General features: G+C 37.6%; 45 protein-coding genes (1 of these 45 running past the window's edge). 37 read left to right on the top strand and 8 right to left on the bottom strand.

Annotated elements, in window-relative coordinates; all coding sequences use genetic code 11:
* Window positions 1-423, top strand: partial view of a tetratricopeptide repeat protein gene (locus tag VK161_RS13965; protein ID WP_324215409.1) — the 3' portion only. The gene continues 1,242 nt to the left of window position 1, outside the view; only the last 423 of its 1,665 coding nucleotides appear in the window; the start codon falls outside the window, past its left edge; it ends in the stop codon at window positions 421-423.
* Window positions 424-535: 112 nt separating this feature from the next.
* Here VK161_RS13965 and VK161_RS13960 read toward each other — a convergent pair whose 3' ends face one another.
* Genes VK161_RS13960 through VK161_RS13935 form a run of 6 tightly spaced genes read right to left on the bottom strand, consistent with a single transcriptional unit; the run spans window position 536 to window position 4,067 of the window.
* Window positions 536-1,327: a TPM domain-containing protein gene (locus tag VK161_RS13960; RefSeq protein ID WP_324215408.1), complete on the bottom strand. Its 792-nt coding sequence runs from the start codon at window positions 1,325-1,327 to the stop codon at window positions 536-538.
* Window positions 1,324-1,764, bottom strand: coding sequence for a TPM domain-containing protein (locus VK161_RS13955; protein ID WP_324215407.1), 441 nt, complete (start codon window positions 1,762-1,764; stop codon window positions 1,324-1,326). The genes VK161_RS13960 and VK161_RS13955 overlap by 4 nt, the downstream gene beginning before the upstream one ends.
* Window positions 1,764-2,372, bottom strand: coding sequence for a LemA family protein (locus tag VK161_RS13950; RefSeq protein ID WP_324215406.1), 609 nt, complete (start codon window positions 2,370-2,372; stop codon window positions 1,764-1,766). The genes VK161_RS13955 and VK161_RS13950 overlap by 1 nt, the downstream gene beginning before the upstream one ends.
* 46 nt (window positions 2,373-2,418) lie before the next feature.
* A complete protein-coding gene (locus VK161_RS13945) occupies window positions 2,419-2,709 on the bottom strand; it encodes a PLDc N-terminal domain-containing protein (RefSeq protein WP_324215405.1) in 291 nt (96 codons plus the stop codon).
* Window position 2,710: 1 nt separating this feature from the next.
* Window positions 2,711-3,043, bottom strand: coding sequence for a MerR family transcriptional regulator (locus VK161_RS13940; protein WP_324215404.1), 333 nt, complete (start codon window positions 3,041-3,043; stop codon window positions 2,711-2,713).
* Window positions 3,044-3,089: 46 nt separating this feature from the next.
* Window positions 3,090-4,067 carry a M23 family metallopeptidase gene (locus VK161_RS13935; RefSeq protein ID WP_324215403.1) on the bottom strand — a complete coding sequence of 326 codons (978 nt, stop codon included), beginning with the start codon at window positions 4,065-4,067 and terminating at the stop codon, window positions 3,090-3,092.
* Window positions 4,068-4,310: 243 nt separating this feature from the next.
* On the opposite strand from VK161_RS13935, the gene alaS reads away from it, so the two are divergent.
* The gene (alaS, locus tag VK161_RS13930) at window positions 4,311-6,947 is read left to right on the top strand and encodes an alanine--tRNA ligase (RefSeq protein WP_324215402.1); all 2,637 of its coding nucleotides are present in this window, start codon (window positions 4,311-4,313) and stop codon (window positions 6,945-6,947) included.
* A 157-nt stretch (window positions 6,948-7,104) separates the two neighbouring features.
* Window positions 7,105-7,896 (top strand): hypothetical protein, encoded by a 792-nt coding sequence (locus VK161_RS13925; protein WP_324215401.1) that lies wholly within the window; start codon window positions 7,105-7,107, stop codon window positions 7,894-7,896.
* An 11-nt stretch (window positions 7,897-7,907) separates the two neighbouring features.
* On the opposite strand, the gene VK161_RS13920 is transcribed toward VK161_RS13925, so the two are convergent.
* Entirely contained in the window at window positions 7,908-9,653 is a 1,746-nt protein-coding gene (locus tag VK161_RS13920) for an ABC transporter ATP-binding protein (RefSeq protein ID WP_324215400.1), read from the bottom strand.
* 284 nt (window positions 9,654-9,937) lie between these two features.
* Between VK161_RS13920 and VK161_RS13915 the strand changes: the two genes are divergently transcribed.
* From VK161_RS13915 to VK161_RS13860, 12 genes are all read left to right on the top strand, one after another.
* Window positions 9,938-10,894 (top strand): GSCFA domain-containing protein, encoded by a 957-nt coding sequence (locus VK161_RS13915; RefSeq protein WP_324215399.1) that lies wholly within the window; start codon window positions 9,938-9,940, stop codon window positions 10,892-10,894.
* Window positions 10,895-10,968: 74 nt separating this feature from the next.
* A complete protein-coding gene (locus tag VK161_RS13910) occupies window positions 10,969-11,340 on the top strand; it encodes a hypothetical protein (RefSeq protein ID WP_324215398.1) in 372 nt (123 codons plus the stop codon).
* A 61-nt stretch (window positions 11,341-11,401) separates the two neighbouring features.
* Window positions 11,402-13,216: a PQQ-binding-like beta-propeller repeat protein gene (locus VK161_RS13905; protein ID WP_324215397.1), complete on the top strand. Its 1,815-nt coding sequence runs from the start codon at window positions 11,402-11,404 to the stop codon at window positions 13,214-13,216.
* Between the two features lie 226 nt (window positions 13,217-13,442).
* The gene (locus VK161_RS13900; protein WP_324215396.1) at window positions 13,443-14,867 is read left to right on the top strand and encodes a hypothetical protein; all 1,425 of its coding nucleotides are present in this window, start codon (window positions 13,443-13,445) and stop codon (window positions 14,865-14,867) included.
* A gap of 45 nt (window positions 14,868-14,912) precedes the next feature.
* A complete protein-coding gene (locus tag VK161_RS13895; protein ID WP_324215395.1) occupies window positions 14,913-15,596 on the top strand; it encodes a DUF4230 domain-containing protein in 684 nt (227 codons plus the stop codon).
* A 70-nt stretch (window positions 15,597-15,666) separates the two neighbouring features.
* Entirely contained in the window at window positions 15,667-15,948 is a 282-nt protein-coding gene (locus VK161_RS13890) for a hypothetical protein (protein WP_324215394.1), read from the top strand.
* A 27-nt stretch (window positions 15,949-15,975) separates the two neighbouring features.
* Window positions 15,976-17,904 (top strand): tetratricopeptide repeat-containing sensor histidine kinase, encoded by a 1,929-nt coding sequence (locus tag VK161_RS13885; protein WP_324215393.1) that lies wholly within the window; start codon window positions 15,976-15,978, stop codon window positions 17,902-17,904.
* Complete coding sequence (locus VK161_RS13880) at window positions 17,901-19,820, top strand: sensor histidine kinase (protein ID WP_324215392.1); 1,920 nt, start codon at window positions 17,901-17,903, stop codon at window positions 19,818-19,820. Before VK161_RS13885 ends, VK161_RS13880 begins: the two co-directional genes overlap by 4 nt.
* A gap of 1 nt (window position 19,821) precedes the next feature.
* Window positions 19,822-21,675, top strand: coding sequence for a sensor histidine kinase (locus VK161_RS13875; protein WP_324215391.1), 1,854 nt, complete (start codon window positions 19,822-19,824; stop codon window positions 21,673-21,675).
* A 69-nt stretch (window positions 21,676-21,744) separates the two neighbouring features.
* Entirely contained in the window at window positions 21,745-22,392 is a 648-nt protein-coding gene (locus VK161_RS13870) for a response regulator transcription factor (protein WP_324215390.1), read from the top strand.
* A gap of 107 nt (window positions 22,393-22,499) precedes the next feature.
* Window positions 22,500-23,951, top strand: coding sequence for an SUMF1/EgtB/PvdO family nonheme iron enzyme (locus VK161_RS13865; protein ID WP_324215389.1), 1,452 nt, complete (start codon window positions 22,500-22,502; stop codon window positions 23,949-23,951).
* 72 nt (window positions 23,952-24,023) lie between these two features.
* Complete coding sequence (locus tag VK161_RS13860) at window positions 24,024-27,608, top strand: T9SS type A sorting domain-containing protein (protein WP_324215388.1); 3,585 nt, start codon at window positions 24,024-24,026, stop codon at window positions 27,606-27,608.
* 261 nt (window positions 27,609-27,869) lie between these two features.
* On the opposite strand, the gene VK161_RS13855 is transcribed toward VK161_RS13860, so the two are convergent.
* Window positions 27,870-28,178, bottom strand: a complete 309-nt coding sequence (locus VK161_RS13855; protein ID WP_324215387.1) for a rhodanese-like domain-containing protein — start codon at window positions 28,176-28,178, stop codon at window positions 27,870-27,872.
* 143 nt (window positions 28,179-28,321) lie between these two features.
* Between VK161_RS13855 and VK161_RS13850 the strand changes: the two genes are divergently transcribed.
* From VK161_RS13850 to VK161_RS13745, 22 genes are all read left to right on the top strand, one after another.
* Entirely contained in the window at window positions 28,322-28,894 is a 573-nt protein-coding gene (locus VK161_RS13850; protein ID WP_324215386.1) for a TetR/AcrR family transcriptional regulator, read from the top strand.
* Between the two features lie 149 nt (window positions 28,895-29,043).
* Window positions 29,044-30,117, top strand: a complete 1,074-nt coding sequence (gene paaE, locus VK161_RS13845) for a 1,2-phenylacetyl-CoA epoxidase subunit PaaE (RefSeq protein ID WP_324215385.1) — start codon at window positions 29,044-29,046, stop codon at window positions 30,115-30,117.
* Window positions 30,118-30,249: 132 nt separating this feature from the next.
* Window positions 30,250-31,206, top strand: a complete 957-nt coding sequence (paaA, locus tag VK161_RS13840; RefSeq protein WP_324215384.1) for a 1,2-phenylacetyl-CoA epoxidase subunit PaaA — start codon at window positions 30,250-30,252, stop codon at window positions 31,204-31,206.
* A gap of 64 nt (window positions 31,207-31,270) precedes the next feature.
* Complete coding sequence (gene paaB / locus VK161_RS13835; protein ID WP_324215645.1) at window positions 31,271-31,555, top strand: 1,2-phenylacetyl-CoA epoxidase subunit PaaB; 285 nt, start codon at window positions 31,271-31,273, stop codon at window positions 31,553-31,555.
* A gap of 66 nt (window positions 31,556-31,621) precedes the next feature.
* Entirely contained in the window at window positions 31,622-32,374 is a 753-nt protein-coding gene (gene paaC, locus VK161_RS13830) for a 1,2-phenylacetyl-CoA epoxidase subunit PaaC (RefSeq protein WP_324215383.1), read from the top strand.
* A gap of 127 nt (window positions 32,375-32,501) precedes the next feature.
* On the top strand, window positions 32,502-33,002 hold the full coding sequence (gene paaD, locus VK161_RS13825) for a 1,2-phenylacetyl-CoA epoxidase subunit PaaD (RefSeq protein WP_324215382.1): 501 nt from the start codon (window positions 32,502-32,504) through the stop codon (window positions 33,000-33,002).
* A gap of 63 nt (window positions 33,003-33,065) precedes the next feature.
* Window positions 33,066-33,848, top strand: a complete 783-nt coding sequence (locus tag VK161_RS13820; protein WP_324215381.1) for an enoyl-CoA hydratase-related protein — start codon at window positions 33,066-33,068, stop codon at window positions 33,846-33,848.
* Window positions 33,849-33,928: 80 nt separating this feature from the next.
* A complete protein-coding gene (locus VK161_RS13815; RefSeq protein ID WP_324215380.1) occupies window positions 33,929-35,080 on the top strand; it encodes a 3-hydroxyacyl-CoA dehydrogenase NAD-binding domain-containing protein in 1,152 nt (383 codons plus the stop codon).
* Window positions 35,081-35,135: 55 nt separating this feature from the next.
* Window positions 35,136-35,546, top strand: coding sequence for a hotdog fold thioesterase (locus tag VK161_RS13810; RefSeq protein WP_324215379.1), 411 nt, complete (start codon window positions 35,136-35,138; stop codon window positions 35,544-35,546).
* Window positions 35,547-35,621: 75 nt separating this feature from the next.
* The gene (gene pcaF, locus VK161_RS13805) at window positions 35,622-36,824 is read left to right on the top strand and encodes a 3-oxoadipyl-CoA thiolase (RefSeq protein WP_324215378.1); all 1,203 of its coding nucleotides are present in this window, start codon (window positions 35,622-35,624) and stop codon (window positions 36,822-36,824) included.
* A gap of 266 nt (window positions 36,825-37,090) precedes the next feature.
* Window positions 37,091-39,586 (top strand): phenylacetic acid degradation bifunctional protein PaaZ, encoded by a 2,496-nt coding sequence (gene paaZ / locus VK161_RS13800; protein WP_324215377.1) that lies wholly within the window; start codon window positions 37,091-37,093, stop codon window positions 39,584-39,586.
* 54 nt (window positions 39,587-39,640) lie between these two features.
* Window positions 39,641-40,390: an enoyl-CoA hydratase/isomerase family protein gene (locus tag VK161_RS13795; RefSeq protein WP_324215376.1), complete on the top strand. Its 750-nt coding sequence runs from the start codon at window positions 39,641-39,643 to the stop codon at window positions 40,388-40,390.
* A gap of 98 nt (window positions 40,391-40,488) precedes the next feature.
* Entirely contained in the window at window positions 40,489-41,091 is a 603-nt protein-coding gene (locus VK161_RS13790; RefSeq protein WP_324215375.1) for a transferase hexapeptide repeat family protein, read from the top strand.
* A gap of 92 nt (window positions 41,092-41,183) precedes the next feature.
* Complete coding sequence (locus tag VK161_RS13785; RefSeq protein ID WP_324215374.1) at window positions 41,184-42,494, top strand: dihydrolipoamide acetyltransferase family protein; 1,311 nt, start codon at window positions 41,184-41,186, stop codon at window positions 42,492-42,494.
* A gap of 4 nt (window positions 42,495-42,498) precedes the next feature.
* Window positions 42,499-43,566: a branched-chain amino acid aminotransferase gene (locus tag VK161_RS13780; RefSeq protein ID WP_324215373.1), complete on the top strand. Its 1,068-nt coding sequence runs from the start codon at window positions 42,499-42,501 to the stop codon at window positions 43,564-43,566.
* 52 nt (window positions 43,567-43,618) lie between these two features.
* Window positions 43,619-45,664 (top strand): alpha-ketoacid dehydrogenase subunit alpha/beta, encoded by a 2,046-nt coding sequence (locus VK161_RS13775; RefSeq protein ID WP_324215372.1) that lies wholly within the window; start codon window positions 43,619-43,621, stop codon window positions 45,662-45,664.
* A 463-nt stretch (window positions 45,665-46,127) separates the two neighbouring features.
* A complete protein-coding gene (locus tag VK161_RS13770) occupies window positions 46,128-49,256 on the top strand; it encodes a ligand-binding sensor domain-containing protein (protein ID WP_324215371.1) in 3,129 nt (1,042 codons plus the stop codon).
* Between the two features lie 2 nt (window positions 49,257-49,258).
* On the top strand, window positions 49,259-50,005 hold the full coding sequence (locus tag VK161_RS13765; protein ID WP_324215370.1) for a LytTR family DNA-binding domain-containing protein: 747 nt from the start codon (window positions 49,259-49,261) through the stop codon (window positions 50,003-50,005).
* A 291-nt stretch (window positions 50,006-50,296) separates the two neighbouring features.
* Entirely contained in the window at window positions 50,297-51,154 is an 858-nt protein-coding gene (locus tag VK161_RS13760; protein WP_324215369.1) for a hypothetical protein, read from the top strand.
* Between the two features lie 21 nt (window positions 51,155-51,175).
* A complete protein-coding gene (locus VK161_RS13755) occupies window positions 51,176-52,606 on the top strand; it encodes an RICIN domain-containing protein (RefSeq protein ID WP_324215368.1) in 1,431 nt (476 codons plus the stop codon).
* A gap of 139 nt (window positions 52,607-52,745) precedes the next feature.
* Window positions 52,746-53,525: a hypothetical protein gene (locus VK161_RS13750; RefSeq protein WP_324215367.1), complete on the top strand. Its 780-nt coding sequence runs from the start codon at window positions 52,746-52,748 to the stop codon at window positions 53,523-53,525.
* Between the two features lie 16 nt (window positions 53,526-53,541).
* A complete protein-coding gene (locus tag VK161_RS13745; protein ID WP_324215366.1) occupies window positions 53,542-57,330 on the top strand; it encodes a tail fiber domain-containing protein in 3,789 nt (1,262 codons plus the stop codon).
* Window positions 57,331-57,671 lie beyond the last annotated feature (341 nt).

Here is a 57,671-nt window from a genome sequence, read left to right as displayed (position 1 = left end):
GAGTCTAAAAACTATTTGGAAGATAATATTTACTACGGATTAAGTGTAATTACAAACAACAGAGGAAAAGACCTTAAAACTATAGATGTTGCTTCTTTAGATAAAGCTAATGCTGCTATGGATAATGTAATTAAGGCAACTCCAAATTATCAAGAAGCCTATTTATACAAAGCAAGAATTAACAGTACTTTGGAAAAAAACGATATCATGGTTGAAAATTTCCAAAAATATGTTGATTTAATTCTTGCAAAAGGAGCAGAAGAAGTGACTAAAAACAAAGCTAAAATGATTGAATCATACAACAATATGGCCGTTTTTTACTCTGCTAATGATAAAGCAAAAGCAAAAGAGTTATTGAACAAAACCCTTGAATTGGATTCTGCAAATACTTTTGCGTTGAATGCTTTGCAAACATTAAAATAATAGAAATTCTATTAAAATAAAAACGCCTTTCAATCGAAAGGCGTTTTTTATTTAATCTCTACAATAATTATTCTTAATGATAAGTTTTCATTACTGAACTCTGAACTCTGAACTACCAACTTCCGCCAGCTCCACCGCCAGAAAATCCGCCACCACCGAAGCCGCCGCCAAAACCTCCACCGAAACCACCACCAGAAGAACCTCCAAATCCACCGCCACTGCTTCTTCCCATATTACTCAAAATAATGATGTCGAGCAAACTTGGTGTACTTCCTGATCTGTTTCCCGAATTTCCTCCTTTGTTTTTAGAAGCAATAATAATGATGATAATGAAAACGATAATTAAAACCACTATCGGGAAAAAATCAGAATCACCTTCAGTAATGCGTTCTCCTTTATATTTTCCAGCAAAAACCTTAAAAAGTTCGTCGGTTCCTTTGTCTAATCCGTTGTAATAACTTCCAGCTTTGAATTCAGGAATGATTACATTACGTATAATTTCACCGTTAACTCCAGCGGTCAATCGATCTTCTAAACCATAACCAGGCGAAATCCATATTTTTCGCTCTTGTGCTGCCAGTAAGATAAAAACACCGTTGTCTTCTTTGGATTGACCAATTCCCCAATCGTGAGCCCATTTTGGAGTTAAAATCCCAATGTCTTCACCATTGATAGTAGGAACAGTAGCAATAACAATTTGAGTTGTTGTTGAATCCGAATAGCGAACTAACTTTTCTTCTAATTGTACTTTTTCTGAAGCAGAAAGTAAGTTGGCATAATCGTATACCGATGTTTGTTTACTTGGCTTTTCAGGAATGGTAAATTGAGCAAAACCCAATTGACTCAATAGCAAAAGTGCTACTATCAAAAGGAATCGCGTTATTTTTATAATAAACTGTATCATTCTCCTTTTGATATTTCGTTGGATAGTTCGTTGGTGTTGCCATCGTAATGAGGGAAAAACTTTTTGAGTTGTTCTCCAGCATGCTCAATTCCGTCTACTAATGCCTGCTTGTTTCTGCCGTTTTTAAAGTGTTCCAACATGATGTCTTTAGTGCTGTTCCAAAAATCATCTGAAACCACATCATTAATTCCTTTATCACCATAAATAGCAAACTGTTTACTTTTTACAGCTACATAAATGATCACACCATTGCGCAGTTGGGTTTCATCCATTTGCAATTCGTGAAATACTTCCACCGCTCGTTCAATCGGAGCAATGGAAGTTTCTTTTTCTAAATGCACGCGAATTTCTCCCGAAGTATTTTTTTCGGCCAAACGAATTGCTTCTACAATTTCAGTTTCTTCGGCTTTCGTTAAAAAATCTTCTACTTTCGACATTATTTTGTTTCTGCTTTTTTATCGAAGTTGAATTCTACATCAACTGGTTTTTCAGCACCAGCAACAGCATCAAAGTATGGTTTTTCTTTATATTCACCCAAAAACCAACTGTTTGGCATTCTCAATACATAGTTGTTGTACGATTTAACAGCTTCGTTAAAACGTGTTCTTGCAGTTAAAATTTGATTTTCAGTACTGGCCAATTCGTCTTGTAATTTCAAGAAGTTTTGATTGGCTTTTAAATCAGGATATTGCTCAACTGTAACTAATAAACGTGATAACGAACTGTTTAAATTGCCTTGTGCTTGGTTGAATTGAGTCAATTGCTCTGGTGTCATATTAGTTGGATCAATTTTAACTGAAGTGGCTTCTGAACGCGCTTTGATTACCGCTTCTAACGTTGATTTTTCGAAATCAGCCGAACCTTGAACAGTTTTTACTAAGTTTCCAATAAGGTCATTTCTTCTTTGGTATGAGGTTTCCACATTTCCCCATTCTTTGTTTACTTCTTGATTTACACCTAAAGCACCGTTCTTAATTCCCATGTACCACATGAACCCGATAACTAAAAGACCAACGATTACTATAACTGGCAAAAATTTTCTCATAATTTCTATTGTTTAAAGTTTATTTATTATTGTTTTGATTTGAATTTTAATACTTAAGCGATGGAGCAATGATTCTTTTTCTTCCCCAAATTAGATACGCTATCCCAGCAAAAAAGGATAGAAGAAGCATGCCTACTGTCCACATGAATTTTTCCGTTCCGTCAATTCGTGTTGATTTGTATATTTCTGATAATGATAGAAAAATAAAAACAACCAACGACGCTATTCCAATTGACATTACTATACTCGAAGAATCTATATGACTGAGTTTCATAAAAGCACCTATTATCGTCAGGATTAAATAGGCAAAAAAGGTAATTTTAAGTTTATCGTTCATTTTATAAATTGTTTTTAATATTCATCAATTCCGCTTTGATTCCTTCAAGTTTACTTATGATTTCAAACTTATCCAAAGTCTTTTTCTGATTTTCTTTCAAATGGGTTTTAGCACCTTCCAACGTAAATCCGCGTTCCTTTACCAAATGATAAATTAATTGTAAGTTCTTCACGTCTTCTTGCGTAAACATACGGTTGCCTTTGGCATTCTTCTTGGGTTTTAGAATGTCGAATTCCTTATCCCAAAACCGAATCAGCGACGCATTCACATCAAAAGCAGTTGCCACTTCGCCTATACTAAAATACCGTTTGTCTTTTGAAAGTTCTATATGCATATTTGTTTCTTTTTTAATTTTGAACACTGAAAACTGAACACTGACACTAATCCAGCGACTGATTTTCCTGATTCGCCAATTTCGAAATCACAACGTATTCCTCCGCTGAAATGTTTCCGTAATAAAAATTAATCGGATTTACTGGTTTGCCGTCTTTGTGTACTTCATAATGCAAATGCGCGGCTTGACTTCTACCTGTGCTTCCTACAAAACCAATCACATCACCGCGTTTCACTTTTTGACCTGGTCGAACATTGTATTTACTCAAATGCGCATACAAGGTCACATACCCAAAACCATGCGTTATTTCAATATGATTTCCATAACCCGAAAGCGAATTATCAGCATTCTTTACCACACCATCACCAGTAGCATAAATTGGTGTTCCTGTTGCAGCCGTAAAATCCATTCCTTCGTGCATTTTTCGTGCTTTGGTAAACGGGTCGCTTCTGTAACCAAAACCCGATGCCATACGTGTCAAATCTTCGTTTTTCACCGGTTGAATCGCCGGAATCGCCGACAATAATTTGTCTTTTGCCTTAGCCAACACCAAAATCTGATCCAATGACTTAGATTGTACCGCCAATTGCTTTTTTAGAACGTCCACTCTTTTGGTCGTATTAATCACCAAATCCGAATTATTAAAACCTTCCAGTTCTTTATACCTTTTTTTAGTGATTCCTTCTTTTCTTTTCTCAAGTGGAATCGGTGATGAGTTAAAATAGGCTCGGTACAAATTATCATCTCGGTCTTCCAATGCGGCCATCGCATCATTCAGTTGGTCAATTTCCTTATTCAAAATCGCATAATTCAACTTCATACTCTCAATTTCTCGACCCTGAATTTTATCCCTCGGAGTTTCTAAGAACGGTACATTCATAAAAAGCACAAAACAAACAAAACCAAATAGGGCAGAAGCAAGTAAAAATAAGGCAGCATAAGCAATTTTTTTCGACTTTTTCGTCTTTATTTTTCGATACGCTAAACTTTCTGGGTCGAAATAATACTTTACTTTTTTCGCCATCTTTTATTTTATACTATTTTTGTGCTGGTTTTAAGAATAACAATGGTTATACGAACAAATTTAAGAAATGTTTCAAACTAAATCTAATTTTATTTTTTGAAGCAGATGTCTTACTTTTTTCAGTAACTCTTGTTCCCGCTTTCCGCACTATCTCTGCGAGGATAGTTGCTGCAATCGGGGCTAATCAAGAAATCATGTAGTTCAATCCAATTTTTTAAAGAGTTAAAATTCAACATCCTGATAATGAAATCACAAGACATTCGTAAACAGTTTTTACAATTCTTCGAAAGCAACGGACACTTAATTGTTCCGTCGGCGCCCATCGTTCTTAAAGACGATCCAACCTTAATGTTCAATAATTCGGGCATGGCGCAATTCAAAGAATTTTTCTTAGGCAACGGAACTCCCAAAAGCCCAAGAATAGCCGATACGCAAAAATGTCTGCGGGTTTCAGGAAAACACAACGATTTGGAAGATGTAGGTTTTGATACCTACCATCATACCATGTTCGAAATGCTCGGCAATTGGTCGTTTGGTGATTATTTCAAAAAAGAAGCCATCAATTGGGCATGGCAATTATTAACCGAAGTATACAAAATTCCAAAAGAAAATTTATACGTTTCGGTATTCGAAGGTAATCCAGATGAAAATGTTCCGTTCGATCAAGAAGCTTGGGACATTTGGAAAGGTTTAATCGACGAAGACCGCATCATCCTCGGAAATAAAAAAGACAACTTCTGGGAAATGGGCGATCAAGGTCCGTGTGGTCCGTGTTCCGAAATTCATGTTGATTTGCGAACAGAAGAAGAAAAAGCGCAAGTTTCGGGTAAAAGTTTGGTCAACAACGATCATCCTCAGGTGATTGAAATCTGGAACAACGTGTTCATGGAATTCAACCGTAAAGCCGATGGTTCCTTAGAAAAATTACCTGCGCAACACGTTGATACCGGAATGGGATTTGAGCGTTTGTGTATGGCATTGCAAGGTAAAACATCCAATTACGACACCGATGTGTTTACGCCTTTAATTGAAAAAGTAGAACAAATCACTGGATATAAATATACTTCCAACGAAGTTAAAAATGTAAGTGAAGAACAGAATAAAACCAATATCGCTATTCGCGTAATTGTCGATCACGTGCGCGCCGTTGCGTTTGCTATTGCTGATGGTCAATTGCCTTCTAGTAAAGACGCAGGTTATGTAATTCGTCGTATTTTGCGTCGTGCGATTCGTTATGGTTTCACATTCTTGAATACCAAAGAACCTTTTATCAATAAATTGGTAGAAGTATTGGCGAATCAAATGGGCGAATTCTTCCCTGAAATCAAATCGCAACAGCAATTAGTTACGAATGTGATTCGCGAAGAAGAAGCGTCGTTTTTACGCACTTTAGATCAAGGATTACAATTGCTGGAAAATGTAATTTCTGAAACAAAAGGAAATGAAGTTTCGGGAGTCAAGGCATTTGAACTCTATGATACATTTGGTTTTCCAAAAGATTTAACGGCGTTAATCCTGAAAGAAAAAGGAATGACGTACAATGAAGTGGAATTTGAAGCCGAGTTGAAAAAACAAAAAGACCGTTCGCGTGCTGCATCCGAAGTTTCTACTGAAGATTGGTCGGTGTTGATTCCGGGCAATGTCGAAACTTTTGTGGGTTACGACCAAACCGAAAACGACGTTAAAATCACGCGTATTCGTAAAGTAGATTCTAAAAAAGACGGAATTTTATACCAAATCGTTCTTGATAACACGCCTTTTTATCCAGAAGGCGGTGGACAAATAGGCGATAAAGGAACTTTGGTTTCAGCCAACGAAACCATTGAAATCATCGATACCAAAAAAGAAAACAATTTAATATTGCATTTTGCCAAACAACTTCCCGAAAATGTAGAAGCCAGTTTTGTGGCGAAAGTGAATACCGATTTAAGAACATCGACTTCCAAAAATCACTCAGCGACGCATTTGATGCATTTGGCGTTGAGAAATATTTTAGGAACGCACGTGGAACAAAAAGGTTCGTTGGTAAATCCGAATTATTTGCGTTTTGACTTCTCCCATTTTTCAAAAGTAACCGACGAAGAAATTCAGAAAGTGGAAGCCAGCGTAAATGCGCAAATTGAAGCACAGTTGCAATTAGTGGAACATAGAAATATTCCCATTCAAGAAGCGTTAGATAAAGGCGCAATGGCGTTGTTTGGTGAAAAATACGGTGACAACGTTCGTATGATTGAATTTGGCGACAGTAAAGAATTGTGTGGTGGAATTCACGTCAAAAACACCGCTGACATCTGGTACTTCAAAATCATTTCAGAAGGCGCGGTTGCTGCTGGAATTCGTCGTATAGAAGCGATAACGGGTGATGCGGTAAAAGAGTTTTTCAACCAGCAAGAAAGTGCATTAGCATCGATTAAGGAAGCGTTGAAAAACCCTCAAGACACGATGAAAGCCGTGTTTTCTTTGCAAGACGAAAATGCTAAATTGAAAAAACAAATAGAGCAATTATTAAAGGAAAAAGCTAAAAACCTGAAAGGTGAATTGGCTTCGCAATTGCAAGAGCTCAACGGTGTGAAATTCCTCGCGACTCAAGTCGATTTGAATGCAGAAGGCGCCAAAGATTTAGCGTACGAATTAGGAACGTTAGGAACCAATTTATTCTTGGTTTTAGCCACTTCTGAAGACGATAAACCGATGTTAACCTGCTATATTTCGAAAGAATTAGTAGCTGAGAAAAGCTTAAACGCAGGTCAAGTGGTGCGCGAATTAGGAAAATACATTCAAGGCGGCGGCGGCGGACAACCGTTCTTCGCAACAGCTGGAGGAAAAAATGCAAACGGAATCAAAGAAGCTTTGGAAAAAGCAATTGATTTTGTGAAGTAAATACTATTTCAATTCAATACAACCCTTTCAGTATCTATTGAAAGGGTTTTTTGTTGTTAGTAACACCCAAAACTGCAATTGGTCTGACGTTTTAGTTATTCATCTGATTTATTTGGAAGATGATTTTTGGGTGTATAATTTCGTCAAAAATTGCAGTATGAAAAAAGTACTTTATTTCCTTTTACTAGTTACATTATGGTCGTGTTCGGATGACAAGCAAGACGATTCTACATCAAAATTGATCTTGGTTAAAAAGTTAGATGCTGTTGATTTAGGCAAAAATGCTTCGTATACTTTCTTCTATAATGATACAAAATTGGATAAAGTAAATTACGAAATAGAAGGGCAAATCGACGGAATTGGACATTATGAGTATTTCTACACTGGAAATTTAATTTCTGAAATCAAACGATTCAATCAAAGCAATCAAAATACAGCTCGAATTCTTTTCGAATACAACTCCAATAATGCTTTAACTCAAGTAACTGAGTTGGATGTAAACGCCAATTACGGACTGAAAAATGTCATTACTTACAATTCGGATGGAACAGTTGAAGTAGAGCGTTTTTCAGGAAATGCTACGTCACAGTCTGTTTTTGCTTATTCGTCTTTGTATTCTTTTCAAAATGGAGAATTGGTTCAAGAAAACAATTCAGGTACAATTGCAACTATTGTTAATTATGAATTCGATTCAGCCAATCATCCCTTGCAAAATGTAACCGGAATTAACGAAATTAAAATCTATTCCGCTTTAACTCATGGTATATTCAACCGCGGATTCATAGGTTTGAACAACAATCTGAAAAAACAAACTACCACTTTTGTTGCAGATGGTTCTACAGAAATTGTAGATTACACGCTAAACTACAATGAACAAAATTACCCAACCACCATTGTAAGCACACCAACTAGTTTGGGTTCGTACACGTATTCGTTTGAGTATTATTAATACTAAATGAGCTATTTTCGTTCACCAATTTGTTGTCTCCACATCGCATAATACAAGCCTTTTTCCAATAATAAGTCGTCGTGTTTACCTTGCTCGATGATTTTTCCTTGTTCTAAAACAAAGATTTTATCCGCGTGCATAATAGTCGAAAGTCGATGCGCAATTAAAACTGTAATTCGATTCGTATCTGAAATGGTTCTGATGGTCGAGTTGATTTCTTCTTCTGTAATCGAATCCAAAGCCGACGTTGCTTCATCAAAAATCAATAAATTCGGGTTGCGCAATATTGCTCTAGCAATCGAAAGTCGTTGTTTTTCTCCACCCGAAACTTTAATTCCGCCTTCGCCAATAGTCGAATTCAATCCATCGTGAGCACGAGCTAACAAAGTGTCGCAACTGGCTCTTTTTAAAGCATTGTTGAGTTCTTCATCAGTAGCGTCGGGTTTTACAAATAGTAAATTCTCCCGTATTGTTCCCGAGAATAATTGAGCATCTTGAGTCACAAATCCGAGTTGTTGACGCAGTTCCAATAAATCAACCTCTTTGGAATTAATCGTATTGTACAAGACTTCGCCTTCTGCCGGTGGATACAATCCTACCAACAATTTTACTAAACTGGTTTTTCCGGCGCCAGACGGACCAACAAATGCCACGGTTTCCCCTTTTTTTATGTGAAAATTAATGTTTTCTACTGCAGGAAATTTGGCCGTCTTGTGTTTAAAACTCACATTTGAAAATTGCAACGATTCAATTTTTCCTATTGATTTGGGTGCTTTCGGACGAAATTCGGATGTGGCGTTCAATAATTTAGCAAAGTTTTCCATTGATACTTTGGTTTCATTACGAACAATGATGAACGAACTTAATTCCTGTAACGGGCCAAAAATAAAAAAAGTAAAAAACACCATGGTCAGTAAATCTCCAACCTGAATTTTTCCTCCAAATAAAAAGTAGTACAGAGCAAAAATTACACAAGTCCGCATAAAATGAACCGTTGTTCCTTGTATAAAACTCAAACTTCGGATGTAACGAATTTTTTGCAATTCAAGACCTAAAATTTTCAACGTATTAGTGTTCAAACGATCTTCTTCTTGTTTGGTTAAACCTAAACTTTTTACCAATTCAATGTTGCGTAAACTCTCGGTAGTAGAACCGGCAAGCGAATTGGTTTGTGTTACAATTCGCCGTGAAATTACTTTGATTTTTTTACCTAAAAATGAACTTACAACAGCAATAATTGGTGCGGTAAATAAGAAGATAAACGCAATTCGGTAATCAATTCGAGCTATGTAAATAATCACAAAAATGAATCCGACTATGGTCTGAAAAATCAATGAAATCGAAAGCGTAATTAACTTCTCCGAGTCGGTGCGCACTTTTTGCAACTGACTCAAAGTTTCACCACTGCGTTGATCTTCAAAATCTTCGTAAGGTAAATCCAGCGATTTTTTAATTCCATCGGTGTACATTTCGGCACCTGTTCGTTGAATGACAATGTTGGTAAAATAATCTTGAAAGTTTTTGGTCAAACGCGATACCATGGCCGCACCCAACGATAACATTAACCAAAATCCAACCGCTTTGATGAATCCGATTTCGTTTCCTTTGTATTTGGCTATTCCCACACCACAATCTTGCATCAATTTTCCGGTAATTACCGAATCACTCAAACTGAAACAAATGTTGATGGCTGCCATTATTAAAGCAATAAACAATAATAATTTGTGCTTTTTTATGTACGAGTAAAGTAATTTCATAAGTAAATTTTAAGGTGCAAAAATAAGTAATAATTAGTGGTTGAAATGGGTTTAACATTTTATTAATTATTATAATTAGTTAGGTTTTGCCTCGAATGCACTAATTTCAAAGTTTGCCAATAGGAATCAATTATCGTTAAAGACGATATTCGAATTGCATTCAACAAAAAATCTGTTTTTTCATTCGTGAATTCGTGGCTAGAACCAACCCTTCTTTTTCGATTATTATTGAGATGAAGTAAATCCAATTCAATTTTGTATTTTTGAATACGAATAAAAATTACATGAATTTCACGACTACTGTACCGTTACAAAAATCAAATTTTCCAATCAACTATAATTCCAAAATAGTTTCGTTGGGTTCGTGTTTTGCTGAAAACATGGCGGAGAAATTCGAGTATTTTAAATTTCATAGTGATGTAAACCCATTCGGAATTATTTTCAATCCGGTTTCTATTGAAAAACTCATTCATCGTGCCGTTCATAAAATCGAGTTTACCGAAGACGATGTTTTTTTTCACAACGAATTGTGGCATTGCTTTGAAGTGCATTCCGATTTGAATGATTTTAGTAACGAACTTTTGTTGACTCATCTCAATCGGTTGTTGCATCAATTCCGAATTCAACTAGAAGAAGCATCGCACATCATTATTACTTTAGGAACTTCTTGGGTGTATCGAAATAAAATATCAAATCAAATCGTCGCTAATTGCCATAAAGTACCTCAAAGTCAATTTGGTAAAGAATTGTTGTCCATCGAAACCATTCAGCAATCGATTCAAAATTCAGTTGAATTGATTCAAAGCATCAATTCCAATTGCGCTTTTGTCTTTACGATTTCTCCTGTTCGTCACATCAAAGACGGTTTTGTTGAAAACCAACGTAGTAAATCGCACTTAATTACTGCTTTACAATCACTTCTTTCTGCCTTCTGCCTTCTGCGTTCTGAATACTTTCCGAGCTACGAAATCATGATGGACGAACTACGTGATTATCGATTTTATGCCAATGATATGTTGCATCCAAGTCCGTCGGCAATCGATTACATCTGGATTAAATTCTTCGAACATCACATTTCTGAAACCGAATTCGCCCTCATGAATCAGGTCTGTGAAATTCAGCGTTCACTTAAACATCGGCCTTTCAATCCTAATTCAGAAAGCCATCAAAAGTTTCTGAGTAATCTCAACCAAAAGATTCAAAAACTTCAAGAACAACTTCCCCACATCCATTTTAGTTAATATACGAAATTATACGTATTTCCTTCGTTTAGTTTAAGCTATAAGTTTGCCTTGTAACTTAAAACTAATTCGTTATGCAAATTATTAGACTTGTTTTTGGACTGACTTTTTTATTGTTGATTTCTCCTGTGATGCACGCGCAACGACCTGTGCTTACTGACGAAGAAGTAGTTTCGGAAACGGTAACCAAAGAAATTGATGAGGTATTTCAATCGTCTGATTTTACCAAAAAGAAAGCCAAAAAATACACCGATGTAAAAGGAACTATGGTTGTAGATATTGGCGTAGTGCAAAACGGAAAAGTATCTTCCTTTTTTAAAGTAGACAGCGACATCAAAAACATTGACTTCATCAATTTTATGTCGGATTACATCTTAAATCACAAATTCCAATTCAAGTTGCAAAAACAACAACGGTATAAAATACGCTATACCATTACTTTTTAAATCAATCTCTAATTATATAACAATGAAATCGGGCAACCGAAATCAGTAAAATGAAACAACCATGAACAAAAAATTAACAATTTTATTTTTAGCTGTTGGAATGCTAGTTGCCATTCAGTCATCGGCTCAGTTTGGAAAACTTCTAGGAAAAGGCGGAGGAAAATCGGCCGGAAAAAAATCGGGCAGTTTTGCTACGGTTTGGGAATCAGAATTTGATAACAAAGCCACTCGTTTGGCATTAAGTAGCGAAGACGGTTCATACATCATTGGTACCGACGATAACTCGGCTACTGTTTTAGACGCTTCCGGAAAAATGATTTGGAGTGGTGATTACAAAAAAATTACCACCAACAACACCAACAAATGCGAATACCAATACGTAATTTGGAAAGAAAAAGGAGGTTATTTATTCTTATTTGATGAACGAAAAATGGGAACCGATCGCGTAGCAGTTATTGACATTGCAACCGGTAAAGAAATGTGGAATTCAGAGCAATTTCAAAATTTAATTCCAAAAGGAACAAAATCAGAAGATGGTGCCGACCAAGGCGAATTGGAAACGGTAAAATACATTTCGGAATTGGATTCATTCTTGATTTCTCAAAAGGCATCAGTGATTTTAGTAAAAGCCAATACAGGTGAAAAAGTGTGGGAAACCAACCGTTTCAAAGGTGGTGTTGGAAAATACATTTACGATGCAAAACGCAACGAAATCATCATGATCAACTTCAAACCAACTGCTTTGGGTGCATTATTTGCTGGATTTAAAAATCAATTGGTAAAAATCAATGCGGTAAATGGTGATGTACTTTGGGATGCCACTTTTATGGGTGTAATCGAAAAAGAATTAGTTACCCGCAGAGCCATTGTTGATTTATGGATTAAAGGCGACAAAATTTACATGTACTTAAACGGATTGCAAGTGTACAACATCAATAACGGACAAAAATTATGGGAAGCCATTTATGAAAATGATATGGACGGCGGCGGAAAAAGTATTTTCTCAAACACTCAAAGCAAAAAATACTACCGAACCATTGCTGACCCAGTATTTACCGATGATGCCGTCTATTTAGTGATGTTGGGAACCAGAGATAGAACCAAATACGTTGAAAAACACGATATCGAATCAGGAAAATTATTGTGGGCTTCAGAAAAAATAACAGGCGCTTTCAGTATGCCTAATCTATATAAAACGGGCGGAAAAGTGATGCTTCAAATTGGCGGAAAAGTTCAGGTGCAAGAATACCGAATGGAAACCAAAGCCTCTCCAATGGGTGGAACGTACAAAGAAAGCGTTCCTTACATTTATTGGGATTACAAAGCTCAGAAAAATGGTGTGCTGGCTATTGATGATAAAACTGGACAAACTTCATGGCGTTCAGAGAAATTCGACAAACGCATCACCGATTTAATTATTCACGAAGACAAAACGGTTTTTGTGGGTGATGGCGACGAATTCTATGGCTATGACATTGCTTCTGGAAACCAATTATTCGATGTAAAACACAACGATGCCAAAGTAGGAAAAGCAAGTGATGTAATTGATTTTGGTGATAAAGTAGTGGTACTTTCTGAAAAAGGATTGGCTTCGTACAACAAAAAAGACGGTTCACGCGTGTATGCCACTGAAAAAATCAGGGGTGTTGATTTCTTCTACGAAATTGATGGTAATTACTACTTAAGAGATCAACGCAACAGCAAAAATATTATTTACGGAATTGACATGACTAATGGTGAAACCAAAGGTTCGGTTCAATCCAAAGGAAAAGGCGGAAGTCCAACCTACGGTAGCGGAATCGATATTACTGCCGATGGTGAATTCATCTTCGCTTTCAAAGGGAAAAAAGTAGAGAAAATTAAAGTGAATAATTAGAGGTTATTAGCTTTATTCGGGGTTGTTACTTTCGTGGTAGCAACCCTTTTTTAAATTAATTTTGAAGTCACTTAAACTTTTTTTAATTGGCTACAAAATTGTCTTTTTGCCCCATATTTCATCTTTTTTATACTCCGTAGCGCTGCTATGCGGTGCAAAAAAGCTAAAATCTGAAACAAAAATCATAATTTCTCACTTCAATCAAAAAAGCTTAAGCTACTTTATTATGAAAAAAATCTATATTCTATATTCTATTTTCTTTGCTCTTTTGTCGGTGAATGCACAACAAGTGCAATGGGCAAGTAAACTAATCAAATATTCATCGGATTTAGGAGGAAAACAATTTGGAATCAAACGTATTTTGGGTAAACCCGATGCTTTTCCACAAGGCGGTTATAGTGCGAATGCTTGGACGCCCAAAAATGCACTCGATGGGAGAGAAATTGTCATTGTTGGTTATGAAACGCCGCAAACCGTAAAACAAGTAGCCATTTTTGAAAACCTAAACGCTGGTTGTGTAACGCGTGTTTGGGTTTCAACCGACGGTGAAAAATTTGAAGCCGTTTGGGGTCGAAAACCCGATTATAAAACTCCAGTTTACAAAGCCACATTGTCTAGAGATCGTCAGTATTATTTTGGCCGAAAAAGAAGAAAAATTCAGGAAGCACCCGATATTTTTAATCCCGGAGTAGAATATGTCGTTTTAGACAATGCAGTTTCGGGAGTTGTGGCGGTAAAAGTCGAATTCAGTTTTGCACTATTACCAGGTCAAAAACAAATTGACGCTATTGGAATTTCCGATTCGGCTGAACCCATTGAACCTAAAGTAAATACAAGACCAAGTCTCGAAAATTTGCAAAAAGCAACGGTTGTTGATTTAGGAACATCCAATCAAAGTATTCCGTACATTTTGCCTTCAGAAAATAAACTGTTTGTAACCAATTATGAAAACGATAAGGAAGCCATTTATTCGTACACAAAAGTGAATGACAAATGGACCAACCAAAAACTCGAAACCCAACTCAATACAGGTGATTCGTACAATTATGTAGATTATGCTAACGAAAATTATCTTTTAAAAGGTGGTTCAACCTACACTCGTGGCACCAATGATTGTGGTTTCGAATTGTTTGAAAACAAAATGGGTTCGTATCAATCGCTTGGGCAACTCAAAATTTCGGCCTACAACAATTACGATGATTACAGTGATGCAACAATGACGCACGACTTAAAAGTCTTTATAATGTCTATTGAAACCGATTTTACTCAAGGCGGAACCGATTTGTATTTTGCAACTAGAAAAGACGATGGAACTTATGGTTTTCTTCAGAATATGGGCAAAGTAATCAATTCGGCTGCCGACGAATCCATGCCGCAATTGCTTTCTGATGGGAAAACGTTGCTGTTTGCTTCGGATGGATTCAGTACATACGGAAACAAAGATATATTCGTCTCATTTCGTCTGGACGATACATGGAAAAACTGGAGCGAACCGATTAATTTAGGCAGTAAAATCAATACCAACAATTTTGAAGGTCAGCCTTTTTACGATGAAAATAATGAAACACTCTATTTTTCAACTACAATTGATGGTGCTGTTCAGATCATGACGGTTTCTTTGCCTACTTCGGTTTTGATGGGTTTAAAATAGACTTCAAAAAGGTATTTTTTATATCTTCGTGTCAAATTCTAAATTATGACTCGTTCTACTTCGACCGAAACCGATGTTAAAAATGTTGTAACGCCTTTAGTTCAAGCGTTGTTGCGCTCCAGCAAAATTACCTATGTGATTTTGTTTGCTGTAATAGCCTTTTTGATTTATCAATTGGTTACAGTCAAAAAAGATACTTCAACCGTAGAATACGACACGGCTTTGATTCAACAACAAATTAAAAACGTCGGTAAATTGGTAGTTACCGAAGGTCATTTTTCGGAAGTAATGACCTACAAAGACCAAAAGAAATACTTGGGCGATTTAATTACGTTTGATAAAAAAGCACTCGTAATCATTAATGCGGATGTCACAGTAAGTTTTGATTTGAGTAAAGTGAACTACGACATCGATGCCGAAAAAAAAGTGGTTACCATCAAAAGTATTCCGGATGAAGAGTTGAAAATCAGTCCCGATATTAAGTATTATGATGTAGAACAAAGCACATTCAACGAGTTTACAGGTAATGATTACAATAAAATTAATAAAATAGCCAAAGAAAATCTGGCAAAGAAAATAGAGAAATCAACTCTAAAATCGAATGCCAAAAACCGATTGATTAGTGAATTGTCTAAGATTTTGATTGTTACTAATTCGATGGGTTGGACATTAAAATACAATGGTGAAGAAGTGAAAACCGAACAATCACTCCAAAATTTTGCCGATTAAATACGTTGTTTTACGTATTGTATAACCAAAGCTATTACTTCAATTTTGTATTGATTTAATGGCTTTTTTTATGATCTATATTCTTCTGATATTAATTTTAATTTTACTTTCAGTCATCTTTTATTTATTCATTCAAAACAATAAAATAAAGGAAGAACATGTGAAGAATATGACCAAATTGCAAGGAATCATCTCCTCTTTGCATTTCAAACAACAACTTCTTAATGATAAAGTCGTTATTTCAAATGAATATAAAACTAATTATTCTAAAGACATGAAAGCGTTGGGTGATGAAGTGGTTGAACTTCAAAAAGTTTTCATTGATATTATTTCGAATGGAAATTATAATTAACTTTAACATAAAGTAAATAGTAATTTTATGATTAGAAATAGTATTGCATTTGTGTTGGTAGTGCTTCTTTCGGTTTCATGCCAAGAGAAAAATAAAAGTAAAAAAGAATCGATTGAGCACACAAAAAACCAAAAGCAAATCATCGAATGGTTCAGAATCGCCAAATCACTTCGCAATAAAAATCATTTTCTAATAAAAAATTATGCCGATAGTATTCAGTCGCTGACAAACAACGAAACAGACGAATTTAAAGCCATCGGTCATATTGCTCAAGGAATTTACTACAATTCCATCAACAACGATAGTTTGTCATTTAAGAACTACAATACATCGCTCAATTTGCTGAAAACCTCCAAAACCGATAGTCTATTTGTGTCGGCTTATTCTGGTTTAGGAAATTATTACAAACACACCGGAGATTATGAGAAGTCGTTAAAAAACCTTTTAACAGCGTTGAAAATCGCAGAAAAAATCAAAGATTCCGTCATGATTGGCGGAATGTATGCTAATCTGGGTCAGTTGTATTTGCAAAAAGACGAATTGGATCAAGCCAAACATCAATTATTGAGCGCAACTCAGTATTTAAAAAATCATAGAACAAGTCCGCATTATTTAATAGCCATTCATACTATGGCCAATTTGCAAGGAATGAGTGGCAATATTAATGAGGCTTTAAAAATTGATGAAGAAGGATTGAAGCTTTGTGAGCAAATCAAATCGGATAATTTGAAAGCTACTTTTTTAGACAATAAGGCCAATTGCTTTATGTTCTCGAATCGATTGGACAGCGCTCGTTACTATTTTAATGAATGTCTGAGATTGGATTTAATCAGTAAAAACGAAAAACAAATTTCCGATTCGTATGCCAATTTGGCTCAATTGTCTATTTTTTCCAATCGACCATCTGATGTAATTTCTTTTGCAGAGAAAAGTATTTCAACTGCTGAAAAAGTAAATTATAATCCAGGAATTTTAAAAGCCTATAAATTGCTGATTGATTTTTACCGAGAAAAATCCGATTTCAAAAACGCTTACGAATACACAGAAAAGTACAATAAAGTATATAAGAATTTGATTAATGAGCGAAAGGAAATTGCGGCGGCCGAATTCAAAACTGTTTACGAAACCGAAAAAAAGGAAAAAGAACTGCTGATTTCCAAAAATAAAATTGCAGAAAAAGAGCTTCAAATCAAAAAGAAAAACACACAGTTTCAGATTTTATCGCTGGTTTCTTTGGCTTTGATTGTCATTGGGTATTTAATTTACCGTCAACAAAAACTCAAAAACCAACAACAAGAGCAAGAATTTCAATTGAAATCGGCCATCAAAGAAATTGAAACACAAAATCAATTGCACGAACAACGTCTTTCCATTTCGCGTGATTTGCACGATAATATTGGTGCGCAACTGACTTTTGTAATTTCTTCTGTCGATAATTTAAAATACGGAAATCAGATTAGCGATAACAAAATTGTCAATCAATTAACCAAAATAAGTGATTTCACTAAGTCGACGATTATTGAACTACGCGATACCATTTGGGCGATGAATAAAAATGAGTTTTCGTTTGACGATTTGCGTTCGCGTATTTTTAATTTCATCGAAAAAGCCAAATCAGCCAAAGAAGAAGTGCTGTTCCGATTCCATGTTGATCATCAGTTGAACGATAAAAAATTTACTTCTCTAGTCGGAATCAACGTCTACAGAACCATTCAGGAAGCGATTAATAATGCAATGAAATACGCCGAAGCCACAGCTATTACAGTTGAGGTTCAGAAAATTAACAATCAAATTAAAATCACCATTCAAGACGATGGAAAAGGGTTTGATTTGGATTCGGCCGATTTGGGCAACGGAATTCAGAACATGAAAAAAAGAATTGCTGATGTAGGCGGTACATTTGATTTGCAATCAGAGTTGGGTAATGGAACATTAATAACCATCATAATCACATGAAAAAAATCTACTTTTTGTTGATTATTGGTTGTTTGTCTTTTGCGAATTTCTGTCATTCCCAAAATCGAATTGACAGTTTAAAAAAAGCATTGAAAACGGCAAAAGAAGCCGATAAATTCAAACTCTTAAACGCCATTACTGATGAATACAGTAATAGTGATTTGGATTTGGCGATGCAATTTGCAAGACAATCACTTCATCAAGCCCAAAAATCTGAAAAAAATCAACACATCGCATTGGCTTACAACTCGATTGCCAATGTGTTTCAGTACCAAAGCCAACTCGATTCAGCGCTTACGTACCACAAAAAAGCTTTGCAACTTCGAATTCGACTCAAGGATTCACTCGGAATAGCCGATTCATTTAATAATATTGGGATTGCCAACGATCAAAAAGCAATTTACCCAGAAGCTTTAACCAATTATTTTAAAGCACTTCACATTTACGAAAAGAAAAATGATTTAGAGAAACAAGCGATGGTCAATACCAACATCGGAATTGTTTACAAAGCCCAAAAAGACTACAAAAAAGCACTCAAATACTACCAAGAAGCTTATCGGATTTATAGCGAAACAAAAAACGATTTTGGAATAACCGTTTCGTCCGGAAATTTGGGTTCTATTTTGATCAATTTTAAAAAGTATAATGAATCGATTAAGTATTCTCAAATCTCTAGAGAAGGATATAAAAAATTAGGGTACGATCGTTTTCAAGGTTATCCCATTTCAAATATTGCGGTAGTTTATGATAGTTTGCATCAGTTCTCCAAAGCCAACGCCAATTACATCGAATCCATACGTCTTCATGAAAAATACGACAACGGATTTGAAGTAGCTGATATTTCAAAAGCTTTTGCCAATTGTCTTTTAAAGCAAAAAAAGTACAATGAAGCCATTCAATTTGCTAATAAAGCAGTAGAATTTGGGAAAAAATCCGATGGAAATATGCTCGTAATCGAAGCGTATGAAATTTTGGCTAAAGCCTTTCAAATGACAGGTGATTATCAAAAAGCATATGCCTTTTCGCGTTTGTATTCGAAAGGAAAAGACGAGGTGTTTGAATCGGAAAAAACCAAAACTGTTTTCGAGTTGGAAGCCAAATACCAAACCGAAAAGAAAGAAAAATTATTGCTTAAAAAAGAAGTTGAGGCCAAAAAGAAAAATACAACTATTTTGATTTTGTCCTTATTAGCCATTTTTACTGCTTTGTTGGGTTTTCTGATTTACCGTCAGCAAAAACTCAAAAACAAACAACAAGAACAGGAATTCGAACTCAAATCGGCCATTGCGCAAATTGAAGCTCAAAATCAATTGCACGAACAACGTCTTTCCATTTCACGTGATTTGCACGATAATATTGGCGCGCAACTCACTTTTGTGATTTCTTCGGTCGATAATTTGAAATACGGAAACCAAATCAGCGACAATCGCGTGGTCAATCAACTCACCAAAATAAGCGATTTTACCAAGTCAACAATTATTGAGCTTCGCGATACGATTTGGGCGATGAACAACAATGAGTTTTCGTTTGACGATTTGCGTTCGCGCATTTTTAATTTCATCGAAAAAGCAAAATCGGCCAAAGAAGAAGTACTGTTTAAGTTCAACGTTGACAGTCAATTGAGTGATACACGATTTACATCTTTAGTCGGAATTAATGTGTACAGAGTGATACAAGAAGCCATTAATAACGCAATAAAATATTCTGAAGCCAAAAACATCACCGTTGAAGTTGAAAAAATTAAGAATCAAATTCAAATCACGATTCAAGACGACGGAAAAGGTTTTGATTTGGATTCGGCCGACATAGGAAACGGAATTCAGAATATGAAAAAACGAATTGAGGATGTGGGTGGAACATTTGAATTGGTTTCTGAACCCAATAAAGGAACGAACATAACCCTTTTAATTGATTAAAATGAAACGATATTTACTTTTATTATTACTCTCATTTTCATTGCTAGCACAGAACTCTGATGGAATGAGTTGTCGAGCCATCAATGACAAGGCAATGGAAATCTATTTGTCACAACCTGATGAAGCATTGAGTTTATTGAAAAAAGCGGAGAAAAAAGCGCTGGAATCAAATGATGATGAATTGATTGCTTTGACGTTAAATAATCGAGCCATTATCATCCGAATCAATGGGAAGTTTTTAGAATCAAAAAAATTATCATTAAGTGTATTAAATAAAGCAAAGGAAGAATTGACAAAAGCTTCGATTTACAATAATATTGGTGCATGCAATCGCTCGCTAGGATTGTATAAAGAATCGATCAGCTATTATTTAAAGGCTTTAAAAGTATACGAAGCCAAAAAAGATATTAAACGGCAAGCAACTGTTGACAACAATATTGGAATGGTTTTTAGTTCGTTAGAACAATTTGACAAAGCTAAAACCTACCACAAAAAATCAATGCAATTGTTCATTCAGATTAACGACAAGAAAGGATTGTCGGAATCGTATAATAATCTGGCAATTGCTTTGGCCAACCAAGATAGTTTAGCTCAATCAATGGTGTATTTTAGAAAATCATTGAAAATAGAAGAAGTACTCAAAGACCAAAAAGGAATCGCCGAATCATTGAATAATGTTGGAACGGTTCATTATTATTTGGGCGTGAATGATTCGGCCTTATATTACTTTGAAAAATCAGCCGAAATCGAACGTCAATTGAAGAATTTTTCAGGTGCATCAGAAAGTTACAATAGCATTGCTCAAGTGTATTTGGAAATGAAACAGTATCCAAAAGCTAAAAAGTTCATCGATAGTGCTTATGCTCTTTCACAAAAAACAAAAGTGGTCGATGTAACTTTGACTGCTTTAGATAATTACAAAATTTACTATGAAGGTATTGGCGATTTCGCTGAAGCGAATAAAAAAATGACTGAATTTTATAAACTGAAAGACAGTGTTAAAGAAGTAGCCAAAATCAAAGATATTAATGAGTTAGAAACAAAATATCAAACTGCAAAGAAAGAAAAACTCATAGCCGAAAAAGAAGCCGAAAGCAAGCGAAAAAGCACTTGGATCATCGTGATTTCAATTTTGTCGTTGTTCTCGATACTAATAGGTTTCCTTATTTACCGTCAACAAAAACTCAAAAACAAACAACAAGAACAAGAATTTCAGCTCAAAACAGCCATTGCCCAAATTGAAACTCAAAATCAATTGCAAGAACAGCGTTTGGCTATTTCCCGCGATTTACACGATAACATTGGCGCACAACTCACTTTTGTGATTTCATCAGTCGATAATTTGAAGTACGGAAACCAAATCAGCGATAATCGAGTAGTCAATCAACTCACCAAGATAAGCGATTTTACCAAGTCGACTATTATCGAATTGCGCGATACCATTTGGGCAATGAACAATAATGAATTTTCGTTTGACGATTTGCGTTCACGCATTTTTAATTTCATTGAAAAAGCAAAATCAGCTAAAGAAGATATTGTCTTTAAATTCAATGTTGACGAGACTTTGAAGGAGATGAAATTTTCATCCATTATCGGAATCAATTTGTACCGAACCATTCAAGAAGCAGTAAACAATGCTGTGAAATATTCAGAAGCCAAAGAAATTGAAGTAAGTGTCAACAGACAAAATGAAACGGTAATAATCGAAGTCAAAGACAACGGAAAAGGCTTTGATATGGAAACCGTCGATTTTGGAAACGGATTGAATAATATGAGAAAAAGAATAGAGGAAATAGGTGGGAAAATTACCATAAGTTCAAATAGTAAAGGAACAGTAATCGAAATTGTAATTTAAATACGCTTTTTTACGTATTTTTAATTGTTAAAATTCATTTACTTTTACTTTAAATAAAGATCAATTCTAATGATAAAAGTAGCCATAGTTGACGATAACACTTTTTTGCAAAAAGCCATTCAAGATAAATTGGTCTTTTTTGACAATATTGAAATCAAATTTAAAGCCAATCACGGACTAGAATTACTCGAGAAATTAGAAAAAAATCACAACATTGATCTGATTTTAATGGATATCGAAATGCCCAAAATGAATGGTATTGAAGCAACCGAAGCTGTGAAAGGTAAATATCCACACCTCAAAATCATCATGCTTACTGTTTTTGATAACGATGAAAATATTTTTAAATCAATCAAGGCTGGAGCCGATGGTTATTTATTGAAAGAAGTGAACCCAGAAGAACTACACAATGCCATCATCGAAACTTTGAATGGTGGTGCAATTATGACGCCTTCTATCGCTTTAAAAACCTTGAAGTTATTCAGAAATCCAGAAGCTTTTGAAGACATTCCCAATAAAGAAGAATACAATTTAACTTCACGTGAAATTGAAGTGTTGGAACAATTAAGCAAAGGATTAAAATACAATGCCATTGCCGAAAATTTATACCTCTCTGTGGGAACCATTCGTAAGCATGTTGAGAATATTTATACCAAACTTCAAGTACACAATAAGTTAGAAGCCATTCAAAAAGCAAAAAGCAATAAGTTGATATAATTATTTGAAAATCAATTAGTTAATATTTTAAAAATACGCAAAATAGCGTATTTTTTTATGCTTTTATCCCAACTAAGTTTGTCGTATAACTTTTAACAATCAATACGATGAAATCAAAAAATTATTTTTCAAAAATTGTAACAACATTACTTTTTTTATTTGCAATTAATAGTAATGCAAATAATGTTGAAATCACCGGAACTTCAGTTTCTGGTAACGATATTACTTTTAATATTTCTTGGGAAAACAGTTGGAATGCCAACGTAGCTCCAGCCAATTGGGATGCCGTTTGGGTATTCGTAAAATTTCAAGACTGTAACACGCGTTTGTGGGCACACACTAGTTTAAGTACCGTAGCCGGAGACCATTCTGCAGCATCACCATTGCAAGTCGATACGGTTGCTGATGGTAAAGGTGTTTTCATCAGAAGAAGTGCTCTTGGTGGAGGAAATATTCCTGCAACTTCAATCACATTAAGAATGACTGGTTTAGGAGCTGGTCCTTACAATTTCAAAGTTTTTGGTATTGAAATGGTTCATGTGCCTCAAGCTGCTTTTGAAATTGGAGACGGAACGAGTGCTTCAACTTTTAACAGCATCACAGTAAATGCCACTTCGCAAACATCAGGAATTACTTCGGCTACTATTGGTGGTGGCGGACCAACTGTTCCAGCTACTTTCCCAATGGGTTACAACTCATTTTATTGTATGAAATACGAAATCTCTCAATTACAATACGTTGAGTTTTTAAATTCATTGACTTTTTCACAACAACAAACAAGAATTACAACTGATCCAACAGCTGCTACTGGAACTTATGTAACTTTTGGTGCCAACTATTACAGAAATGGTATTGTAATAGAAACTCCAGGTAACAATTCAGCTATCCCAGCGGTATTCGGATGTGACGCAACTAATGGAGTTATAAACAATTCAAATGACGGACAAAGTGTAGCGATGGCTAACTTAAGTTGGGCTGATTTAGCGGCGTATTTAGACTGGTCAGCATTACGACCAATGACTGAATTAGAATTCGAAAAAGTATGCCGCGGAACAATGTCACGTGTAGCAGGAGAATACCCTTGGGGAGATACTACTATAAATGCATTTTACAGTTCAACTGTTGTCAACCCATTACAACCAACTGAAGCGGCAAACTCAGTTGTAAATGGTAGATGTGCTGTAGCTGTTGGAACCGCAAATCCAGCTTATGGTCCCTTAAAAGTGGGTGTTTTTGCAACAGCAACTTCAGGTAGATCATCTGCGGGTGCGTCGTATTACGGAGCAATGGAGATGGGAGGAAATGTCGTTGAAAGAACAGTTTCTGTTGCAAATGCTTCAGGTGTAGCCTATAATGGAACCTTGGGTGATGGAACTTTAACCGCAATAGGAAATGCAAACCAAGCTACCTGGCCATCAATAACAACTGCAACAGGTATTGGGCAAAGAGGAGGAGAATATGTAAGTCCAGCTTCTTATGTTAGAACATCAGATAGAACATTTGCAGGAACTACTGATGCTGCAAGAAGCTATACTTATGGCGGACGTGGTGTAAGATAATCATCTAATTTGATGTACAAGTTGTGTCGACTTGTACTAAAAGAAGTATAATAATTTTTAAAATCAAATTAGATGAAAACAACAAAACTATATATAGTTGTTTGCTTGACATTTATTTTGACACAGTTTAATGCATTTGCTCAGTACAATGGAGGAAACTCTCACGGTTCAACAGCAAATCAATTAACCAACACAAGTTGTTCCATTCCAGCGCATTTTTATGCCTACTTTGGAGGAAACAACGATGGTTCGAGTGTCAATGAGTTGAGCACAACTTCCTGCGGAACAGCAGCATTCCAATTTGCCTACATGGGAGGAAATGCTGATGGCGCAGCAACAGAAGAACTCAGTACTACTGCGTGTAGTATTCCGCCGTCTTTCTTCGCCTACATGGGTGGAAATAATGACGGAGCAGGCGTAGAAACTTTTGAGCAAAATGCCTGTGCATTTCCACCTCAGTTTTATGCTTATTTTGGTGGAAATGGTGATGGTTTTACTATGGATAAAACAGCACCAATTTGTCCGACCGAACCACCAGTGGCAAGTTTTACAGCTTCGGCAACCGAAATTTGTGTCGGACAAACGGTGACATTCACAGATACATCTACGAATATTCCAGCGGGTTGGACTTGGACATTCGAAGGCGGAACTCCATCTTCATCAACAAGCCAAAATCCAGTGATTACCTATAATTCTCCCGGTACGTATGACGTGACTTTGGTCGCAGCCAACTATAATGGAACGAATACAATAATTGCAACTGATCACATTACAGTATATGCTTATCCAGTAGTTACATCAACTACTCCTGCGAGTAGATGTGATTCGGGAGCCGTTACATTACAAGCTACAACCAACGTGGGAACAGTAAATTGGTACGATGCTGCAACTGGAGGAAATTTAGTTGGAACTGGAACTAGCTTTACAACTCCAAGTTTAACGTCAACAACAACGTATTATGTTGAAGCGTTAAATGGTGTATGTTCTTCAGCTCGTAGTGCTGTAGTAGCAACGGTGAATACAACACCAACCATTACATCAACCACGCCAACTACTCGTTGTGGATCGGGTTCGGCAACCATTTCAGCAACGGCAAGCGCGGGAACTATTTTTTGGTATGCAGCAGCTTCAGGTGGTACAGCTCTTTCATCGGGAACCAATTTCTCTCCTAATGTTACAGCGACTACAACCTATTATGTAGAAACAACTTTAAACGGTTGTACTTCTGCAAGAACTGCGGTAGTTGTTACAGTAAATAATGTACCAACCATCACGTCAACCACACCAGCGAGTCGTTGTGATTCGGGCAGTGTAACGTTACAGGCAACAGCTTCTAACGGAACTTTAAGTTGGTACAACACACCAACTGGAGGAACATCATTAGGAACTGGAACTAGCTTTACAACTCCATCCATTTCAGTTTCAACTAATTTTTATGTAGAGAGTACCGATGGAACGTGTACTTCAACTCGAACTGCCGTTTTAGCAACTGTAAATGCAACTCCAAGTATTACTTCGACTTCTCCTTCACAAGTGTGTGATTCGGGAACAGTAACTTTAGGAGCAACAACTAATGCAGGAACATTAAATTGGTACAGTTCAGCTTCGGGTGGCAGTATTTTAGGAACAGGAAATAGTTTTACCACACCTTCAATCAGTACAACTACAACTTATTATGTGGAAGCGGTTAACGGAAGTTGTACCTCTGTAAGAGTACCCGTTATTGCTACTGTAAATACAACGCCAACAATCACTTCTACAACAGACGCTACAGTTTGTGGTAATGTAGGTGCTACATTATCGGCTACTGCAAGTGCTGGAACTATTTATTGGTATACTTCCTTAATTGGAGGTTCTGCTTTTGCAACAGGTACAAGTATTCCAGTAAGTGGAGCTTCTTTTACCTACTATGTCGAAGCAATTAGTAACGGTTGTGTTTCAACAAGAGTAGGTGTAAATTATACAAATAATCCAATTCCAATCATTACTTCAGTTACTCCAGCGAGTCGATGTGATGCTGGAACAGTTACACTTGGTGCTACAACCGATAGTGGAACAGTGAATTGGTACGATGCTCCAACTGGCGGGAATTTAGTAGGAACAGGCACTAGTTTTACAACTTCAATTTTGACGTCAACTACAACTTATTACGTTGAATCTTCAAGCGCGAGTTGTACAACTGTTACTCGTACTGCAGTTACGGCAACTGTAAATGAGCAACCTGTTATTACTTCAACCACACCAGCAAGTCGTTGTGGTGACGGAAGTGTAACCTTACAAGCAACAGCAAGTATAGGAACCATTTATTGGTATAATGCGCCAACGGGTGGAACTTTGGTTGCTACTGGTGGCACTTTTGCAACTCCAATACTAGGAACAACTACAACTTATTATGTTGAGGTTGTAAACGGAACTTGTAGTTCAGCTAGAACCGCTGTTCAAGCTACGGTTTATGCAACTGCAATTATTACTTCAACCACACCAGCGAGTCGCTGCGATGCGGGAACATTAACACTTTCTGCAACAGCCAGTAATGGTACAATTAGTTGGTACGATGCTCCAACAGGAGGAAATGTAGTGGCAACAGGAACTAGTTTTACTACTCCAATTCTTAGTTCAACAACTGCTTATTACGTGGAGGCGCAAAACGGTGATTGTATTTCGTCAAGAACTGCGGTTACGGCTTCTGTAAATGAACAGCCAGTTATAACATCAACTGTGCCAGCAAGTCGTTGCGGTGACGGAAGTGTAACCTTACAAACAACAGCAAGTATAGGAACCATTTATTGGTATAATGCGCCAACGGGTGGAACTTTAGTTGCTACTGGTGGCACTTTTGCAACTCCAATACTAGGAATAACTACAACTTATTATGTTGAGGTTGTTAACGGAACTTGCTCTTCAGCTAGAACTGCTGTAGTGGCAACTGTATATGCTGTTTCAGTGATTACGTCAACTACTCCAGATAGTCGTTGTGATGCTGGAATACTTACACTTTCAGCAACATCAAACAATGGTGTAATCAGTTGGTACGATGCTCCTAATGGAGGAAATCTAGTTGCAACGGGAACCAGTTTTACTACTCCAATTTTAACTTCAACAACTACCTATTATGTAGAGACGCAAAACGGAGATTGTGTTTCGCCACGAACTGCTGTTACGGCTTCAATTGCTCCAACAGCAGCGCCAAGCGGATTAGTTAATCAAACCTATTGCGATGGTGAAACTGTTGATTTAATTGAAGTTATGGGTTCAAATATCGTTTGGTACGATGCTTCAACTGGCGGAAATGTAATTCCTGCCGGAACACCAATTGTTTCAGGTGTAACTTATTATGCATCCCAAACGGTTACGGGTTGCGAAAGTATCAGCCGATTGGCAGTAACCATGACGTTGGGCAGTTGTTTAGGAAACGAAGAATTCATCAAAAACGAAATCAAATTGTATCCAAACCCAGTAATTGATGTGTTGAACATTTCATCTACCGAATCCATGTCGAAAATTGAAGTTGTAAACATGCTTGGTCAAGTAGTGTTTGTGAAAACAATTGACGAGCTAGAAACCACAGTTGACATGTCACGTTATTCAACTGGAACATACATCATAAAAGTTCTTGTGGATACTGAGGTGGAAATCTTTAAAGTAATCAAGAAGTAGTAAGTAGTTTTATATTTTCAGTTTTTAAACCATCCCGATTTATCGGGATGGTTTTTTAATATACGTAGTTTTTCGTATTGATGCAGTTTTTGAAAAGATTAATTTTATAACTACTTCAAGAGGTAAAGTAGTAAGTAGTTTTTATAGTAGTTTGAAGACCATCTTGTTTAATGCAAGATGGTTTTTGTTTAAAAACAAAACGGCTCTCAATAAAAAGCCGTTTTCAATTAACAATCAATAAACACAATCTATCAAATCCAATTATAATTTGCTCTCTAAGCTTTGCCATCCGCCGCCGTTCATGCTTTCAATTCCGTTGCTTTTTAAGATAGAATTGGCCTGCGCACTTCGCATTCCACTTTGGCAACAAACAATTACGGATTTTTCCATTCGTCTAATTTCATTCACTTTTGAATGAATTGTGTCCAACGGAATATTTTTCGAACCTTTTATATGACCGTTTTTATACTCGCCAACTGTTCTCACATCAATAATTACAGCTCCTTTATCCATAAATTCTTTTACATTTTCTGTTTTTCCACTCAACCCTAACATACTCAACAATCCCATATCTTACCTTTTTTAATTATTTTTTTAAATTTTTTAACCTGCGTTCTACTACAATAGAATTACACGACAAAAGTAGTAGTGTTACTAAATCCTTTCAGTAACAAAAGTTACCCAACTCAAAATATTCTATATATTTGACATCGATGAAAATTACCGATCGTAAAACCGAAATAATAAACGTGGCTGCAACACTTTTCAAAGAGAAAGGGTACAGTGCTGTTACTATGCGTGACATTGCTCAAGCTATGGACATAAAAGCCGCAAGCTTGTACAATCACATCAAATCGAAGCAAGAGATTTTAGTCTTAATAATCATCGAAATAGCAGAAGAATTTACTTCTGTAATGGACGAAATTGTTGCTTCAGAAAACTCTGCTATTCAAAAAATCGAACGCGTTATTCAGCTTCATATTGATATTACTTTACGTGATTCTAATGCCTTGGCATGCCTTAATAATGATTGGATGCATCTTACCGATTCTGATTTATCTTATTTTATCAAAATGCGCGAAGAATACGAAGAAAACTTCCGAACCATCGTCAAAAAAGGAATCGATGAAGGCGAAATCAAAAGCCTCAATCTCGAAGTGATCATCTTTTCAACTCTTTCAACTTTGCGCACTTTATACCTTTGGTATGGGAAAAAGAAAAGTCCGAATCCGTCTGTTTTAAAATCAAATATGGTGCAAGTACTACTCAACGGAATTGTAGAATAATTTGATCCATTGAGAGTTCAAATGTATTTTGGTTTGTTTTGAACTTCTACTAAGGTTAAAAAAATTACAACGTTTTCGTAACCTATCAAAAAAATCATTAAATTTGCCTAACAAACTAACAATTGTTAGTTTTCTTTATTTGATAAAGTATGGCAAAATTTCACAGTATTAAAGTCGCTGATATTTACAAGGAAACCAAAGATTGTGCGGTCATCTCATTCGATATTCCGACTGAATTACAATCAGAGTTCAATTATAAGCAAGGACAACATTTAACGTTGCGAACTCATATTAATGGCAACGAAGTGCGTCGCTCGTATTCGCTTTGTTCTTCGCCCGTTGAAAACAAATGGCAAGTTGCTGTCAAGAAAATAAATGAAGGACTTTTCTCAACTTTTGCTAATGACACGTTGAAAAAAGGTGATGCTTTAGATGTAATGGCTCCTAATGGAACATTCTTCACCGAAGTCAATCCAACTCAATCCAAAAACTACATCGCCTTTGCTGCCGGAAGCGGAATAACTCCGATACTTTCAATCATCAAAACGCATTTAGCATCTGAACCTAACAGTACTTTTAAACTGTTTTATTTGAATCGTACCGTAAAATCAATTATCTTTAAAGAAGAAATTGAACAACTTAAAAATGTCTATTTCAACCGTTTCGAAATCTTTCATTTTTTAACCAAAGAACACCGTCCATCAGAACTGTTCAACGGACGATTCACCAAAGAAAAAATTAACGTTCTTACCGATAAATTAATTGATGTAGCGTCAACCGACGAATGTTTCATTTGCGGACCAGAAGACATGATTTTCTTGCTTCGCGATGAACTCATGAATGCCGGTTTAGCCAAAGATAAAATCCATTACGAACTGTTTAATACAGGTTTATCCGAGGAAGACAAACAACGCATCAACAAAATTGTAGAGAAAAAAGTAGAAGGAACCGAAGTTACTATAATTGACGGCGGAAAAGAATTCCACTTTGTAATGGGAGACGATTTCGACAATATTCTTGATGGTGCTATTGCAGCGGGTGCCGATTTACCTTACGCTTGTAAAGGCGGAGTTTGCAGCACGTGTCGTTGCAAAGTAGTCGATGGCTCGATCGAAATGAAACTCAACTACTCACTCGAAGAAGACGAACTGGCCAAAAATTTCGTATTAAGTTGCCAAGCCGTTCCCACTTCGAAGAAAGTTGTAGTTGATTTTGGTTTGTAAAATAGCCTAAAAGGTTTTCAAAACCTGTTAGGTATCAAAAAATAATAATTGTTCAAAGTTACTGCAAAGTAAAATGTTACGGCGACTGAACACCTGCCTACCGAAGGCAGGCTGAACACAATTCTATAAATTATGTCAGAGAAAGAGATTAAAAGTTTAGAAGAACAATTTCAAGCGCGCATCGACCGCGATGATAAAATTGAGCCTAAAGAATGGATGCCTGAGAAATACAGACAAACCCACATTCGTCAGATTTCACAACACGCTCATTCTGAAATTGTAGGTATGCTTCCCGAAGCCAATTGGATAACACGTGCACCTTCTTTACGAAGAAAAGTAGCCTTGTTAGCCAAAATTCAAGACGAAGGCGGTCACGGTTTGTACTTGTACAGTGCTGCAGAAACACTCGGAATTTCACGTGAAGAATTGTACGATCAATTGCATTCTGGGAAAGCCAAATACTCCAGTATTTTCAATTATCCAGCCATTACTTGGGCCGATATGGGCGCTGTTGGTTGGTTGGTAGATGGTGCCGCAATTATGAATCAAGTAGCGTTAATGGGAACTTCTTACGGTCCATATTCCCGAGCTATGGTGAGAATCTGTAAAGAAGAAAGTTTTCACCAACGTCAAGGTTACGAAATTCTGCTAACACTTTGCAATGGAACTCCAGAGCAAAAAGCAATGGCACAAGATGCACTCAACCGCTGGTGGTGGCCATCGTTAATGATGTTTGGACCTAAAGACGAAGAATCTCCCAACACTGAACAATCGGTAAAATGGAAATTGAAACGCAAAACTAACGATGAGTTGCGCCAACAATTTGTTGATCAAACCGTTCCACAAGCTAATATTTTAGGATTAACTATTCCTGATCCAGAACTAAAATGGAATGAAGACCGTAAACATTATGACTTCGGCGATTTAGATTGGGACGAATTTTGGCAAGTTGTCAAAGGTCACGGTCCATGCAACAAGCAACGTGTAGAAGCTCGCAAAACAGCTTGGGAAAAAGGAGCTTGGGTTCGCGATGCTGCTATGGCTTACGCCGAAAAACAATCCAATAACGAAGTAAAAAAAGCAATATAAAATAGTTGACAGTTACAGTCACAGTTTTCAGACTGCGACTGCGATTGCGACTGAAAACTTATAGATTATGAAAAACTGGCCTCTTTGGGAAGTATTTATACGAAGTAAAAACGGATTAGAACACCGTCATTGCGGTTCATTACACGCAAGTGATGCAACCATGGCACTAGAAAACGCTCGTGATGTGTACACGCGTCGTATGGAAGGCGTGAGTATTTGGGTGGTTCCATCGTCGCAAATTACCGCATCAAATCCAGAAAACAATGGCGAAACTTTTGAACCGGCAATGGACAAAGCCTACCGTCATCCTACATTTTACGAACTCCCAGACGAACTAAAACACATGTAGTCGAAAAGGAAAAGTCTAATAAATAGACTTTCAATTTTCGACTTTCAACTTTTTTGACACAAAAAAATGAACAACAACTTAATTCAATACATCTACGGAATTGCTGATAATTCGTTGATTCTAGGACAACGTTTAGGAGAATTATGCGGTCATGGTCCGAGTTTGGAAACCGATATCGCCATGACCAACATTTCTCTGGATTTGTTAGGACAAGTACGAAGCTATTATCAATATGTAGCCAAGTTACAAGGCGGAGATGCTACTGAAGATACAGTCGCTTTTCTTCGTATAGAACGCGAATACAAAAACGTACTTTTGGTAGAACAGCCGAACACGGATTTCGCCTATTCAATCACCCGTCAATTTCTATTTGATGTTTTTCATCTAGCATTGTTAGAAGAATTGCAAAACAGTAAAGACGAAATGCTTGCTGCTATTGCCAAAAAAAGCATTAAAGAAGTATTGTACCACAATCGTTTTTCTTCCGACTGGATCAAACGATTGGGAGATGGAACTGAAGAAAGTCACAATCGAATCCAAACCGCTATCAATGATTTATGGATTTTCACTGATGAGTTTTTCCACCAAACCGATGCTGATAAAGTGATGGTTTCAGAAGGAATAGGAGTAGATACAACACTTTTAAAAACGAATTATTATAAAAAAATAAGTGAGGTTTTGGAAGAAGCAACTTTACAAACACCACAAATTGAGTACTTTCAAAAAGGAGGAAAAAACGGAGTACACAGCGAACACATGGGCTATATTCTAACCGAATTACAATACATGCAACGCACGTATCCGAATATGACGTGGTAAGAAAATGTACAGTATTCAGTGTCAGTATTCAGTAAGATGAAAAAATAGCGCCTTTGTGTCTTTGCGAGAAATAAACAAAAGAACCTTAGCAATTAGCATAAAACCTTAGCGTCTTTGTGGTAAAAAAATGACAGAACAACTAACTCATATCGACCCAATACTCTTCGAAATTCTCGAAACGGTTTCCGATCCGGAAATTCCAGTTTTGTCGATTGTAGAAATGGCTGTAGTTCGTTCTGCAAAAATTATAAATGGAATAGTCGAGGTTGAAATAACACCCACTTATAGCGGTTGTCCTGCAATGGATGTAATTGGAGATGATATCAAAACAGCTTTCCAACAAAAAGGCTATGAAGCGAAAGTAGAGTTAATCCTTTCGCCAGCTTGGACAACCGATTGGATTACTCCAAAAGGCAGAACAGCACTAGAAAAATACGGAATCGCTTCGCCATTATCAGAATCAGCCGATAAAGAAGCGCTTCTAGGAAATAAAAAATTAGTGAAATGTCCACAATGTGGTTCATTCAACACAAAATTGATTAGTCAATTCGGTTCCACTGCATGCAAAGCATTATTCCAATGCGAAGATTGCTTAGAACCATTCGACTATTTTAAATGTTTAAAATGATTTGTGAATTTGCAGCATAATAGTCTTTGCGACTCTGCGACTTTGCGTGAAATAAAATAAGGTATGAGCAATTCAATAGAACTAAAAATTGAAAATAATGTCGCGTGGATATCACTCAACCGACCCGATGTATTCAATAGTTTCAACCGTGAAATGGCATTATTGTTACAAAAAACACTCGATAATTGTAATGAAAATGCAGATGTTCGCGCCATTGTAATCACTGGAAATGGAAAAGCATTTTGCGCTGGACAAGACTTAAAAGAAGTAACTGATCCAGAGTTAAATCCGGGTTTTAGAAAGATTCTCGAAGAGCATTACAATCCCATCATCCAAAAAATCAGAACCATTGAAAAGCCAATTATTGGTGCAGTAAATGGCGTAGCAGCCGGAGCTGGAGCTAATATTGCTTTGGCTTGTGATATTGTAGTGGCTTCAGAAAATGCGTCTTTCATTCAAGCATTCAGTAAAATCGGTTTAATTCCAGATAGTGCTGGAACTTTTTTCCTACCACGTTTAATCGGTTTTCAAAAAGCATCTGCATTAATGATGTTAGGCGATAAAGTTTCGGCTGTGGAAGCATTGAATATAGGAATGATTTATAAAATCTTTGCCGCCGGAATTTTTGAAGAAGAAGTTCAATCACTTGCTCAAAATTTAGCCCAAATGCCAACCAAAGCATTAGGTCTAACCAAACGATTACTCAATCAATCGATGACCAATAATTTAGAGCAACAATTGGCATTAGAGAGCGATTTGCAAATTGAAGCCAGTTCATCCAACGATTACAAAGAAGGCGTAACCGCTTTTGTTGAAAAAAGAAAACCCGAATTTAAAGGAAATTAAAAAGTGATTGTAGGATAGTAAGATTTTAAGATATTATAGAATCCTACAATCTTACAGTCCTACAATCTTATAGTCTAAAAATGAAAGTAGCAATCATAGGTTCCGGAACAATGGGAAGTGGCATCGCACAAGTTGCCGCAACAGCAGGTTGTGAAGTAAAAATTTACGATACCAATCAAGATGCTTTAAATAAAAGTAAGGTCAATCTTGAAATCACTTTATCTAAATTGGTCGAAAAAGCCAAAATCGATGAAAACGAAAAAAACCGCATACAAAGCAACATTTCGTACGCTCATACCATGGGCGAATTATCGCATTCTGATTTAGTCATCGAAGCCATAATCGAGAATTTAGAAATCAAAAGAAAACTGTTCTCCGAATTAGAAAATTACGTCTCGCCCGAAACCATTCTGGCATCCAATACTTCTTCACTTTCAATTGCTTCCATTGCTGCTTCTTGTCAAAAACCAGAACGCGTCATTGGAATTCACTTTTTTAATCCCGCACCCTTAATGCAATTGGTTGAAGTTGTTCCAGCGGTGCAAACCAGCGAAGAAGTGTTACAACAATCCGTGCAAACCATTTCGGATTGGAAGAAAGTGGTAGCCGTTGCCAAAGACACACCCGGATTCATTGTTAATCGTGTAGCTCGACCTTTTTACAGCGAAAGTTTACGTATGTATGAAGAAGGTGTAGCCGATTTTGCTACCATCGATTGGGCTTTAAAAACCATCGGTCAATTCAAAATGGGACCATTCGAATTAATGGATATGATTGGTCACGATGTCAATTATATCGTTACTGAAACGGTATTCACAGCCTTTTATTTCGATCCAAAATTCAAACCTTCATTCACTCAAAAACGATTGTTAGAAGCAGGATTTTTAGGCAGAAAATCAGGAAGAGGTTTTTTTGATTATAACAAAGAAATGCCATCACCAAAAGAAGACCTGACTTTAGCAAAATCAATCTTTGAAAGGGTTATTGTAATGCTGATCAACGAAGCGGCTGATACTTTGTTTTTAAACATTGCATCCGCCAAAGACATCGATAACGCCATGACCAAAGGAGTAAACTATCCCAAAGGATTATTGGCTTGGGCAGACGAACTCGGAATCCCATGGTGTGTCACTAAAATGGACGAATTGTACAATGAATACCACGAAGACCGCTACCGTTGTAGCCCAATTCTTCGTCGTATGGCAAAAGAAAATAAAAAGTTCCTATCCTAACAGGTTTCCAAAACCTGTTAGGTATTAAATAAAAATGTTTAGATAAAATAGTGAAATGACACCCAAAGAAATTGTTAACAAAATGTTCCAAAACGATGCCTTCAGTCAATGGCTCGGCATCACCGTTGAAAATGTTAGCGAAGGAACATGCACACTTTCAATGGAAATAAGAAAAGAAATGACCAACGGTTTTGGTATCGCTCACGGCGGAATCACCTATTCTCTGGCCGACAGCGCTTTGGCTTTTGCTGTCAATTCCCACGGTCGACAGTCCGTAAGTATAGATACGTCCATCAACCACATCGAAACCCTCAAAGAAGGTGACAAAATTGTGGCTGTAGCAAAACAAGACGCACTCAAAAATAAATTTGGTTTTTACACCATCGAAATAAAAAGAGAAGAAAAAATAGTAGCCTTGTTCAAAGGAACAGTATTCAGAAGTGATAAAGAATGGGGAAATAATTAACAATTGATAATTAACAATTGACAATTCTGTGACAGAAAATTATCAATCATCAATTATCCATTATCAATTTAAAAAATGGAAGCATACATCATAGACGGCGTTCGAACGCCAATCGGAAGTTACCAAGGAACACTTGCATCGGTTCGCCCCGATGATTTAGGTGCTTTGGTCATCCAAAAAGTAGTAGAAAAAAATCCAAATATTCCCAAAGACGCTTACGATGATGTCATCATGGGTTGCGCCAATCAAGCGGGTGAAGACAACCGTAATGTAGCGCGTATGTCATTGTTATTAGCGGGTTTGCCTTATACAGTGCCGGGTGAAACGGTCAATCGTTTGTGTAGTTCAGGATTGTCAGCCATTATTGGAGCCAATCGAGCCATCAAAGCAGGCGATGGACATGTTTTTATTGCAGGTGGAATTGAGAATATGACACGCGGACCTTTAGTCGTTTCCAAACCGTCATCAGCCTTCGGAACCGATTCTAAAATGTACGATTCCAGTTTCGGATGGCGTTTCATCAACCCTAAAATGCACGCCATATACGGCACGGATGCCATGGGAGAAACCGCCGAAAATCTTGTAGAAAAATACAATATCAGTCGTGAAGATCAAGATGCTTTTGCTTTGAATAGCCAACAAAAAGCAACAGAAGCTCAAAATTCAGGACGACTGGCCAAAGAAATAGTTACGGTTGAAATTCCGCAACGCAAAGGCGATGCAATTCAGTTTTCAAAAGACGAATTCATCAAGTCAACCACTTCAATGGAAGGTTTAGCCAAATTACGCCCAGCTTTCAAAAAAGAGGGCAGTGTAACCGCTGGAAATGCATCCGGTTTAAACGATGGTGCTTGCGCTACGATCATTGCATCGGAAGAAGCAGTTCAAAAATACAATTTAAAGCCTTTGGCACGAATCGTAAGTTCAGCAGTAGTAGGAGTTGAACCCAGAATCATGGGAATTGGTCCAGTAGAAGCCACCAAAAAAGCATTAGAAAAAGCGAACTTGACGTTAGACCAAATCGATATTATTGAATTGAACGAAGCTTTTGCAGCACAAAGTATTGCCTGTATTCGTGAATTAGGTTTACAAGACAACGATTCGCGAATCAATCCTAATGGTGGTGCCATCGCAATTGGTCATCCACTGGGTGTAACAGGTGCTCGAATTGCCTATTCAGCTGCTTTGGAATTGCAAATAACAGGAAAACAATACGCCTTAATCACCATGTGCATCGGCGTTGGGCAAGGTTATGCCGTAATAATAGAAAGAGTTTAAACTCCTAATAGGTCTTCAAAACCTGATAGGTATCAATAAAGGTTACAGATACAAAAATGGGTCATTAACTAGCCCTGATTGAAGCAATCCACCGTGTGGTGCGTAAAGCAGGAAAATGGATTACAAATAAAGACCAAGCCATTCGCTTCGAAAGAGAAAATGGTTTTACAAATAAAAAAAGCTTAGCGCCTTAGCGTCTTTGCGAGAAAATAAACTTAGCGAACCTTGCGTAAACCCATACGCTCTTTGCGGTTAAAAGAAATGATATGAATAAAACACAACATTACGTACTCGGAAATTGGACTTCAGCAACCGGTGAAGGAAAACCAACTTTTGATGCAGTTACGGGCGAATTCATAGCCGAAACTTCGGTTGAAGGATTGGATATCCCAGCGATTTTGCACTACGGAAGAACCAAAGGTGGCGAGCAATTGCGTAAAATGACCTTTCAAGAACGTGGTAATAGGCTAAAAAGTTTGGCGATGTACTTGACCAAACGCAAAGAAGCTTTTTACGAAATCAGTTACCGAACTGGCGCCACTCGCGTCGATTCGTGGATTGACATCGAAGGTGGATTCGGAAACTTATTCGCCAATGCATCCTTGCGTAAATTATTCCCCAATCAACCGTACCATGTAGAAGGCGACCCAATCGATTTGTCAAAAGGTGGTCGATTCATGGCGCATCATATTTTAGTTCCGAAAAAAGGAGTGGCCATTCACATCAATGCGTTCAATTTCCCAATTTGGGGAATGTTGGAAAAATGTGCGGTCAACTGGATGGCTGGAATGCCAGCAGTAGTTTTGCCAGCGCCAGCAACAGCCTATTTGACCGAAGCCGTTGTTCGCGAAATCATCGCTTCAAACATTCTACCCGAAGGCGCTTTACAATTAATTTCAGGAACCGCTAAAAATATTTTTGATACGGTTGAAAGCCAAGACGTGATTACATTTACAGGTTCGGCTGCAACAGGAAGATTGTTAAAAGCACATCCAAGAATCATTCAAGAAGCGGTTCCGTTCACCATGGAAGCCGATAGTTTGAATGCTTCTATTTTAGGTGAAGATGCTGTTCCAGGTACACCTGAATTCGATTTGTTCATTAACCAAGCCCGAAGTGAAATAACGGTAAAATGCGGACAAAAATGTACCGCCATCCGCCGTATGATTGTTCCCGAAAAATTAATGGATGATGTGCAAACTGCTTTGGCCAAATCATTAGATAAAGTTTCCATTGGTGATCCTCGTTTGAAAGAAGTTCGAATGGGCGCATTGGTGAGTAAAGATCAAGTCAATGTGTTAAAAGGGCGAGTTCAAGAATTAGCAAAATCGGCAAAAATAGTGTATGGAGATTTGGAAAAAACCAGCATTATTGGTGCTGATGAAAAAGGTGCTTTTGTAAGTCCAATTTTACTTCGCGAAGACAATCCATTCACAAATATAACGGTTCACGAAACCGAAGCTTTTGGTCCGGTTTCTACGATTATGCCGTATAAAAACTTAGACGAAGCCATCGAATTAGCCCAAATGGGTAAAGGTTCACTTGTATCTTCAATCGTTACCAATTCGGATGAAATTGCTAAAGAATATGTGGTAAATGCCGCTTCACATCACGGTAGAATTTTAGTGCTCAATCGTGAAAACGCCAAACAAAGTACAGGTCACGGTTCGCCACTTCCTTTGTTGGTTCACGGTGGACCAGGTCGTGCTGGTGGAGGTGAAGAAATGGGTGGTGTACGTGGAATCAAACACTACATGCAACGTTGTGCAATTCAAGGTTCACCAACTACTTTAACCGAAATTACCGGAATTTATCAAGCCAATTCAGCTTACAAAGAAATTACCCAACATCCGTTTCAATACCATTGGGAAGACATCCAACCCGGAATGTCATTGCGAACTCACAATCGAACTGTAACTGACACCGACATCATCAATTTTGCCAATTTAACTTGGGATCATTTCTATGCGCATACTGATATTACTTCGCTTGACGGAAGTATTTTCAAAAAACGAACCGCTCACGGCTACTTTATTTTAGCAGCAGCAGCAGGTTTGTTTGTCTATCCAAATAAAGGCCCAGTTGCGGCAAATTATGGTTTGGAAGAATGTCGTTTCTTACGCCCAATTTATCATAACGACACGGTTTATGTGCGACTAACGTGCAAACAAAAAGTAGATCGTGACGTTGCTTCGGCCGAGCATCCAAGCGGAATTGTCAAATGGTTTGTTGAAGTGTTTGATACCAACGACGAATTGGTTGCAGTAGCTACAATTCTAACTATGGTTCAGAAAAAACAAGAAATTTTTGTCGAAATGACCGACGAAAAAGTAGCGGAATGCATCAATAAACTAACTGAAAATTCAAAAGCCAATTGGGGAATTTTAACACCACAACATTTGTTAGAGCATTTGGAGCAAGGTTACCGAATCATGTCGGGTGAAATTCAAGATTTCGAAATTGCCACACCCGAAAAGATTTTGGATAAAGTACACAATTCGCTCTATAATTACGACAAATTTCCAAAAGGCACTGCTTTTCCAACTATGAAAAAAGGCGAATTGGAAGACTTAATTCACCCCGATTTAGAAACCGCTAAAACCAAATTCTTTGAAGCCAGAGAAGCCTACAAAACTTTTTTCAAGGAAAATCCAGAAGCGGTAATGAAAAACATGGTCTTTGGCGAATTGAATCGTTACGAATCGTATCTATTAGAACGAAAACATTTGAATCATCACTTCGAACAATTTGGTATAATTTAAAAATGAAAACTTTGCGAACCTCGCGATTACCTTGCGACTTTGCGGTTAAATACTATGGAAGCCTACGTAAATCAAAACATACAAAACAACATCGCCACTATCGAGTTCTTTCATCCAGAACAGAATAGTCTGCCTGGCAATATTTTAGCACAATTGGCCAACACTATTACTGAAGTTGGAAACAATGACGATGTAAAAGTCATCATCCTAAAAAGTGGAGGAGATAGAACTTTCTGTGCCGGAGCCAGTTTTAAAGAACTCATTGCTATCGATGATGCAGCCACGGGAAAAGTGTTTTTCTCTGGTTTTGCCAACGTGATTAATGCCATACGAAAATGCCCAAAATTCATCATCGGACGCATTCAAGGAAAAACAGTCGGCGGTGGTGTCGGAATTGCAGCATCCACCGATTATTGTATGGCAACAAAATTCGCAGCAATCAAGTTATCAGAATTAAATGTCGGCATCGGACCATTTGTGGTATCGCCTGCCATCGAACGGAAAATGGGTGTTTCAGCCATGTCGCAAATCGCCATCGATGCCAATTCGTTTTACGAAGCCAATTGGGCCAAAGAAAAAGGCTTATTCGCGCAAGTGTACGAAAGCATTGAAGAAATGGACGAAGCGGTTCAAAAATTTGCTGAACATTTGTGCACCTACAATCCCGAAGCCATGCTTGAAATGAAAAAGATTTTCTGGCGCGGTACTGAAGATTGGGACAATTTATTATCCGAAAGAGCCGCCATCAGCGGACGATTGGTATTGTCTGATTTTACAAAAGAAACGTTGAAGAAGTTTAAATAGAGCAAAGATCGCTGCGCTGCAAGATCAAAGCTAATTGGAGAATAGTATGAATCTTTCTTCTTTCAACGAAGTTGTCTTTCATCTTTCATTAAAAAAAAATGGTATACGAATTCAAAGGGTTCATCCCAGTCATACACGAAAGTAGTTTCATCCATCCGCAAGCCGCGGTAACGGGCAATGTGATTATTGGAAAAGACGTTTACGTTGGTCCAGGAGCAGCAATTCGTGGCGATTGGGGCGAAATTATTATTGAAGACGGTTGCAATGTGCAAGAAAATTGCACGATTCACATGTTTCCTGGCAAATCAATGGTTTTGAAAGAAGGAGCGCATATTGGCCACGGAGCGATTATTCACGGTGCCAACATCGGTAAAAACTGTTTAGTCGGAATGAATGCAGTCATTATGGACGATGTGAATGTGGGAGATGAGTGCATCATTGGCGCTCTAAGTTTCATCAAAGCTGGAATGCAAATTCCAAATAGAAAAATGGTGGTCGGAAATCCAGCCACTATTATAAAAGACGTTTCCGATGAAATGATTGATTGGAAAACCAAAGGAACTGCTTTGTACCAAAAATTACCAAAAGAATGTCATGAAACTTTAAAAGCAGTCGAACCCTTGAGAGAAATTCCAGCCAATCGACCAACACAAGAAGCGTTTTATAAAACATTAGAAGAATTTAAAAGCAATAAGCTTTGAGCGATAAGCAATAAGCTAGATTAACTTTTGAAATTGAAGAATAGATAACTAAATTAAAAATAAAGTTGTTAGTATTTTGCCAATAAAGGCTTATGGCTGACAGCTTATGGCTTACAGCTATGATAACAGAATTCAAAATGCCCAAAATGGGCGAAAGCATTACCGAAGCGACCATCATCAACTGGTTAAAATCAGTTGGTGATTATGTCGAAGCTGAAGAAACTATCGTAGAAGTCGCTACCGATAAAGTAGATAACGATGTACCTTCTCCAGTTTCGGGCGTGATTACTGAAATACGCTTTCAAAAAGACGATGTAGTAGAAGTAGGAACGGTTTTGGCGTTAATAGATTCGGAAGCAGGAAGCGGGAAGTTGGAAGATGTAAGTAAAAAAGAACAAACAAAAGTTGAGGTTTCATCTACAACACAAAATCAACAGCCAACAACCGAAAACCGAAAACTGACAACCAATCCGAATGCATTTATTTCACCATTAATCATCTCCATTGCCCAAAAAGAAAATCTTTCCATAGAAGAATTACAAACTATTCCGGGTTCAGGTGTTGAAGGAAGATTACAAAAAAGTGATGTTTTTAATTACTTAAAGAACCGTAAATATCCTATTCAATCCAAGCCGACAACCGACAACCGACAACCGGCAACTTTTCCTAAACCCAAAATCAATTTTATAGAAGGAAAAGACCGCATCGTAGAAATGGATCGCATGCGCAAAATGATTGCCGATCATATGGTGTATTCCAAACAGACTTCGCCTCACGTAACTTCGTACATTGAAGTGGATGTGACAAATTTGGTGAATTGGCGCAATGCAAACAAAGATAAATTCCAAGAAAAGCACAACGAAAAACTTACATTCACTCCTGTTTTTGTTCAGGCTGTAGCCAAAGCGATTGTCGATTTTCCTATGATTAATGTTTCTGTAGATGAAAAAAACATCATTGTTCACAACGACATCAACATCGGAATGGCAACTGCTTTACCATCAGGAAATTTAATTGTTCCTGTAGTTAAAAATGCCAATGAAAAAGATTTAGTTGCTTTAGCAAAAGACGTCAATTCATTAGCCGAAGCATCTCGAAATAACCAATTAAAACCCGAACAAATTCAAGGAAGTACATTCACCATTTCCAATGTAGGAACGTTCGGAAGTTTGATGGGAACACCGATCATCAATCAACCCGAAGTGGCCATTTTAGCTTTAGGAATCATCAAAAAAAGGCCTGAAGTTATTGAAACTGAAAATGGTGACGAAATCGCCATTCGAAGCATGATGTACCTTTCGTTATCCTTTGATCACAGAGTAGTAGACGGATTTTTAGGTGGTTCATTCCTGCGAAAAGTAGGCGATTATTTAGAACAATTTGACACCAACACAACGATATAACATTATGGAAACAGTAATGACACAATCAATAAAAATAACCAAGGTCACACAATCAAGAGTTTCAGAGGTAAATCTTGAAAACATTACAATGGGAACTCATTTTTCCGATCACATGTTCGTCTGTGATTATGTAAATGGAGAATGGCAAAATGCCCGAATCGAACCATTAGCCTTGATTCCGACGCATCCAGCCGCTATGGCATTGCACTATGGACAAGCCATTTTTGAAGGAATGAAGGCGACTTTAGGAAAAGATGGAACGCCATTGTTGTTCCGACCTGAAGAAAATGCCAAGCGTATGAATTTTAGTGCCAATCGAATGGGAATGCCTTTGTTTCCAGAAGATTTATTCGTTGAAGCCTTAAAACAATTCACCGCTTTGGAAAAAGAGTGGATTCCAACGCAACAAGGCAGTGCCTTGTATTTGCGTCCGTTCATGTACGCTGACGAAGCGTTTATCGGAATGCGTGCTGCTACCACTTTTAAATTCATCGTAATGGCATCACCAGCCGGACCTTTTTTCAGTAGAAAAATCAAGTTGTACGCCGAGAAAAAATACGTTCGTGCTGTAAATGGCGGAACCGGTGAAGCCAAAGCTGCCGGAAATTACGCTGCAGCCATTCGCCCAACCGAATACGCCAAAGCCAAAGGTTACGATCAAGTGCTTTGGTTGGATGCTCAAGATTTCGAATACATTCAAGAAGTCGGAACCATGAATATTTTCTTCAAAATTGCTGGAAAATTCATCACACCCGATTTGAGTGGTTCGATTTTATCCGGAATCACGCGCATGAGTGTCATCGATTTATTACGTGATAAAGGTTTTGAAGTAACCGAACGTCCGATCACCATTTCAGAAATTATTGAAGCGCACGAAAATGGAACTTTAGAAGAAGCATTCGGAACCGGAACCGCAGTCGGAATTGCCATGATTGAAGAAATCGGAAACAATGATTTATCCATCAAATTCCCAATCGAAAACCCCGTTTCTGTAATGGTCAACGACACCTTAAATGCCATCAAAGTGCAAGACATCGAAGACAAATTCGGTTGGATTGTAGAAGCTAAATAGTTTTACAAACCTAACAGGTTTCAAAAACCTGTTAGGTTTAATATTAATTAAAATGTTAGACAAAAACACACTCGAAAAAGCCTTCACCACCATGGCAACTGCTAAAGCCATGGCTACTTTGTACGAAGACAATTTCAAAATCGTTTCCAAATACGTACACGCTACTTCACGCGGACACGAAGCCATACAAATTGCTGTAGGGATGCAACTCTTGCCCCAAGATTACGCCTTTCCTTACTATCGTGATGATGCGATGCTATTGTCCCTCGGAATGCAACCGTATGATTTGATGCTCCAATTAATGGCTAAGAAAGACGATCCGTTTTCGGGCGGTCGAACCTATTATTGCCATCCGAGTTTAAAAGACATCGATAAACCTAAAATTCCACACCAATCGTCTGCAACCGGAATGCAAGCGATTCCTGCCACTGGAGCAGCAATGGGTTTTTGGTACAAAGAAAATACAGGGTTACAAAATGACATCGAGCCAAAACCACTCGTAGTTTGTTCACTCGGAGACGCTTCTGTCACCGAAGGCGAAATTGCTGAAGCATTACAAATGGCAGCGTTAAAACAACTTCCGATTTTATATTTGGTTCAAGACAATGGTTGGGATATTTCGGCAAATGCAGCCGAAACTCGTGCTCAAAACGCCTTTGAATACGCCAAAGGGTTTAACGGAATCGAAGCGATTTCCATCGACGGAGCCAATTTTACCGAAAGTTATTTGGCAGTAAAAAAAGTTATCGAAACGATTCGTGAAGAACGTCGCCCTTTTTTAGTTCATGCTAAAGTTCCGTTATTAAATCACCATACTTCTGGTGTTCGAATGGAATGGTACCGCGACGATTTGGAAGAAGCACAATCCCGCGATCCTTTTCCAGTTTTAATGCAACAATTGTTGGATGCAGGGTTTACCCAACAACAAATAGATAATCAATTGGCAACAGCTTTAGTTGTTGTCCAAAATGATTTCCAAAAAGCCCAACAAGCCGAAGATCCACAACCATCCGATTTATTCACTCATGATTTTGCACCAACACCAATCACAGAAGAAGTGGGTGAACGAAATCCTGAGCGCGAAGACAAAGTCGTAATGGTCGATTGTGCACTTTTTGCGGTCGAAGAATTGATGAAAAAACACCAAGAGTGCTTGTTGTACGGACAAGACGTTGGCGCTCGTTTGGGCGGTGTTTTCCGTGAAGCAGCTACTTTAGCTCAGAAATTCGGAGACGAACGCGTATTCAACACGCCCATTCAAGAAGCGTTTATTGTAGGTTCTACAGTCGGAATGTCGGCGGTTGGCCTAAAACCCATCGTTGAAGTTCAGTTTGCTGATTACATTTGGCCCGGACTCAATCAATTGTTTACCGAAGTGAGTCGCTCGTGCTATTTGTCCAACGGAAAATGGCCAGTGAGCATGATTCTTCGCGTGCCGATTGGTGCGTACGGTAGCGGCGGACCGTATCATTCATCTTCTGTTGAAAGCGTTCTGACCAACATTCGTGGCATCAAAATCGCTTATCCAAGTAATGGTGCTGACTTAAAAGGTCTTATGAAAGCGGCCTATTATGACCCAAATCCAGTGGTAATTTTAGAACATAAAGGTTTGTACTGGAGTAAGGTGAAAGGTACTGAAACTGCTCGTGTCAACGAACCTTCCGAAGATTACATTTTACCATTCGGAAAAGCCAATATCGTACAAGAAATTTGGGAGCAAGAAACCGCCGAAACCATTACCGTAATCACTTACGGAATGGGCGTTCATTGGGCGCTAAATGCTTCCGAAAACATCAAAAATCAAGTCGAAATCATCGATTTGCGCACCTTGTATCCGCTCGACGAAGAAACCATTTTCAAATCGGTTCGCAAAGCCAAAAAATGCCTGGTCGTAACTGAAGAACCTACCAATAATTCCTTTGCAAGAAGTCTCGCAGGATTGATTCAAGAAAATTGTTTCAAACATCTGGATGCGCCCGTAATGGTCATCGGTTCCGAAAACATGCCTGCGATTCCACTCAACAGCACACTTGAATTCACCATGATTCCGAATGTAGATAAAGTTCGTATTAAAATAGAAGAATTACTCAATTATTAGTTTTCAGAAGCCAATCCAGCTGTACATTACAAGTCCGCAGTAAAAGCAAAAATTTTCTAAACTGCAAAAAGAGCTTCTTGGGTCGCTTTTTTGCAGTAAGAAAATAATTTTGCTTTTCCTTTGCGGGCTTTCCATTTCCATCTGGGCTAGGGCTATTTTACTATCAACACATCCAACTTCAACATTCAAAATTCGTTGTTCAACATTCCTTGTTCAAGTCTTTCTTTAAAAATAGTATCTGTCGTTATTGAATTTTGAATATTCAACTTGGAATAATGAATCATGAAGTTTTTTTAGTGAAATCAACTCGTTCAACTTCAAAATTGAAAATTAGTTGTTCAACATTCGTTGTTCAAGCTTACTGATCCAAAAACCATCTACAAAAGTCAATTACTCAATAAATCTGCTCAATACAAAAAAGTAGCTGCAGTTTTTTCTTTTTTTCCTAATTTGCAATCACTTTATGAAAGCAAAGTGGTACATAGCGATTTTTATGTGGGTTTTGGGCTGGTGTACTATGGCTCAAAATACCGCTTTATCATTCATTAATTTTTCGGAAAAAGACGGACTCACCGATAAGTACATCTATACCGTAGCCCAAGATAAAAACCACATGATTTGGATAGGTACCGGAAGTGGTTTGTATCGTTTTGACGGAAAAAAATTCGAGAGAATTAAGAGTTCTATCGATAAACCGGGTCGTCAAATCGGTAATATTTTACAGAATATTTATGTTGATCAATCGGGCAAATTATGGTTGTCGAGTATCAACGCGCTTCAAATTTTTGATCCTATAACCCAAGTTTTTTCAAGTGTTAATTACAATGATGCAGTTATCAGTAAAATGATAAAGGCATTCATTATGGGTTTTCATGAAGATAAAAAAGGCAACATCTGGATCGCTACGCAAACCAATTATTGGTACAAATACAATCCCAAAACCAAAAAAGCCACTCATTTTGTGCCTAAAGATTCGAATGTAAACGAAGCCTCTAAAGACGTTTTAAAAATCATCGAAACGCCAGACGGTCGCCTTTGGGCAGTAACTACTAATGGTTTGTTTGAATTTTTTGACAACGGTACAATCGTTCCGCATTGGAATGTGAAAAAAGGAAATAGTTTCTACGACGGATTTTACGATGCTAAACGCAATTGCATTTGGTTAGCTGGTGGTTTTGACGGAATTGTACAATTTGACATCCAATCCAATCGTTTTGAAAGTCAACCGCTTATTGTTCCCAATTCAAAGAATTCCAATCCTGCTAATTTTGTTACTCTTATTGCTCCAAAAGACGATAACACACTTTGGTTTTCTGCTAGTATACTCGGTGAATATTCTATTGCTACCAAAAAATTTATCAATCATTCACCGGTCTATAAAGACGAATATTCATTTAAAACTACACCAATAAGCCGATTTTTTCACGATCGAGAACACAATCTATGGATTGCTTCTTATTCAGGATTGTCGATGCTTCCTTGGCAAAATAATCAAGTGCAATCGTATCCATTATTCAATTCTTTTGCCGAATATACCGTTGAACCTTATGGTAGTCTTTTGTATAAAGATGGCTACTTAATAGCCAATAATACCAGCAACGGTTTTCTTTGGTTTCATCCAAAAGAAAATAAAATGGAGCTTATTCAAAACCCATTTTACTCAGGTCAATTCCGAAACATGAAAGGCATTGAAGCGCTGGCAATGACAGCCGATAAACAAATTTATGGAGCGAGTGCTGATGGGATTTTTGTTTTGAATCAAACCACTAATCAACTCATTCCAATTAATGTTGTGGATCAAAATGGAAAAAAACCAAATGCTGTGTTCAAGATGTTTGCCGATCGATCGCATACGCTTTACCTGACTTCTGCTACCGATGGATATTATACTTTTAATACTAAAACCAATTCGCTACGACACATCAAGTTGGCCGAAGTAGATCCATCCAAGAAAACAGCTTCTTCAGGGATGATTTCACCTCGAATTGAAGACCAAAACGGTAACATTTGGTTTACGTATACGAGTGGTGTCTATTGTCTTGAAAAAAAGACGGGAAAGTACCTTCATTATGGTTTTGGTAAAGCTCAAAATAATGGCGCAACCATTTCTCAATCCATTGATATTATTCAAGACAGTAAGGGTCATTATTGGATCACCACACTTGATAACGGAATTTTTGAACTCATTCTAAAGGATAACAAAGAAACCTTACTTAATTATTCAAAAGAAAATTCAGGATTGCCCGCCGATTATTGTGCCAACATAGTAACCGATTTTAATGGAATGATTTGGGTAGGAACATCCAACGGATTGGTGCAATTTGATCCTGTTAAAAAGCAGATTGTTTCTGTCATGGGACAACAACACGGCTTCAAAGACAATGGCACTTCAGTGGTTGTTAATCGATTGACTGACGGCTCAATAGTAGTTAATCATTATGGACAACTGTCTGTTTTCAATCCGAAAACCTATAAAAAAAATACACTGCAACCCAAAGTCACCTTCACCAATATCAAAGTCTTGGATCGCAATTTATCGACTAAAGAGATCAATGCAGGAAACATCGATTTAAAATACAATCAAAACTTCATAACCATAGATTGGGCTTCGGATGTGTATAATAACTCCAATCAGAATCGGTTTGCTTACCAACTTTCTGAAGTAGATGTAGCATGGAACTACACCGATAAAAATTCCATTTCCTATTCGAATTTAGAAGATGGAGATTATACGTTTCAAGTAAAATCAGCCAACAACGATGGTATTTGGGGACAAGTTACCACATTCAAAATTAGCATTGCAACACCTTTTTGGAAAGCGTGGTGGTTTTATGGATTGTTAGTGCTTTTGGTGGGCGGAATTTTATACGTTTTTTATCAATTCAAATTGAATCAAGTCAAAAAAGAAGAAAGTCTTAAATCAGCCTACGCACAACAAATTGCCGAAATTGAGATGAAGGCACTGCGCGCGCAAATGAATCCGCATTTCATCTTCAATTCACTCAACAGCATTCAGAAATACATCTTAAAAAACGACAGTTTTGCTGCATCTCAATATTTAACAAAATTCTCCAAGTTGATTCGTCTGATATTGGATCATAGTAATCAGAATTACATTTTGTTGAGCAGTGAAGCCGAATTATTAAAATTGTATATCGAAATTGAAGCCTTGCGTTTTGATAATCAATTTGAATACGATTTAGTGGTTGATGAAGTTCTCAATACTGAAGCGATTCAAATTCCGTCGATGATCATCCAACCGTATGTTGAAAATGCCATTTGGCACGGATTATTACACAAAGAAACCAAAGGAAAATTGACTCTACACATAGCGCGATTTGATGAAAACAACATCAAAGTGTTGGTTACTGATGATGGGATTGGTCGAGCCAAAGCACAAGAATTAAAAAGCAAACAAGTCTTGAAAAAGAAAAGCTACGGTTTGCAAATTACCGAAGATCGTATTTCGATTTTAAACAAAACGCAAAGCAGTAAAACCACTTTGAAAATTCACGATTTAAAAGATGAAAACGGCAATGCTTCAGGAACACAAGTAGAATTGATTATTCCTGTTCAAACTATAAACGAATAGCCATGATTAAAGCAATAATCATCGACGACGAAAAAAATGCAATCGAAGTACTCGAAATGCAACTCCGTCAGTTTTGCAAGGAAGTATATGTAATTGCGACCTGTAATGGTGGAAAAGAAGGCGTAAAAGCCATTAAAGAACTGCAACCCGATTTGGTTTTCTTAGACATTGAAATGCCGCACATCAATGGTTTTGATGTTTTGGAACAAACAAAAAACTTGAATTACAAAGTTATTTTTACCACTGCTTACGATCAATTTGCCATTAAGGCGTTCAAGTTTTCAGCTATTGATTATTTACTCAAACCGATTGATATCATCGATTTGCAAAATGCGGTTGAAAAAGCCCAAAAAGAAACGCAAAATCACAATTTAGAAGACAAAATCAAATTGTTGGTAGAGCAATACCATCCCCAAAAAAACCGCCAAAAAGTGGCGCTTCCGGTTGGAAATATGTTGGAGTTTTTTGATGTAGATGAAATCATTCGTGTAGAAAGCGATAGCAATTATTCACATATTTTTCTTGCCAATCAAAAGAAAATCACATTGAGTAAAACCCTAAAAGATGTCGAAGAAAACATCAAAGGTGAACCGTTTTTTAGAGTGCATCAATCGCACTTAATCAACACCAATCATGTTGAAAAAGCCGTTAAAGGTGAAAACGCTTATGTAGTGATGAAAGACGGAACGACCATCACTGTGAGTCGCAACCGAAAAGAAGAATTCTTCGAGCTTTTCCGCCGTATCTAAGGCAAATTTTCCAATTCTCAATAAATCTGCAGAATACTAAAAAGCATCTATTAGCAGTCGTTTTTATGAGTTATTTTGAGGTGTAAATCACAAATTAAAGCTCCTAAAATTCGACGGATGAAATAAGTACTGTCTTTACTTTTTTATTATTGATTTTGTCTCAAAAGAACAAGGATATACTAAAATCGTTTAAATCTTGATGGGACTTCTTTTGCCAAAAAATAGGAGCAAAATTGAGGTTTACTTTCGAAATCTAGAGTTCGTATTGTATAACAACTAAAACCTAATATCATGAAAAATCAAATTAAAAGAGTAATTGTACTAATGGTGCTATTGGTATTCCATTATACCAATGCGCAAGTTTTGGACGGCTTGGTGAAAAGTGCCGAGAAAAAAGTCGCAGAAAAAGTAAACAAAGAACTGAAAAAAGACAATGACAACAAACAGAAGAAGTCGAAAGTAATTAAAAAATCATCCGAGTTTGAACCTGCCAATACTTTGGTGTTTCTAGAAGATTTTTCCAAAGATAAAATTGGTGCTTTTCCTGCTTCTATGATGACGAATTCGAGTGGTGAAATTGTTGAAATTGACGATCAAAAATGGTTGCAACTGGGTGGAAGTGGCGCATTCACTTTCAAAGACATCAACAAAGGAAAGCCCTTTTCTCAGGAATTTACATTAGAATTCGAATTGTATGCTTCAGACGATTTTGTGCGTCATTCGAAAGAATTGGGAATGGTGTTGGCCGAAAGCAAAAACATAAAAAAAGATTTCTCTCTTTGGGGCGAAAACCGCAATGGAAGTAACGGTATAAAAGTGGGCTTCCATCCCATTGAATATGGGGATAAAGGCAAAGGACAAACCCGCTTTTTTGCCTACAAAGGTGGTTTAGAAACGCAAAAAGTAGAGAAAATTCAAACCAATTTTTCGGTAGAAAACAATAAAGTCAAAGTTCAAGTAAAACGAACTGCCGAACGAATTATGGTCTTCATCGACGGAGTAAAAATTTGGGACAATCAAAATGCCTTTGATGCAAACAAAAACTACAGTGCATTGGTCTTCACAACCGGCGAATACAAAGGAGAAAATGCGTTTTACATCTCTAATATCAAGTATTCGGAACAACGAGAGATTGAAGAACCTAAATAACATCCAAATCCATAAGAAATCATGAAAAAACTTTTAACAATAGTGTTTTGTGGAATGTTACTAACACAAATGAACGCTCAAATTAAAACAACCATCAACTCATCGGCCAAATCAGCCATGACCAAAGGTGGTGCTGATTATTATCGTGTAGTAGTAAAAGGATTTACTTGTAACCGTGAAACCGTTGACGATATGCTGGAACGTGATGGCAAAAGAGACGAAATTTATCTGACTTCATTCAGCTATTTAGTCAATGCAATAGGAAATGCTATTCCTTCTACAGCGATTCGTACCAAATCCAAGCTTTTTGGAGACATCAATGGTCGCGGACCCGAAAATAAATGGGCCATGGCAGGAAGCGCAGCCGGTGGTTTAGGCGGCATCCAAACGGGAGATCAATTGCCCGATATTGAGCCGTGGAAGAACAATGCACCCGCTTCGGGCGATTTGTTGCCTTTTGTTTTATGGGAAGGCGAATTGAAATCAGGAAGCGATTATGCCGTCATTCATCCTGGAATAATGGAATGGGATGGGCCAGCCGATTTTTTGACCAATTTTTGGCACAATAGTTTTGCCGCTCAGGCACTCAAACCTGCCATCGGTTTTGCATCGTTGCCTTTTAAAGCATTCGGAATAGGAACTTCGATTCCGTATGATAATGCACCCGGTGTTTATCCTGTACCTACGGTAATGCAACAATTTGGCAGTATTTTTTACAAAGCCGATTTGCAATTACTTTCACGCGAGGAATTGTTGAAACTGACAGTTGTGACCAATATGCCTTCCGATCGACCAATAGGTGTTGGCGGAGATCAAATCTTCAACCCGCTTCAAATTCGCTTAGACCAAAATGTAGCCAATCAAATTTCTCAAAGAGATTTTGGATATGGAATGGGAATCGTTCCAATAGTGTATCGAGATGTTGAGGACTTAAAAGGAGAATACACTTTGTATTTGGCTTTTGAAAAGATAACCGATGCCACTCAACGCGATAAAATGAATGTGATGCATGCGGATGCTTTTGATCCTATCGCCGAATACTCGTTTCGAAGTGCACATGCACCCGATAAAGAGACGGATATTCTCAATGGTGGCATGGAAAGTAATACGCATGTGGTTTTGAATGATTTGTTAGGGCTCAAAAGTCAGCGTTGGTCCATCAAAAAAGCCAATCAATTTTACTATCAGATAACCAATAAATACAATAATTTGTTGTTGGATATTTTGAATCAAAACGACATCAACGGCTCCAATATTGTAACCAGTTCGCCCAATGGGAATGAGGCTCAACTTTGGACGTTTATTCGATATTGCGATGGTAGTTGGTTGGTTCGAAACGTAAGAACCAAACGTGTTATGGAAGTATACAATGCCGCCAATTACGTCGCCGCTCCTCTCGGCCAATGGGACTACAACAACGGTAAAAACCAGCGTTGGTTCATCGAAAAATAGTACAAACATTTGGCAGATTTAATGATGTTTTGATAGAGTTTCTTCAAATACTAATTAAATCTGCCAAATACTAAATTACACTCATTCAGACCGTTCATTATGTTTTATTTTGATGTTGAAACCTTCAAAACACTACATTATGAAACCAATAAACTACTTCGTTTTATTTTTGAGCATGAGTATTTTCTTTTCATGTTCGAATGATGAAATTGCAACTCAAAGTACCCAATCTCAATCAACTACAACAACTTCTTTACGCACTCTTCCTCCACCAACTCCGGGTGAACTTCGCGGTTTGTACGATGCGAAATTCAGCAATGGTACCGAGTTTAATTTGCTTTTTGAATACGGTAATAATGTGACTTTTGGTGGTCCAACAGTCAATGACATGTTATCGGTATCGGGAATGCAAACAAACTATTCGTATTTCGGAACTCTTTATGAATTCATCATTTTTGATGGAACGAATTATTTTAATTTCAGATTCATTTATGATAGTGCAACTACAAAACTCACGGGAACTTATGGAACAGGAACTAGTTCTACTAATTTAGGAACTTTTACTGCTAAAAAACACATCACAGGAAACTCTGGACTTTCTCAACTCAAAGGATATTGGTTGGGTTATTATAGTACAGGTTCTGGCGCACCGACCAACGATTACGTCATGGTGTTTGAAGAAGGTGGTAAATTATCGGTAGCTGCCCATCCTACACTGCACGGAAGTTTTCCAGCTACCGGAACCTATTCGATATACGGAAACACAGTTATTGGGTCGTACACTTATTTCATTGGTGGAACGTACAGTTTTAAATTCGATTTAACCAACGGATTTCCAGATGTTAATGGAACTTGGGGTTACGGCAGCAACAATAACAACGGCGGTAATTTCACCTTGTCTTCTCAGAATTTTTACTAGTCTAAAATCGGAAACTATGAAAAAGTTTGTAGTACTATTTTTGATGTTAATTTTTGGTTACAGCTATTCACAGGTAGGAATCAATACCACAACGCCAAGTGCGCAATTGGAAATCAAATCGTCCAATCAAGTTACGCCGAGCAATACCGACGGAATTCTTATTCCTAAAGTCGATGCGTTTCCAGTTGCCAATCCAACAGCAGCTCAAAACGGTATGTTGGTGTTTTTAACCGCAGCTTCAGGAAGCAATCAGCCGGGTTTTTACTATTGGGATAATGCCACATCTTCGTGGGTTGGCTTTACATCAACCAAAAATGCCGACGCCGATTTTTATGAAGTAGGAGGAACACTTGCGCCCGATAATATCAACGATGAGATGTATCATTTGGGCAAAGTCAAAATTGGAAACACCACTGATTTAGAAGGTAAAATCGAAGTGGTTTCCGATGAAAATATACAATTTGGTATACGCAATCAACGCAATTTGAATCCTTCAGCTGCAACTAAAAGGGTTGGGATTTATAACGAATTAACTGGAACTTCAAACGCCGAGTTGAACGGAAATGGAAACGATATTTTTACCAATGGAGATGGTATTCATTACGGAACTACGAATTATTTGAGCGGTTCGGGTTTAGGAAATCGAATCAGTTTTAACTCTATTTTAACCGGAGCTTCAACGGGTTCAATCACAGCGCTTGATAATACTTTTTTAAATACTGGAACCGGATTTCACACAGGGGTGATTAACAGAATGCAAGGCATTAATGCAGCTGGCCATGTTGGAGTAACAAACCAAATCTCAAGTGCAGGAAATGGTTCTCAATACGGAATCAATAATTTTTTGAGTAATGGTGGCGCAACCTCTTTAAAATACGGCATTTACAACATAATATCAGGAACAAGTGCGGGTTGGCACTACGGAGTGAGTAACGAATTCAATACGAGTGGAATAGGCGTTAGAACTGGTCTTATAACTAATTTCACAGGTTCAGGTTCAGGAACTCATACGGGAATGCGAACTGAAAACACTTCTTCGGGTAGTGGAATACATTACGGAAGTTATGTTGCTTTGGGCGGAACTGGAACCGGAAATCAAGCAGGTTCGGAAACCATAATCAACAACTCGGGAACGGGCTTTCATTATGGTGCCATTTATACCTTGAACGGATCGAGTGCTGGAGAAAAAACGGGGGTTTACAATGCCATTACTTCTGCCAATGCAGCAGGCGTTTATGGTTCGCGCAATTTATTGTCTCTCAACGGAAGTGGAATAGGATATGGAACTTTTAATTCCATCAGCGGTACTCAATCGGGTTTAAGTTATGGCGTATTCAATGAAATAGCAGGCAGCAATTCAACTACTCAACATGGCGTAAACAACTTTTTTAACAGCACAGGAAATGGATTGCGTTACGGTTTTCAAAACTTGTTTTTTGGTTCATCTACCGGTGATAAAATAGGTCTTAATAATCAATTTTCAACAGCTGGATCCAACAATTTATTGGGTGTTCAAAATTTAATGTCGGGTGCCGATACTGGAAACAAAAGTGGTGTTTTTTCGATGATAACGGGAAATGGTAGTGCCTCCGCCAAAGGAGTTAACAATGTAATCACAGACAATACCACAGGGGACAACTACGGGGTGTATAATTCGTTGAGCGGAAGTGGAATTAGTGGGAATAATTACGGTATGTACAATTCAATAGCAACAGGAAACTCGGCCGGTGTTTATAATAATTTTACAACTAGCGCCTCAGGAGCTTTAGAAGGTGTAATAAACAATTTTACAAATACTACTAGTGCTTATAGTGGATTTCACAATATAGGTAATTTTTCAACAGGTTTATTAAATGAAGGGCAAACATTACAAACAGGAGTTACGAATGATTTTTTAACAACAGCAGGAGGCGGTGCTCCGTTAATTGGAGTAAATAATACTATGTTGACCGCTACCAGTGTCACAAAGTTGGGAATAAGAAACGAATTAGGTGCATCTGGAAATGGAACAGGAGTATACAATAGTCTTACAGGAACCGCTAATGTCACCAATTTCCAGTTAGGAGTTAATAATGCGATTTCCGCAACTTTTGACGGTGTTGGGACACAAAATAACATTATTTCAGATGTAGATGTTGCTGCAGCCAATGGACAACATGGTGCTTATGGAACCAGAAATTTCATTACGAACAACAATGCCGGAAAAGCTTATGGTTCTTACACGGAAATTTCAGGACCAGGATCAGGAGATGTATTCGGTTATTATGCCTACTTTTCAACGCTAAATAGCGATAATATAACTGGCACAAAAAATTATATTTCTTCTCAAAGTCCCCTTAGTATTGGTGTAGAAAATACGATACGTGACTTCAACTCGGGGTTTCAATACGGTTTAAAAAATGATATTGGAAGCGTCGTTTCCGGAAATGCTAGTGTTTTTGGTGTTGATAATGCCATCAGTGGATCAAGTACAGGAGCACAATATGGTGTTAGAAATTTGATAACAAATAATCAAAACGGATTACACATTGGTACCGAAAATCGTTTGACGGATGGTGGTTCTGGGGGTAAATTTGGAACACGAAATATATTTAATGGAACAGGTGGCGGCATTCATACAGGAACTTTCAATGAATTCACAAATTCAAATGCAAGTACTGTCTTTGGTAGTCATACAATTTTGAACACCAACGTTAGCGGTGAACAATTCGGTACAAGAAACTACATCGCCGGAAATTCTGTAGGAAAGTACGGAACCTATAATTACATTATGGGTGATAGCTCAGCTGGTGGAAGCTACGGAACCTATAACTTCTTTTTGTCGTCAAGCTCAAATAAAAACGGTGTGTACAATATTATTAATGGCGGAATTAATGATATTAATTCTGGCTTTTTTAATACAATCACAACAGGAAATTCTGGAATAGCAAGAGGACTCTACAATCAAATAAGTTGTTTCGGAACAAGCTGGGCTTACGGTATGAAAAATGATCTTTTTGATGGTAGTAGTGCTTCCGTATATGGAATGCACAATACGTTCAGTGGCAATGGAAGTTCTAATCAAATTGGAAGCTACAATGAAATGCCAAGTTCCGGTTCAGGGATTCATTGGGGCTCCTACACGCTTTTATCAGGTGGCGGAAATTCCAATAAAGCCGGAAACGATGTTTTAATCAATAGTTTAGGTTCTGGTGTGCATTATGGCTCCATCAACAATTTAACAAGTACAGGAGCAGGTGCCAAATACGGCTCTTACAATTTCGTCGACTTCTTTGCTGGTGGATTGCATTACGGGGTTTATTCTAGTGCTACCAAGCCCTCAGGTTACGCAGGCTACTTCCTTGGCAACGTATTTGTCTCGGGCGTTTTCACCAATCCATCCGATGCAGCGCTTAAAGAAAACATAGCGCCAACCCAAACAATTTTGGGCAAAATTAATGCGCTGCAAGTCAAAGACTATTCGTTCAAAACTGATATGTCTCAAAAATACGGCTTCGCCCGCGGTCAACAAACGGGTTTCATCGCCCAAGAAATGGAACAAGTGTTTCCTAATTTGGTAAAAGAAGAAATCTTGTCAACTCCCAAAGATCCTAATAAAATCGCAGAAACTACCCACGAAGAACGCACCATCAAATCCATCAATTACGTCGGTTTGATTCCGTACCTCACCAAAGCCATTCAAGAGCAACAACGCATCATCGAAACCGAAAAAGAAAAATCAGCACGCCTCGAAGCCGAACTCAACGCACTCAAGCAAAATCAATTGCTTCTCGAAGCCCGATTGCAAAAATTAGAGAGCAAATAGTCATAGTAAGTAGTTTAGTTTCCAAAAACCGCCACGTCTCGCACAAAGCGGTTTTTTTATTCACTGAAAACTGCGACTGTATGCTAAATAAGAAGCCAATCCCGCTTTCCACTCCAAGTTTTTGCAAACACTGCTTTTTTTGTAAGGCATAAAAATAGCTTCCGTTGGTCGCTTTTTTATACCAACAAAAAATAGCATTCTTTCGCAAAAAGCTTTCCGTTGCAATCGGGGCTAGGGCTACTTTACTATCAACACATCCAACTTCAACATTCAAAATTCGTTGTTCAACATTCCTTGTTCAAGTCTTTCTCTAAAAATAGTATCTGTCGTTATTGAATTTT

The sequence above is a fragment of the Flavobacterium sp. genome, from assembly GCF_035299245.1.
Taxonomy (GTDB): Bacteria; Bacteroidota; Bacteroidia; order Flavobacteriales; family Flavobacteriaceae; genus Flavobacterium.
Note: the sequence above shows the minus strand (reverse complement) of the source record. Positions and strands in the feature narration are given on the sequence as shown.

Excerpts from the sequence above, each read along its gene's own strand:
- VK161_RS13960 (WP_324215408.1), bottom strand. The coding sequence starts at position 1,327 with ATGATACAGTTTATTATAAAAATAACGCGATTCCTTTTGATAGTAGCA.
- VK161_RS13955 (WP_324215407.1), bottom strand. The coding sequence starts at position 1,764 with ATGTCGAAAGTAGAAGATTTTTTAACGAAAGCCGAAGAAACTGAAATT.
- VK161_RS13950 (WP_324215406.1), bottom strand. The coding sequence starts at position 2,372 with ATGAGAAAATTTTTGCCAGTTATAGTAATCGTTGGTCTTTTAGTTATC.
- VK161_RS13945 (WP_324215405.1), bottom strand. The coding sequence starts at position 2,709 with ATGAACGATAAACTTAAAATTACCTTTTTTGCCTATTTAATCCTGACG.
- VK161_RS13940 (WP_324215404.1), bottom strand. The coding sequence starts at position 3,043 with ATGCATATAGAACTTTCAAAAGACAAACGGTATTTTAGTATAGGCGAA.
- VK161_RS13935 (WP_324215403.1), bottom strand. The coding sequence starts at position 4,067 with ATGGCGAAAAAAGTAAAGTATTATTTCGACCCAGAAAGTTTAGCGTAT.
- alaS (WP_324215402.1), top strand. The coding sequence starts at position 4,311 with ATGAAATCACAAGACATTCGTAAACAGTTTTTACAATTCTTCGAAAGC.
- VK161_RS13925 (WP_324215401.1), top strand. The coding sequence starts at position 7,105 with ATGAAAAAAGTACTTTATTTCCTTTTACTAGTTACATTATGGTCGTGT.
- VK161_RS13920 (WP_324215400.1), bottom strand. The coding sequence starts at position 9,653 with ATGAAATTACTTTACTCGTACATAAAAAAGCACAAATTATTATTGTTT.
- VK161_RS13915 (WP_324215399.1), top strand. The coding sequence starts at position 9,938 with ATGAATTTCACGACTACTGTACCGTTACAAAAATCAAATTTTCCAATC.
- VK161_RS13910 (WP_324215398.1), top strand. The coding sequence starts at position 10,969 with ATGCAAATTATTAGACTTGTTTTTGGACTGACTTTTTTATTGTTGATT.
- VK161_RS13905 (WP_324215397.1), top strand. The coding sequence starts at position 11,402 with ATGAACAAAAAATTAACAATTTTATTTTTAGCTGTTGGAATGCTAGTT.
- VK161_RS13900 (WP_324215396.1), top strand. The coding sequence starts at position 13,443 with ATGAAAAAAATCTATATTCTATATTCTATTTTCTTTGCTCTTTTGTCG.
- VK161_RS13895 (WP_324215395.1), top strand. The coding sequence starts at position 14,913 with ATGACTCGTTCTACTTCGACCGAAACCGATGTTAAAAATGTTGTAACG.
- VK161_RS13890 (WP_324215394.1), top strand. The coding sequence starts at position 15,667 with ATGATCTATATTCTTCTGATATTAATTTTAATTTTACTTTCAGTCATC.
- VK161_RS13885 (WP_324215393.1), top strand. The coding sequence starts at position 15,976 with ATGATTAGAAATAGTATTGCATTTGTGTTGGTAGTGCTTCTTTCGGTT.
- VK161_RS13880 (WP_324215392.1), top strand. The coding sequence starts at position 17,901 with ATGAAAAAAATCTACTTTTTGTTGATTATTGGTTGTTTGTCTTTTGCG.
- VK161_RS13875 (WP_324215391.1), top strand. The coding sequence starts at position 19,822 with ATGAAACGATATTTACTTTTATTATTACTCTCATTTTCATTGCTAGCA.
- VK161_RS13870 (WP_324215390.1), top strand. The coding sequence starts at position 21,745 with ATGATAAAAGTAGCCATAGTTGACGATAACACTTTTTTGCAAAAAGCC.
- VK161_RS13865 (WP_324215389.1), top strand. The coding sequence starts at position 22,500 with ATGAAATCAAAAAATTATTTTTCAAAAATTGTAACAACATTACTTTTT.
- VK161_RS13860 (WP_324215388.1), top strand. The coding sequence starts at position 24,024 with ATGAAAACAACAAAACTATATATAGTTGTTTGCTTGACATTTATTTTG.
- VK161_RS13855 (WP_324215387.1), bottom strand. The coding sequence starts at position 28,178 with ATGGGATTGTTGAGTATGTTAGGGTTGAGTGGAAAAACAGAAAATGTA.
- VK161_RS13850 (WP_324215386.1), top strand. The coding sequence starts at position 28,322 with ATGAAAATTACCGATCGTAAAACCGAAATAATAAACGTGGCTGCAACA.
- paaE (WP_324215385.1), top strand. The coding sequence starts at position 29,044 with ATGGCAAAATTTCACAGTATTAAAGTCGCTGATATTTACAAGGAAACC.
- paaA (WP_324215384.1), top strand. The coding sequence starts at position 30,250 with ATGTCAGAGAAAGAGATTAAAAGTTTAGAAGAACAATTTCAAGCGCGC.
- paaC (WP_324215383.1), top strand. The coding sequence starts at position 31,622 with ATGAACAACAACTTAATTCAATACATCTACGGAATTGCTGATAATTCG.
- paaD (WP_324215382.1), top strand. The coding sequence starts at position 32,502 with ATGACAGAACAACTAACTCATATCGACCCAATACTCTTCGAAATTCTC.
- VK161_RS13820 (WP_324215381.1), top strand. The coding sequence starts at position 33,066 with ATGAGCAATTCAATAGAACTAAAAATTGAAAATAATGTCGCGTGGATA.
- VK161_RS13815 (WP_324215380.1), top strand. The coding sequence starts at position 33,929 with ATGAAAGTAGCAATCATAGGTTCCGGAACAATGGGAAGTGGCATCGCA.
- VK161_RS13810 (WP_324215379.1), top strand. The coding sequence starts at position 35,136 with ATGACACCCAAAGAAATTGTTAACAAAATGTTCCAAAACGATGCCTTC.
- pcaF (WP_324215378.1), top strand. The coding sequence starts at position 35,622 with ATGGAAGCATACATCATAGACGGCGTTCGAACGCCAATCGGAAGTTAC.
- paaZ (WP_324215377.1), top strand. The coding sequence starts at position 37,091 with ATGAATAAAACACAACATTACGTACTCGGAAATTGGACTTCAGCAACC.
- VK161_RS13795 (WP_324215376.1), top strand. The coding sequence starts at position 39,641 with ATGGAAGCCTACGTAAATCAAAACATACAAAACAACATCGCCACTATC.
- VK161_RS13790 (WP_324215375.1), top strand. The coding sequence starts at position 40,489 with ATGGTATACGAATTCAAAGGGTTCATCCCAGTCATACACGAAAGTAGT.
- VK161_RS13785 (WP_324215374.1), top strand. The coding sequence starts at position 41,184 with ATGGCTGACAGCTTATGGCTTACAGCTATGATAACAGAATTCAAAATG.
- VK161_RS13780 (WP_324215373.1), top strand. The coding sequence starts at position 42,499 with ATGGAAACAGTAATGACACAATCAATAAAAATAACCAAGGTCACACAA.
- VK161_RS13775 (WP_324215372.1), top strand. The coding sequence starts at position 43,619 with ATGTTAGACAAAAACACACTCGAAAAAGCCTTCACCACCATGGCAACT.
- VK161_RS13770 (WP_324215371.1), top strand. The coding sequence starts at position 46,128 with ATGAAAGCAAAGTGGTACATAGCGATTTTTATGTGGGTTTTGGGCTGG.
- VK161_RS13765 (WP_324215370.1), top strand. The coding sequence starts at position 49,259 with ATGATTAAAGCAATAATCATCGACGACGAAAAAAATGCAATCGAAGTA.
- VK161_RS13760 (WP_324215369.1), top strand. The coding sequence starts at position 50,297 with ATGAAAAATCAAATTAAAAGAGTAATTGTACTAATGGTGCTATTGGTA.
- VK161_RS13755 (WP_324215368.1), top strand. The coding sequence starts at position 51,176 with ATGAAAAAACTTTTAACAATAGTGTTTTGTGGAATGTTACTAACACAA.
- VK161_RS13750 (WP_324215367.1), top strand. The coding sequence starts at position 52,746 with ATGAAACCAATAAACTACTTCGTTTTATTTTTGAGCATGAGTATTTTC.
- VK161_RS13745 (WP_324215366.1), top strand. The coding sequence starts at position 53,542 with ATGAAAAAGTTTGTAGTACTATTTTTGATGTTAATTTTTGGTTACAGC.